The organism is Moritella dasanensis ArB 0140 (genome assembly GCF_000276805.1).
GTDB lineage: Bacteria > Pseudomonadota > Gammaproteobacteria > Enterobacterales > Moritellaceae > Moritella > Moritella dasanensis.
The window spans coordinates 1-57,671 of the sequence record NZ_AKXQ01000025.1; the positions used below are offsets into that span (position 1 = coordinate 1).

Here is a 57,671-nt window from a genome sequence, read left to right on the forward strand (position 1 = left end):
TTAATTTAATGTTCACAATTGCATTGATATAATATTTGGTCATTATATCTCTGCAAGTGCTCACACAGATTGCTTGAATAAATTGTTAAAGAGCATACTGAGCGGCTGTTGCCGTGTCAGTGGGAGCGATTATAGAGATCTGCGTTTTATTGGCAAGTGATTTTATAAATTTCATTCCATTTCCAGGATAAACCTCAAAAGCAGTACACATTTCAAACAAAATAAATCAAAAACAAGCGATAGCTCATCTAACCCAGTGCTTGTGTAGGTCATCGTTAACTTATTTATCCTGATTTAAGTCTTAATTATTTAATATTTATATTTTCATTTACTTATCGCATTAGAATTTACTTACCAAGGCAATTTAAACTATTATTTAATTTGTCATTATACGTGACCTAATCCTCTGGTTTAGGTAAAATGCGCCCTTTTTACGGTTTTGGAGTTTGAATATACATGCCCTTCCAACTTGGTCAGCGCTGGATCAGCGATACGGAATCAGAATTAGGATTAGGAACAATAGTTGCCATAGAAGGCAGAATGTTAACGCTATTATTTCCTGCAAGTGGTGAGAACCGTTTATATGCTCGTAACGAAGCGCCGATCACGCGTGTAATCTTTAATATCGGTGATCAGGTACTCTCTCATGAAGACTGGAGCTTAACAGTTACTGAAGTAACAGAGAGCTCAGGCATTATTACTTATATCGGTACGCATCTAGATACTGGTGAAGAAGTTACATTACGTGAAACATTCTTAAATAACTTTATCAAATTTAATAAACCACAAGATCGCTTATTTGCAGGCCAAATCGATCGTATGGATCGTTTTGTTTTACGCCATCAAACATTGCAACATCAATTTTCTCAACAGCAATCGGCATTAAACGGTATCCAAGGCCCACGCGTGAGTTTGATCCCACATCAATTACATATAGCAACTGAAGTGGGTAAACGTCATGCGCCGCGCGTATTGCTTGCCGATGAAGTTGGTTTAGGTAAAACCATTGAAGCCGGTTTAATCATTCACCAACAGCTGACCGCTGGCCTAGCTAAACGCGTATTAATTCTGGTACCAGAAACATTACAACACCAGTGGTTAGTCGAAATGATGCGTCGTTTCAATCTACACTTCAGTATCTTCGATGAAGAGCGTTGTATCGAATCACTCGCTGAAGCTGAGAATCCATTTGAAACCGAGCAGTTGATTTTATGTAGTCTGGATTTTTTACGCAGCAAACGTCGTCGTTTCGAGCAAGCTGTCGGCGCAGATTGGGATTTATTGGTTGTTGATGAAGCTCACCACCTTAAATGGAGTGAGACTGAACCAAGTCGTGAATATCAAGTTGTCGAGTCTCTGGCACAAAAATCACCAGGTGTATTGCTACTAACGGCAACACCAGACCAGCTTGGCCACGAAAGTCACTTTGCCCGCCTTCGTTTATTGGATCCGAACCGTTTTTATGACTACGCTGCATTTGTTGCCGAAGAAAATAGCTATTCAGTGATTGCACAAGCAGCACAAACGTTATTAGACTCTCCGATTGTATCAGCAGAGACTGCAACGTCATTAACACAATTATTAAGTGAAGCTGATATTTCAGACAAGCTCGCGTTAATGCAGACTTCACCAGATTCTGAAGAAGCACAACAAGCTAAACACTCAATCATCAGTCAGCTACTTGATCGTCATGGTACCGGTCGTTTATTATTCCGTAATACCCGTGCTGCGATTAAAGGCTTCCCTACTCGTCAATATCAACCGATTCCATTAACGCTACCAGACCAATATAAAACGTCATTGAAAGTAGCACAGATGATGAATGGTTCAGCAAGTTTTGCAGAAGCTGCTCGTCGAGGTCTATACCCTGAAGAGATCTTCTTACAGTTTGAAGGTAAAGACGCATCTTGGTGTAGTTTTGACCCACGTGTTGAATGGTTACAAGGCTTCTTACTGGCGAACAAAAACGAAAAAGTATTGGTGATTGCAGCCAATGCAGATACTGCAATGTCGATTGAAGAGTCACTGCGTGTCAACGAAGGAATTCGTGGTACTGTATTCCATGAAGGCATGTCTATTATCGAGCGAGATAAAGCAGGTGCTTACTTCGCCCAAGAAGATGCTGGTGCACAGGTCTTACTTTGTTCAGAAATTGGTTCAGAAGGTCGTAATTTCCAATTTGCGCAACACTTAGTATTATTTGATTTACCCTTAAACCCAGATCTACTTGAGCAGCGTATTGGTCGTTTAGATCGTATTGGTCAAAAAAACGATATCAGTATCCACGTGCCTTTCTTCACGAATACCGCACAAGATGTATTACAAAACTGGTATCACCATGGTCTTAATGCTTTTCAGCATACTTGCCCTATCGGTGGTGATATTTATGCTGAAATAAGTGACGAGTTATTAACACAACTTGCCGCAAAAGAAATCGATCTTACTGCAACAGATACGCTCATCACAGATACTCGCAGTAAATATGATGCATTGAAATTAAAAATGGAAAGTGGTCGAGATCGTTTACTGGAATTAAATTCTAATGGTTTAGGTAAATCAGACGATATTATCACTCAGTTAAAAATCAATGATGATAGTCCGACACTGCCAATTTTCGCGATACGTTTATTTGATGTCATTGGTATCAATCAAGAAGATCGCGGCGAAAACATGTTGATATTAAAACCGACCGATCAGATGTTAGTACCAAGTTTGCCACATTTATCTGAAGACGGTATTACAGTCACCTTTGATCGTGAAACCGCGTTATCTCGTGATGATGTACACTTCCTTACTTGGGAACATCCGTTAATTAGTGCATGTATTGAATTAATCATGACGTCTGATACAGGTTCCACCGCCGTATCACTATTAAAAAATCCGGCACTCCCTGCTGGCACTATTTTATTAGAGTTACTTTATGTTGTAGAAACATCGGCACCGTCTTATTGCCAGATTAATCGTTTCTTGCCTGCTACACCTATTCGTCTATTGTTAGATAAAAATTCGAATAATCTTGCGTTAAAGGTCGACTTTGATAGTTTCAATCGTCAGCTGAATGCGATTAATCGCCATGTAGCGACCAAGCTTGTGTCAGCATCTCAAACGATTATCCATGATCTTATTGGTAAATCGACCAGTGTTGCTGAATCACAAAAGCAAGCGATTACCAGTGCGGCACTTGACGTAATGCAACAGAACATGTCTGCAGAACTAGAGCGCTTACAAGCATTGCAAAAAATTAATCCAAACGTGCGTGATGAAGAACTGGCATTTGTTGAAAAACAAACCGCAGAATTAACCACACACATTAATAATGCGCAGCTTAAATTGGATGCAGTACGCTTTATTGTTGTTACACCGAGTTAACTAAAATCACGTAATAATAACCAGCAATAAAGGGGTTAATTTCGATTAACCCCTTTATTATTTTTTATTCTTTATTCTTTATTCTTTTTAATTCGCGATAATTTAGCGCTTATTTTTTACATTTTTCACTATATGAATACATCCTATGCCCGATTTTATTTATGCTCCACCACAACACCCGCGCTTAGATATCATCTATCAAGATGAGGCCATCATTGTCTTAAATAAACCCAGTGGATTACTGAGCGTTCCAGGGCGACTACCCGAACATAACGACAGTATTGCAAGCCGTGTACAAATGCTGTTTCCTGACGCAAGAATCGTGCACCGCTTGGATATGTGTACCTCAGGGGTGATCTTAATGGCATTGACTAAAGCTGCGCAAAGTCATATCAGCAGACAATTTCAGCAACGCTCAACCGCAAAATACTACTATGCGCGTTTAGAAGGTATTCCGACTGCAAAATCTGGCAGCATTGATTTACCGTTACGTTGTGACTGGCCTAATAGACCAAGGCAAATGATTGATTTTATCGACGGTAAACCTGCGTTGACGCATTGGCAAATAATTGCAGAACAATTAGCAAGCGACGATAACGCCCAACAAGCTAGTGCAACGGTGTTACTTAAACCTGTGACAGGCCGCTCGCATCAACTGCGTCTGCATATGTTAGCATTGGGTACGCCAATATTAGGTGATGAATTATATGCATCTAAGCAAGGCATGGCTGACGCGGCACATTTACAACTGCATGCAGCGATGTTAGAAATTGAGCATCCTTTATCGTCAGAAAAAATAACATTTAAAGCAACACCACCATTTTCAATCGATTAATGACAACTATTATATTAGGTATATTCAATGTTTAAAGCTTTGGTACTATTACTGTTATCAATATTATCACTGCCGTTAAGTGCAGCGATTGATAAAAACAAAGCTAAAGACAATAGACCAGAAGTCGCCTTTCCTATCTCTCAACAACGCATATTTGATCAAGACCTAACCAAGTATAACGATGTCAATGAAGTCGCCTGGCTAGGAGATAAAGATAACCGATTTCTGACTTTATGGCGTGAACAAACGACGGCAAAGGTTATCGGCACAAGTTGGATATTTGCTGATACTTATACCTCTGCGAATAACCCTAATATTATCCAAACGCTGCGCTATCAACTCACTGATAAAGGCTTCCACACCTACTCTATATCACCATTAAGCCAAACATTAAATTCAACTAGCGCAGAGCAACGTTTACAAGCACAATTAGGTGTTTTACAGGAAAAAATAGTCAGTCAGGATGGTAAGCGCCTACTTATCTTGCAAGGTGCTAATTGCGATGCAATGATAAACGTATTAAGTAACAATACTGAAATTTATGTGGATGCGATTGTATTGCTCAGTGCACGCAGTGCAACACCCGAATTAGCCTCACAATTAAGTAGTCAACTGCAGCCACTCAAAGTACCAATATTAGATTTGTATGCGCAAACAGATAACCTCGTGATTATTGAACAAGCAAAAATAAGGCACACGGCGGCAAAGCGCGCTAACAAGGTCAATTATCGACAAATAGAAGTGATAGGATTGCAGGGACAAGTAGAAACTCAAATAGCAACCAGCCAAGTAATTTATGGCTGGTTGGTCACACTCGATTGGTATTAACGCATTTTTCGTGATTCTTTTACTACGTCATAAGCACCTTGAATATCTTGGGCTTTCTCTGTAGCAATAATCATCATCTCTTCTGGTAAACCTTTTGAAACTAATTTATCAGGATGATGTTCATTCATTAATTTACGATAAGCGCGTTTAATGGTTTTATCGTCGGCGTCGGCACTCACACCTAACTGTTGATAAGCATTAACTAAAGCTTCTTCATGACTGACTTTACTACCATGGCGGTGAGAACGTATCTCAGCTTCCATCATCTGCAGTAAGTTATCCATGTCCTGAGCCGTAACACCTAAGATAGCGCCAATACGATGTAGAATATCGCGTTCAGCTGCCGACAATTCATGATCAGCAAACGCGGCTTGAATTTGTATTTCAAGAAACATTTTCACCAAATCACGACGTAACACACTCACACGGCGAAAATCACGTACAGTTTGCTCTAACGGAAAGTCAGGCGCTTTACCTTGGCTAAATGAGGCTTGCGCTGCACGACGAGTTTCACCCGTCAATTTCATTCGATCCATTAATTGCGTCGCCACATGAATATCCACGTCGGTCACATGACCGTCCGCTTTAGCCATATGCCCCATCACCGAAAATGACGTGTGCAAAAATATTTCCTGACGTTTATGTGCCGCAGGTCGAGTATCAATACCGAGTCGAGGACCAAATCGGCGCTTTAGTATCGAGCCAACCCAAACCATAGAGATCGCGCCAAAAAATCCACCAAACTTCATACCGATGGCAAACAATAAAATGTAAAACAACATATTCATAAAGGTAACTACCAAGCAAAAATGACATATATTTATATAAGAATTGTATTATGGCTGTTTAAAATGTAACAAATCAATCAATCTCATGATCTTTTTGCAGGTTTACGGGATAAAAGTAGTCATTAAATGGTCTATCACTGCAATATGGATTATTATATTCAACTATTTTTAATTTTAATGAAATTATCGATGACAAAATGGATTGTTAAAATGCGCCTTTTCACAATATTCTCCACACTTAGCGGTGTCGTATTCTCAGCTAGCGCAGCCACCATTGTTACCAGTGCAGATGGGTCTTCAACTATCGTAGATGACGCGACAGCCTTGCAAGAACAGAATCAATTATCATTATTTAAACAATGTTTCCCTTATGTACCGCCTATAAAGCCGCCTATTGAAGACTCAAAAGCAGCTAACGAAATACAGCTATTATCAAACGATGCCAAGGTTATTCAAGGTAATAAGGCTATTTTTAATGGTGATGTTAATTTTACCCAAGGTAATAGAATATTATCGGCAGATGAGGTGATTTTGTACCAACTCACTAATATTCTCACCGCAGAAGGTAACGTAATATTAGAAGACAGCGGATCGACAGTTAAAGGACGGACATTAAAAGCGAATTTAGATACCAAAGACGCAGAACTATCACAAGTAAACTACCTGCTGCATGGGCAAGCAGCTAATGGCGAAGCTAAAAAAGTCTATATTACCAATAACGGCGACAACATTTTAATGCAACGCTCAACGTACAGCGAGTGTCCATTAGGCGACAATAGTTGGGTATTGCGCGCATCATCGATCAATGTTGATAATGTAGAAGAATCCGCCGAGGCTTATAATGCAACGTTATACTTTAAAGACGTGCCTATTTTCTATATGCCATATTTTACATATCCAACAACAGATAAACGTAAAACAGGGTTATTATTCCCCTCATTTGAAAATTCATTAGAAAATGGGATGACGTTCTCTCAGCCTATCTATTGGAATATCGCACCAAACTATGACATGGAAATCATTCCAACTTACATGTCTAAACGTGGTGTACAGCTTACCACTAAATCCCGTTATTTAATTGATGGACAAAACGGTAAGCTCAATGTTGAATACCTAGCTAATGATAAAAAAACCAAGACTGACCGTAGCCTTTTCCATTGGAGTCACAACGGTAACTTTAATGACAATTTAAACTTCAACGCTAGCTATACCCAAGTCAGTGATAACGACTATTTTTCCGATCTGAATGCATCAGCAGGCTCTCGAGATAGCAATACACTACTACGTACAGCAGCATTGACTTATAATACTAATATGACGTCATCACAATTTGAAGTACGTGATTTTCAAATTCTAACTGATTCGACAACATCAACACCGCATAAAGTATTACCTAAAATATCTTTTACTGGCTATAAACAGTTTGAGAATAGCGTAATTGAGCTATCTTCTTACAATGAAATAACTAATTTTTCTCATTCTGATAGCAATATGTACAGCGGTATTAGAACCCATATAGAGCCTTCTATTAGCTTTCCTTACCAGCGCCCTGCCGGTTTTGCGGTTGCCGAATTTAAATTACCGATGACTTATTACAGTCAATCATTCAATGAATCTGATAATAGAAATTTTTCGAACGGTTATACAGGAGAACTAGAAGAACAAGTTGTTCGTATTATACCAACCGCAAGATTACACGCAGGTTTAAACTTTGAACGTCCAACATCGTGGTTTGGGCACTCAATAACACAAACGCTTGAACCACAAGTACAATATTTATATATCCCTTATAAAAACCAAGATAATATTGGTATTTACGATTCCTCGACTATTCAGCAAGATTTCTTAGGTTTATACCGTGACCGTATTTACAGTGGTTTAGACCGTATTGCTGATGCCAATCAATTCACCGTCGGTTTAACAAGCCGGGTATTTGATGAAATGGGCAGTGAACGTTTCCGTTTTGCATTGGGCCAAATCGTATATTTTGGTGACAGCAGAGTTGGTATTGCACCAGAAACCGATACCACGTTAGACAATTCCGAGGTGACGACATCAAGTATCGTCATGGAAACCGATGTTAAGATAAGTCATAATTTATTCATCAATAATAGTATTGAATATGCCATCCAAGATGATCTAATACGTCGTGCCGATGCCGCTATCGAATATCGCTTTGATGGTGGCCAAAAAGTACAATTGAACTATCGCTATGTTGAAAATACGGCATCTATACTAGAAGATGAAAATAGCAGCGTTAATTCTAGAATTAATCAAATAGGTTCAAAATTTGTATTGCCAATTAATAGCCAGTGGGACTTCGGCGCCAGTTATTATTACGATGTTGAAAATGAAATAACCCAAGATGCATTCGCTGGGATTAAATATGAAGATTGCTGCTGGGCAATTCGTCTTGATTATGGCTATCGTCTGAAAAACCATAATATTAATACAGGAGTAACAGAATTTGATCGTGGTCCTACCTTGATGTTTGAACTCAAAGGTCTGGGTGGTATTGGCACTGATATGAATAATATTGGTACTTCAAGTCTATTTACCTACGGTGAACCCTTCCAACTCCGAGAATAAACTTTCTTTATAATTAGATTTATAATTAAATTTATTCATAACTTGGAATATTATAGCGGCTGTACATTATTATTTAACACAGCCGCGAATAGCCAAACAAGGATTTAGCGGCTGTGATGATTGCATTGAAAGTCTGACAAGGTATACTTCCGCTTACTTTTTCACCTCGGTTTTCAGTAAACTAGACAATTCTCATCTTTCCCGTGGTAAAAAATTGATAATTTTCAGCCTACTGCTGTCTCAGTCATAGTCGAAATTGAATAGGAATTCATAAAGTGATTAAAAAAATGCTTAAGACTCTGTTATCTGGAGTAATAATTGTAACTAGTTTACAAGCGCAGGCCGAGCTAACCAAGCTTGACGAAGTGATTGCCATAGTAAATGAAGACGTCATTTTAGCCAGTGATGTAAACACGTTAACTATCTCAGTAAAAGCCCGAGCAACTAAGGCTGGTCAGACATTACCATCGCAAGCGGTACTCACTCAGCAAGCGTTAGATAAACTGATCATAGATAGTTTACAACTGCAAATGGCGAAAAAGATGGGCATGCGTATTAGTAATGCTCAGCTTGAAGATACCTTGAATAATATTGCTAAAGGTAATGACCAAACTGTAGAACAACTACGCCAAAGTGTCGTTGCAGATGGTGGGGATTTTAGCGCCTATAAAGAAGAGGTTCGCACCCAACTATTAACCAACGAAGTACAGCGTATGCAAATGCGTCGTCGTATTACCATTTCCGATCAAGACGTTGATAACCTACTCGCCATTATTAATGAGCAAGGCCAAAAAAACCTGCAATATCGTGTTAACCATATCATGCTGCGAGTCCCTAACGAGGCTGATAACGCCACGATGGAAACACTACAAGCTAAAATTGCTGATATAAAAGAAAAGCTTAATGCCGGTGAATCATTCTCCAGTCTTGCATTAGCCCTCTCAGCAGGTCCAAAAGCGCTCGATGGCGGTGATTGGGGTTGGATGAATATCAATGAAATGCCAACATTATTCTCAGAAGCCGTAACGAATGCTAAAAAAGGCGACATCATAGGTCCTATCCGCAGTGGCGCTGGTTTACATATTATTAAAGTTACCGATATGCGTGGTGTAGAAACAGTACTGACCAAAGAAGTGAATGCACGCCATATTTTGATTAAGCCATCCGTTATCTTAAGTGATGAAAAAGCGAAATCACTACTCAATGAATACTTAGCACGTATTAAGTCAGGCGACGCAGAGTTTGCCGATCTTGCTAAAGCCTATTCAGATGATACTGGTTCAGCCGTTAAAGGTGGAGAGCTTGGTTGGGCAGACCCAAGTATTTATGTCCCCGCATTTAAGCTCGCACTGCAAGATTTGAAGAAAGGCGAAATTAGCCCGACATTTCGTTCTAGCCATGGCTGGCACATAGTGCAACTAATTGATAGACGTACACAAGATACGACAGATAAAGCTAATCGCCAAAAAGCATGGCAATTGTTGTATAATCGTCGTGCAGCCGAAGAAAGCCAAGCTTGGTTAAATGAATTAAAACAAGAAGCTTATATTCGTATTTTAGATAATGAATCGTAAACAGGTGAAAATGTGACTCATCGTATAGCAATTACTCCAGGTGAGCCTGCAGGTATTGGCCCAGATCTTGTTCTGGAATTAATGAAGCAAGACTGGCCCGTAGAATTGGTGCTTTGTGCAGACCCTGAGCTAATTTTAGCTCGGGCAAAGTTACTTGGTAAAACAGTTGAGTTAATCGACTATGATCCAAGTAAACCAGCACAACCACAACGCGCTGGTACGTTAACTATCGCACCAATGCAAATGGCAGTGCCCGCAGAACCCGGTAAGCTTGATGAAGCAAATGGTCGTTATGTATTAGATACTCTGCAATTTGCCTGTGAAGGTAATATGTCTGCAGAATTTAGCGCTGTTGTCACTGGCCCTGTTAACAAAGGCATTATTAATAAAGCTGGCGTATCTTTCAGTGGTCATACCGAGTTTTTTGCACAGCAATCAGAAACCCCTGATGTGGTGATGTTACTGGCAACAACAGGTCTGCGTGTTGCATTAGTAACAACACATATTCCACTGGCGTATGTCGCAAAAGCAATCACAGAGGAGCGATTAAGTAATATTATTCGCATTCTGCACGCCGAAATGAAAAAGAAATTCGGTATTGAAAAACCAAAAATTTACGTGTGTGGACTCAATCCGCATGCAGGTGAAGATGGACATTTAGGTCGTGAAGAGATTGAGATCATCTCTCCTACGTTAATGAAACTTCGCGATGAGGGTATGGATTTAACAGGCCCCCTCCCTGCCGATACCTTGTTCCAACCTAAGTATCTTAACGATGCTGATGTTGTATTAGCAATGTATCATGACCAAGGATTACCGGTATTAAAATCGGTTGGTTTTGGTAGCTCGGTTAATATTACCCTGGGCTTACCTTTTATCCGTACATCAGTTGATCACGGTACTGCAATAGAACTTGCAGGTACTGGAACAGCCGACGCCGGCAGTATGTTTACAGCAGTAAACCAAGCAATTGAAATGGTAGAGAAAAACGCATGAACGACAAGGTCCATTTAGGTCACACCGCGAAAAAACGTTTTGGTCAAAACTTCTTACATGATGCTTATGTAATTGGTCAAATCGTGGCATCGATTAATCCACAAAAAGGTGAAAACCTCATTGAAATCGGCCCCGGTTTAGGTGCATTAACCGAGCCAGTAGCAGCTTGTGTAGATAAAATGACAGTGGTAGAGCTTGATAGAGATCTCGCCGAACGACTCGAAGCACACCCGGTATTATCTAAAAAGTTAGACATCAACCAAGCAGACGCAATGCGTTTTGATTTCCGTCAGTTAATCAAACCAGACATGAAAATGCGTATTTTTGGTAATCTACCTTACAATATTTCAACGCCGCTAATGTTTCACTTATTCGAGTTCCATGAAGATATCCAAGATATGCACTTCATGTTACAAAAAGAAGTTGTACAGCGCTTAGCAGCTAGCCATAACACTAAAAGTTACGGTCGTTTAACAGTAATGACGCAATACTACTGCAGAGTAACACCCGTACTTGAAGTTGGTCCTGAAGCATTTAGACCTGCACCAAAAGTTGACTCAGCCGTTGTTCGTTTAGAACCACATGCTGTATTACCTCACCCAGCGAAAAGCTTAAAAGTACTTGGCCACGTAGTGACAAGTGCCTTTAATCAACGCCGTAAAACCATTCGTAATAGCTTGAAAAAAGTAATTTCAGTTGCTGATATTGAAGCGCTAGGTATTAATGTTTCTCTACGTCCAGAGAACTTAACCTTAGAAAATTACGTGACGATAGCAAACTTCGTTGTCGATAATCCACTGCAAACTGCGGATTAAGGCGGTCTGTATCAATGGTAAGTTTAGCGGATTCATTCACCCTTATCATTGATACCGAATACGTCGAAGAAGTATCTGTGCCAACACAGTTCAGGTACTTCTTTACTTATACTATAACTATCACCAATCCATTAAACCAACCTGTTAGCTTATCGAGTATCCAATTATTACTCACCGATGGCGACGGCGCCGTAAGCGAATTAAACAATCCTTTTCAAGATAATGATTATGTTATCTCTTCACTACAAGATTTTTGCTATAGCAATGATATAATTACCCATTCACCATTGAGTATCGTTCAGGGAAAGATCGAACTACAACTCAATGCCAGTGAATTAGTGGTGATGACCATCGACCCATTTCGTCTTGTCACTCCTAATCTGTTGCACTAATCTATTAAACGAATCTATTACACTAATAAATTAACGCGTTAACGCACATTCTCCATTACGCCCAGCTAGAAAGGTAACTTATATATGGCAACTTATTTTGTTGGTGATATTCAAGGTTGTTTCGACGATCTACAACATCTGCTACAACAAGCTAGTTTTGATCCAGACCAAGATCAACTTTGGTTAACCGGTGATCTTGTTGCCCGCGGCCCAAAATCATTAGAGACGCTACGCTTTGTGAAGCAACTAGGCTCAGGCGCGGTGACAGTTCTGGGTAATCATGACTTACATTTACTCGCAATTGACGCAGGATTAGCTAAGCTAAACCCTAAGGATAAGACCCAAGCAATATTTGCGGCTGAAGATAAAGATGAATTGTTATTATGGTTACGTCAGCAGCCATTGCTCGCTTACCATGAAGCCTTTAACATTATCATGGTGCATGCCGGTATTAGTCCTCAGTGGAGTCAGCAACAAGCAAAACTCTATGCAGAAGAGGTTAATATGCAATTACGTGGGGATGACTACCAAACCTTATTGGCGCATATGTACGGGACACATCCAGACTATTGGCAAGACGAATTACAAGGCTTTGACCGCTTACGTTTTATTATTAATGCCTTTACCCGAATGCGTTTTTGCGCACCCGATGGACAACTGGAATTTCATAACAAGCATTCGCCAGCAGAAAATGACAATGCACAGCATATCCCCTGGTACGAAGTCGCCGGCCCACACCTCGACGGTGCCCATGTTATTTTTGGCCACTGGGCGGCACTAGAAGGTAATTGTGGCCACGAAAATGCGACAACACTTGATACTGGCTGTGTATGGGGTAGTAGCCTGACCATGCTACGCTGGGAAGATAAAGCAGTTTTTTCGGTCCCCTGTCCTGTGCATGCAATATAATTAACTAAAATAAGTTTAAATAATAAGCGGGTTATCACAGTGTTGCACTTCTGTTAAGCAATAACATAGTTGTTCGTATATACTGCCCCCTAAATTTTAACCAGCCCACATCAATATTACCGAAAAAAGTATGTTGACGTAGTTTGGTTGAACTAATATATAAAAAAAATAATAAAAATAACAACTTACAACTAAGGCTTATATACATGATTGAAAATAATTTCATTATTACAGCTACATTCCTTGTTTATCTTGCTGTTATGCTTGGTATCGGCGTGTATGCTTATCGACAAACCAAGAGTTCAACGGACTACTTTTTAGGTGGCCGTAATTTAGGTCCTTGGCCTGCAGCATTATCTGCAGGTGCTTCTGATATGAGTGGTTGGTTACTGCTTGGCTTACCTGGTTACGCCTATGCGGCCGGTATGGAAGCGATCTGGTTAGCGGGTGGTTTATTAATTGGTACTTGGCTTAACTGGTTAATTTGTGCAAAGCGTTTACGTACCTACAGTATCGTAACCAAATCAATTACTTTACCTGAATTTCTATCACGTCGTTTTAAAGACAACTCAAAAGCAATTCAAATCTGTTCAGCATTCTTTATCTTGATGTTTTTCTTGTTCTATACAAGTTCAGGCTTAGTAGCTGGCGGTAAATTATTTGAAACAGTATTTGGTCTTGATTATCAACTTGCTGTAGTGATTGGTACGGTTTGTGTGGTTTCTTATACGCTATTCGGTGGTTTCCTTGCTGTATCTTGGACTGATTTAGTACAAGGTCTATTAATGTCAGCGGCATTATTAATCGTGCCACTCAGCGCGATGGACGGTAGCTTTAGCGATCTAGCAGCGTCAATGAAAGACATTAACCCTGAACTACTGACAATTTGGCAGAACAGTAAAGGTGAAGATCTGAGTGCAATTGCTATTATCTCATTAGCAGCTTGGGGCTTAGGCTATTTCGGTCAACCACATATTCTTGCCCGTTTCAAAGCCACACGTAGTAATAAAGATCTGGTTACAGCTCGCTACATTGCGGTTACTTGGACTGTATTGTCTATGTTTGGTGCCATGCTAGTCGGCCTCGTCGGTCTGGTTTATACCAATACTAACAACATCACTATCGCCGATACTGAAACTATCTTCATGTTATTAGTGAACAGCATCTTCCATCCTGTTATTGCCGGTATTTTACTTGCTGCGATCTTAGCGGCAATCATGAGTACAGCGGATTCACAACTACTTGTATCATCATCTGCGCTAGCTGAAGATTTCTACAAGCAGCTAATTCGTCCACAAGCGACGAGCGAAGAACTTGTTACAGTCGGCCGTTTCGGCGTAGTCGGTTTATCTATCATTGCACTGCTGCTTGCACTTAATCCTGATAGCTCAGTACTTGGTTTAGTATCTTATGCATGGGCAGGTTTCGGGGCAGCATTTGGTCCAGCATTAATTATCTCACTATACTGGCGTGGTATGACACGTAATGGTGCCCTTGCAGGTATTATTATTGGTGCGGTAACAGTGGTCGTTTGGAAACAACTCAGTGGCCGGTATCTTTGATCTGTATGAGATCGTACCGGGGATCCTGTTCGCTTCTATCGCAATTGTGAGCATCTCACTGCTTGGTAAAAAAGACGACTACAGTATTCAGGAACAATATGACGAATACGAGTCTGCTTTAGATACAATGGCGTAATAGCCAGCAGCAATGACTAAGTTAATATAAAGATTAACTTAGTCATTCACTATAAAAAAAGCCGCGCTATCACTAGCGCGGCTTTTTATTTTCTAGAGTCATCCGGCTCATCGGCTAATATATCCAAGTTACTTCAAGATGCTTAGCTATAAATAACTACTTCACTCGCTCAAGTAAACTAAAACGGTAATCATGCGGGTTTTTATCATCTGCCGCATAGTGTTCATGCTCAATTTCTTGCCAATTATATTGCTCATAATCAGGGAACCAAGTATCCCCTGCAGTCGTCAACTCAATATGCGTGAGGTACAAGCGATCAGCCGCCGCTAAGCATTGCTTGTAAATCGTCGCACCACCAATGATCATTAATTCTTCAACATCACCTGCAGCGATAACCGCTTCTGCTAACGTAGCAACAACTGTCACGCCTGCAGGTTGATAATCGGTTTGGCGACTTAATACGATATTTAAACGACCCGGTAATGGACGACCAATGGATTCAAAGGTATTACGCCCCATAACGATAGGCTTACCTAACGTCGCGCGTTTAAACAATTGTAATTCAGCAGGTAAATGCCACGGCATCTTATTATCTAAACCAATCACGCGGTTATTTGCCAGCGCGGCAATCATGGAAACAATCACAACAGATCCTTAATCAAACAATAGGCTTATTACGGTACACCAGCACAGGCGCAATCGCCAGACCAAAGCTTAAGCCAATCAAAATAAAAATAGTCAGTAAACCATTTTCAACAACTTGTTGCTGTAATTCCACACTATAACCTTGGTGGTGTAACGTCATTAGCCCTGTCATTGTTTTATACGCATACACCCCAGGGATCATTGGTATAATAGCAGCGACTGTAACGACAGGCCTTGGGATCACAACTTTACGAGACCAAGGTACCGTTGCCAACCCCAGTAATGTGGCTGCAATAAATGATGCCCATTCAATCGGTACGTTTACATGTAATAATATTGTTCGTACCGCATGCGCGCTGGCGGCGAATAACACACAAGCCAGCAATGCTTGTCTGGGCACGTTGAATAACAAGGCAAAGCCAAATGCAGCAATACCAGCAAATACGGCATCATCCACCAAAATCAGTAATAGTTCCCTCATAACCAACCTCCCTGTTGCGCTAACTGCACCGCTAAAACAACGCCTAATGCTGAAGCAAGTGTTAATAAAGTAGCCGTCATCCATCTTGCCATGCCGATAGTCACGTGACCTTTGACCATATCGGATACGGCATTGATTAAGGGAAAACCAGGGACAAGTTGTAACACGCTAGTGACCATAATCAATTCAGGTTCATTACCCCAACCAAGTGCGCTGGCAAAGCTACCAATAAATGTCGCTGTAAATGCGGTAATAAAAAACACAGTGAGTAAATTATGATGTAACTGGGTTAACCACTGGCGAATCCGCATGGCAATAAAACTCGTAAACCAAGTGCAAATAAATATAATGCTGTCGCCACCAAACAAATGGCTAAAACAAGCACAAGATAACGCCACAAAACATGCCACGACAACTGCATTATGTTTAGGTACATCTAAGTTATCTAAACGCTGCTTTATCTGCTGGACATCATAAATCTTCTTTTCAGCCAGAATACAAATACGCTGTACTTCACAGACGATCCCCATATCAATGCCATGGGCTTTCATTGTCCGCGTTGTTGTGATGCAGTTGTCGCCAAATCGAGTAGTCAAAATGATCGCTTTAGAGGTAAGTGCAATCTCAACACTGTCTAAGCCAAACGCGATACCAAGACGTTCAGTCGTTTGTTCTATGAGCCGGCTTTCTGCGTTATAGGCTTGCAACAATTGCCCCGCACGTGCAATTACACGGGTTATAGCCGCTTGTTGCGCATGACTAATGCCAGATATTAGAGGCGTTTCATTTAAATCATCTGATTGGTTACTGCTTTGCTTAATCATCGTCTTATCCTATTCAACATATATTCATCACATCCTTGCTACATGACAATATCGGCAAACTATCACTTATTGAATACTAAAATACACCGTTATTCATCTCGGTGCACTCATAACCGTAAAGATCACTGTTCTGTCAGTCGTCAGCGGTGTTTCATAACCCTTGCAAACCCAAAGTCCAACCACACACACAAGCGCGTCATCATAATAAATCAATGGAATACGATCACGTAACCAAGGTGCAACTTGATATTCCTGATATAATTTTTTCATACTGCGAGAGCCATTACGCCCCACGGGATGGCATTTACCTTCACCACGAAAACGGATCGTTACCCTCTCTCCTGCTAATGGTGCTTTGACACGACAGGAACGGGTATGTTGTAACATGTTGTTTACCGTATTTGGGAGCGAGTCTTGTAAACTCTCTCGCAAATGTTCTGGTAAATGCTCTCGTAAATATAAAAAACCGATATTATCTGGTAATGCAATACGTTGAGTTTGTGTATCTGCGATCGCGATGACGACATTTTTTAACTCAGCATATTTCAGTTGATGATAAAGTACACCTTGATAACGACGAAATTGCCCTGCTTGCCAGCTTAGTTGAGGGTTAGCATCATCCGCCGCATTGACGACCTCTAGCCATAACTTATCTAGATGGTGGCGACTCGGCATCGGTAATTGTTGACTCGCAAGCCAAAAACGAATGACATTATTCCTGCGAATTTTAGATAATGTTTCTAACGCCGTAATTTTTAATCCGCTAAATGCGTGTTCACAAGTCACTAAATCTATTTGCGCAATCTCATCTGCTAATGCCTGTTGCTCGGCGCACAGCTCTGCGCTGCGATGTACCGCACTGGCAATACCCGGCCAACGCTGTTTTAAATTGGGGATCACGTGATGACGTAAGAAATTACGATCATAACTCGCGTCGTTATTACTCTCATCTTCAACCCAGCTTAATGCTTTTTGTGCTGCGTAATCGATTAGTACTTGTTGTGGCTGATTGAGTAAGGGCCGGACTATTTGGCAGTTAGCTTGTAATGCAAAAGGCATCTGTGCAGCCATAGCGGATAAACCTTTCACACCAGCGCCGCGTTTAAGCTGTAACAAGAAGGTTTCTAACTGATCATCGAGATGCTGACCAAGTAGCAGTAATGATTTACCATTTAAATGTTTTGCTATTGCCTGATAACGAGCGGTGCGGGCTTGGGCTTCTAAACTTTCTCGACTGCCAACATTAAGCACTACCTTTTCTGCCACAAAGTGGATATCTAAAGCTTGCGCGGTTAACTGACAATGGTCTAACCAAGCGTCGGCATTATCACTTAAGCCATGATGGACATGAACGGCAAGGTAGTCGTGCTGGGGATATAATTCTCTATAGCGACTGAGTAAATGCAATAACACGTGGGAATCAAGTCCCCCGCTATAGGCGAGTACTATTTGTATCTTAGCGGTTGTTAACGATTGTAACGCATGCTGAAATGTTGAGAAGAGATCGATGTTAGTAGCCACAGTTATCATCACAGTAAAAAGAGAATAGACGACAACAGTATATACCGAAAAATTGTAGATATAAAAAAACCGCTAATAAAGCTATCAGCGGTTTAATTAATATAATACTAGATTGCTATAACAATGCGATGTTATCGCAATCTAGTACAGCGTTACAGCAACTTACATGCCAAATGACATTAAGCGCTCATAGCGTTGTTCTAATAACGTTTCAGACTCAAGTGGCGCAAGCTCTGCAAGATCCGCTTTAATACGTTCTTTCAAGTTAGCAGCCATTAAAGGTACATCACGATGCGCACCACCTAGCGGTTCTGTAATAACCGTATTAATTAAATCTAGGCTCTTAAGTCGCTCGGCAGTAATACCCATCGCTTCGGCTGCCAAAGGCGCTTTATCTGCTGATTTCCATAAGATTGACGCACAACCTTCTGGTGAAATCACCGAGTAAGTGCTGTATTGCAGCATGTTAACACGATCACCAACACCAATCGCTAACGCACCACCAGAACCACCTTCACCAATCACAGTACAAATAACCGGGACTGTTAGCTCAGCCATTTCTTTCAAGTTACGGGCAATCGCTTCACTTTGGCCACGTTCTTCAGCGCCAACACCTGGGTATGCACCCGGCGTATCGATGAAGGTAATGATAGGCATGTTGAATTTCTCAGCCATTTTCATTAAACGTAATGCTTTACGGTAACCTTCTGGACGCGGCATACCAAAGTTACGTATTAATTTCTCTTTGGTATCACGGCCTTTTTGCTGACCAATAATCATCACTGGCATACCGTCTAAACGCGCAGTACCACCAACAATGGCTTTATCATCGGCATAAGCACGATCACCAGCAAGTTCATCAAAATCAGTGAATACATGTTCAATATAATCAAGTGTATAAGGACGCTGTGGATGACGGGCCATCTTAGCCACATCCCAAGGTTTCATATCACTGAATATTTTTTTAGTTAATTCTGCATTCTTTTTTTCTAAACGTGATATTTCATCTTGTAGATCAACATCATCAGAGTTTTCAGATACAAGTTTTAATTCGTCGATTTGAGCCTGTAATTCTGCAATAGGCTGTTCAAAATCTAAAAAATTTAAGGCCATGAGGCGCGGCTTCCTTATCTAATATTATTGCTAATAGCTAATGACGACAGTTTTTGACGTCAGTACTAATCAAATTCAAGATCAACATTTCCCGACCCTAACATCAGCTCTAATCCATAGAGGAGCTCGTCGGTGGGTGATACTCGCCATTCGACACCTAAGGTCAATTTAGCCTTGGCATCGGCGCGTTGATAAACTATGTTTATGGGACAAGTACCTGCACGATAAGGTTCAAGTGTTTCCATAAACTTACCCATAAACGCATCATTTATTTTGTCTGCATTTAACTGCAATGTGAGGCCTCGCGCATAACGTTCACGCGCAGCTTCGATATCCATCACTTCTCTAGCGGTCATCTTATACCCGCCGTTGAAATCGTCAAAGCTGACCTCTCCGGTAATCACTAAAATGCGATCTTTAGCGATATATTCCTCATAACGTTCAAACGCTTCTGAGAAGAACATCACACTTAAGCGGCCACTCTTATCATCAATTTCTAAGATCCCCATACGGGTACCTTTTTTGGTCACTTTCACTTGTGCAGAAATAACCAAACCAACCGCCGTCACAACTTTACCACGTTCGGTCGGTTTAACATCTTTCAAACGATTGCTCGAATAACGCTTAACTTCTTTAATATACTGATTAATTGGATGACCAGTAAGATAAAGACCCAGCGTTTCGCGTTCCCCTTCCAGCCAAATTTTATCAGGCCATTCCGGTACATCGGCAAACTTACTTTCTATTTCTTCAGGTTCGGTGGTTAAAATACCAAACAGATCGCTTTGACCATATGATTCAGCCATTGCATGCTGCGCTGCCGCTTTCATTGCTTCCGGTAAGGTAGCATGTAACGCAGCGCGATGAGGACCTAATTTATCTAATGCTCCAGCGTAAATTAGTTTTTCCATTATACGTTTATTGATCTTTTTCAAATCAACACGATTACAAAAATCAAATAAGTCAGTGAACTCGCCACCACTTTCACGCGCAGCAATAATGGCGTCAATCGGGCCTTCACCCACGCCTTTAATAGCCCCAATACCATAAATAATGGTTTGGTCTTCATCGACGTTAAACTTAAATAAACCTTTGTTCACGTCAGGCGGTAAAATCGTCAGCCCCATGCGTTCAACTTCATCGACCAGCGTCACGACTTTCTCGGTATTATCCATATCCGCAGACATTACAGCCGCGATGAAATAAGACGGGTAATGGGTCTTCATCCACAACGTTTGATACGATACTAGCGCATAAGCAGCCGAATGCGATTTATTGAAACCGTAACCAGCGAACTTTTCTACCAGATCGAAGATCTTCATCGACAGATCACCGTCGACACCGTTATTTATCGCACCTTCTTTGAAAGTACCACGCTGTTTTTCCATCTCTTCTAGTTTTTTCTTACCCATAGCACGACGCAACATGTCGGCGCCACCTAGGGTATAACCAGATAAGACTTGGGCAATCTGCATAACTTGTTCTTGATACAAGATAATGCCGTAAGTCGGATCGAGGATTTCTTTCAACGATTCATGTTGATACTGAGCATCAGGGTAAGATACTTCTTCACGACCATGCTTACGGTCAATAAAGTTATCTACCATGCCTGATTGCAGTGGACCAGGACGGAACAAGGCCACTAGGGCAATCATGTCTTCAAAACTATCCGGTTTTAAACGGCGGATCAGATCTTTCATACCACGAGATTCAAGCTGGAATACCGCGGTAGTTTCTGAACGCTGCAACAAGTCAAAACATCTTTGATCGGTAATATCAATTGACTCAATGCGAATTTCTTTTTTACCTTTCTTAACGAGATGTGGGTTCGCCATATCCAGCGCCCACTGAATAATGGTTAAGGTTCGTAGACCCAAGAAATCGAATTTAACCAGCCCGGCTTCTTCCACGTCATTTTTATCAAACTGGGTGACCGGGTTACTACCGACATCATCACAATATAGTGGTGAAAAATCGGTGATCAAGGTAGGTGAAATTACCACACCGCCGGCATGTTTACCGGCGTTACGTATAACACCTTCGAGAATACGTGCCATATCAACCAACGCACGTACTTCTTCATCGCCTTGGTACAACTCATCCAAGCGTGGTTCAATTTCCCATGCTTTGGTTAAGTTCATCCCCGGATCGGCCGGAATAAGCTTAGAAATTCGATCAACAAAACCAAACGGATGACCAAGCACACGTCCGACATCGCGAATTACCGCTTTTGCTGCCATGGTACCAAAAGTAATGATCTGACTTACCGCATCACGACCATACAATTCAGCAACATGATCGATTACTTCATCACGACGGTCCATGCAGAAATCGACATCGAAATCGGGCATAGAGACACGTTCTGGATTCAAGAAACGCTCGAACAATAATTCATATTCAATCGGATCAAGATCAGTAATTTTAAGCGCGTAAGCTACTAATGAACCAGCGCCGGACCCGCGACCAGGACCAACTGGAATATTGTTGTCCTTACTCCACTGGATGAACTCCATTACGATCAAGAAGTAACCAGGGAATCCCATGTTGTTAATTACTTTCAGTTCGATATCTAGACGTTCTTCATAAGCCGGACGCTGACGTTCACGCTCAGCTGGATCGGGAAAGAGAAAATCTAATCGCTCTACTAACCCATCTTCAGATACCTTAACTAAAAAATCTTCGGTAGAAAGATCACCCGTTGGGAAGTTAGGTAAGAAATATTCACCTAAACGAACGGTCGCATTACAACGCTTGGCAATTTCAACCGAGTTAGCTAACGCTTCCGGGATATCGGCAAATAGCGCACACATCTCTTCTTCGCTGCGTAAGTACTGTTGCTTGCTGTACAGCCTAGGACGACGTTTATCTTCTAACGTATAACCATCATGGATCGATACTCGGACCTCATGGGCATCAAATTCATCTTCATTCAAGAATACGACGTCATTAGTGGCAACGACAGGCAATTGATGCTGATTAGCAAACTCAACGGCCATGTGTAAGTAAGTTTCTTCGTCCTGACGTCCAGTACGGATAAGTTCAAGATAATAGCTATCAGGAAAATGGCTTTGGTAAAATTGTAAACACTGTTGTGCAACTTCATTATTACCTTTTAATAAGGCTTTACCAATGTCACCGTTACGACCACCTGATAATAAAATAACGCCTTGAGCATGCTCTGCTAACCAAGCTTTATCAATAATGGCACGGCCATCAACATGACCACGGCTATACGCTTTAGAGATCAATACCGTTATATTGTTATAACCTTTATTATCTTTGGCTAACGCGGTGAGCTTAAATTGCTCTTCAGGGTATTCTTCACTTTGCACCCAAAAATCAGCACCAATGATGGGTTTAACCCCAGCGCCTTGCATCGCACCATAAAACTTAACCAATGCACACATATTAGTCTGATCGGTTAATGCTACCGCCGGCATATTGAGTTCTTGTAAACGGGGCGCTAGACGTTTAATACGTACGAGGCTGTCCACCATCGAAAACTCAGAGTGTAAATGCAGGTGAATAAAACGAGGTTCTGCCATAAATAAAACTTTCTGCTAATTGAGAGTAGATAAAATAAAACGGGAAACAATAACGTTAAAGTGGCACGCGGCCACCTCAGCTTATTTTAATAGACCCAAGGCCCGTTGCACAGGTTTAAAACTTTTACGATATTCTTCTGTCGGCCCAAGTTCAGCTAACTTTTCCATATGCGCCTTGGTTGGATAACCTTTGTGTTGAGCAAAACCATACTCAGGAAAACGTTTATCGAGTTCTTCCATCTCAGCATCGCGCACTACTTTTGCTAAGATCGACGCAGCACTTATCTCGGCTACGCGTAAATCACCTTTAACAATCGCTTCGGCGGACATAGGTAATGCCGGGCAACGATTACCATCAATAAACACATGCTCAGGTTGTATTGGCAGTCCAGCAACAGCGCGCTGCATAGCCAGCATAGTCGCTTGTAAGATATTCAGCTCATCAATCTCTTCTGGGCTACAACGACCAATGCTCCAGGCTAATGCTTTCTCTTTAATTTCCGGGAACAACAGCTGGCGTTTTTTCTCACTCAATTTTTTTGAGTCCGTTAATCCAATAATGGGGTTGTTTGGATCTAATATCACTGCGGCGGTAACAACATCGCCCACTAATGGACCACGTCCTACTTCGTCAACACCAGCAACAAGTTTCCCTTCTGGGTAAATTATTTCATCATACATTTTTAGTTACCTGCTCTATTTTTGCGATATTGCTGGGATATTATTGTCATTAATTAATTCAAGTACTGCATCTGCAGCTTGTTTGTCGGCATTACAACGAATTTGCTTATGCAGCTCAGTAAAATGTTCGAGCAACTCCGCGTTGTCTGTCGTTAACAGCTTAGCCATTTCTTCAGCCAAAATATCTGGTTGGCAATCATCTTGTAACCGCTCTGCGACAATTTCTTTTTTCGCTAATAAGTTAGGTAATGATACAAATGGCGCTTTCATCAAGCGTAGCATGATCTTATAGGTTAACGGTTTAACGCGATAACCTACCACCATAGCACGTTTCATCAACATGGTTTCCAGTGCAGCGGTACCAGACGCTAACAATACAGCATCAGCAACCGCCATCGCTTCACGCGCATGGCCATCTAAGATGATCACATCAAGCTCAGGGGCAACGTCTTGCTTAATGGCGAGAAACTGTGCTTTACGTTCTTCATTGACCATAGGCACAACAAACTGTAAATCATTAAAACGTTGTTTTAATAAAATAGCTGTTTCTAAAAAACTGGCCGACAGTAGTCCAACTTCACCAGCCCGACTCCCTGGAAGAATAGCAACATAACGCTGCTTAAGGTCCAGTTTTAATTCGCGAATAGCAGCTTGCTTATCGGCGCCCGCTAAGGGGATCGAATCAGCCATGGTATGGCCAATAAAGCGACAAGGCACATCATATTCATCATAGAAGGCTTTTTCAAACGGTAGAAAGGCTAAGACCATATCTACAGCTTTTTTAATTTTGAAAACACGCTTTTGACGCCATGCCCAAACTGAAGGGCTAACATAGTGTACGGTTTTTATACCGCTCGCTTTGAGCTTTAATTCAATGGGAATATTAAAATCTGGCGCATCAACACCAATGAAGATATCAGGCGGGTTTTGTTTAAAATGGGCTAAGACTTCTCGTTTAACTTTAAACAGTCTTGGTAATCGACCCAGTACTTCCACTAGACCAAATACAGATAGCTCTTCCATTTCGAACAACGTATTAAAACCAAGCGCTTGCATGCGAGGTCCAGCAATACCTTCGAAAATGGCATCAGGGTGACGGGATTTAATTTCTTTGATCAGGGCGGCAGCTAAAATATCGCCGGAGACTTCCCCGGCGATAATACCAATACGTAATGGTTTCGTTGTCATTGTAAGCTATCTATAAAGAATACGATTAACGAATAATACCACGTTCATTGGTTTTTAAAAATTCTGTAAACAAAGCAACACTTGGTTGTTCATTTGCACTTTCTTCTAATGCAGCTAATGCTTCCGCTACGGTATTACCTTGGCGGAACACGATACGGTAAGCACGCTTAACGGCCTTAATAGCCTCAGCATCAAACCCACGGCGTCTAAGGCCTTCAGAGTTGATACCAAAGGGCTTAGCATGGTGACCCGATGCCATCACATAAGGCGGAATATCTTTAATAATAACCGAACCACCGGCAACGAAGGCATGAGAACCCACTTTACCAAATTGGTGGATTGCCGCATGACCACCAAAGATCACGTGATCACCAATATGTACATGGCCCGCTAAAGTGGCGTTATTAGCAAAAATACAGTTGTCACCGATGATAACATCGTGTGCAACGTGGGCATTTACCATGAATAAGCTATTGCTACCAATTTTGGTTAAACCTTGGTCTTGAACTGTACCACGGTGGATAGTCACGCCTTCACGGAAAACGTTATTATCACCAATCTCAAGACGCGTGTTTTCACCTGCGTATTTTAGATCTTGGCATTCTTCACCAATTGAGCCAAATTGGAAAAAGCGATTACCTTTACCAATTTTACACGGGCCATTGATAACAACATGAGAAGCAATGACACAGTCATCGCCAATCTCAACATTCTCACCAACGATAGTCCAAGGACCAATTTTTACATTATTACCAATTGTTGCGCTTTCATGCACAATAGCAGTTTCATGGATCACGATTAAGCCTCTCGTCTTGCGCACATGATTTCAGCATCACAAACTACTTTACCATCAACTTTTGCAATCGCAGTAAAAAAGCCAATACCACGGCGTTCTTTAATTAATTCAATGTGTAGATGCATTACATCGCCAGGCACTACAGGTTTACGAAAACGCGCCTTATCAATACCGGCAAAATAATACAGTTCATTATCACCAGGGCCGCCATCTGTCTTATACCCTAACAAACCAGATGCTTGCGCTAACGCTTCTAAAATCAATACACCAGGGAAAATAGGATTAGTTGGAAAATGACCCGTAAATTGCGGCTCATTAACCGATACATTTTTAATTGCATGGATCGATTTTCCCGGTACATAATCCAATACACGATCAACCAGTAAAAACGGGTAGCGGTGTGGTAAAAGACTCATGATTTCTTGTATTTCAATGGTATTTTTTTGTTCGCTCAAAATTTTAATTCCTGTCGCAACGAAAGCGTTATGGCGCTTAGGTTTAGCTTAATTTTTCTAGTTTAGATAAGCGTTTATGCATATCATCAATTTTCATTACACGGGCCGTTTGACGACGCCATTCACGATTAGTTTGTGCCGGAATACCAGATGAATACAAACCCGCTTTATCAATTGGGCGCATTACCATCGACATACCTGTGATATTAACGTTATCGGTTATTTCCATATGACCATTGATAACACTACCACCACCAATCATGCATTGTTTACCTAGTTTTAAGCTTCCTGCTAACAGAGTACCGCCAGAGATAGCGGTGTTTTCACCAATTTCTACATTATGGCCAACTTGACACTGATTATCTAAAATCACGCCGTCGCTAATAATTGTATTATCTAACGCACCACGATCAATCGTTGTGCATGCGCCGATCTCAACACGGTCGCCAATAATCACACGACCAAGTTGTGGGATCTTGATCCATTTTCCGCCATCATTTGCATAACCAAAGCCATCAGCGCCGATGACAGCACCACTTTGGATCAGGCAATCGCTACCAATGGCAATATTGTGGTAAATAGTAACATTTGCCCACAATTTAGTGCTCTGACCAATGTTGGTATCTTTGCCAACAAAACAACCTGCACCGATAATCACATTATCCGCTAACGTCACACCTGTTTCGATAACAGCATTTGCACCGATTGCCACATTGTCACCTAATACCACATCATCTGCAATCACAGCACTTGGTGCAATATCAGTCGCCGGTGCGGGTGTAGTATCAAGTAACTGTGCGACTAATGCAAAACCAACATATGGATTTTTCATCACTAATGCATTGGTTTTACACGCGGCAAGATCATCCGATTTAACAATGACAGCAGAGGCTGCAACAGTAGCGAGTTGATCGCTATATTTGCTATCACTTAAAAAAGTAATACTACCCGGCTGTGCATTTTGCATCGAATTAATCGCACTAATCTCGATCCTGCCATCGCCGTGTAGCTCAGCTTGAATTGCCGTTGCTATTTGTTGTAACGTCATTGCCATGTTAAACCTTTCTACCTATAAAAAATTTATACTATTTTACTACATATTTTATGCTGTAAAATAGTATTATTTGATGTTGTAAATATCGTTACTTGCTTAATTCTTGAATTATTTTGTCAGAAATATCTAATTTAGGATCAACAAATAGTGCGGCTTGCTTAGTCATCACAAGGTCATAACCATCACGCTTAGATACAGTCTCGATTGCATTTTGTAATAATACCAGTAGTTTGTTATTTTCTTCTTGGCCACGACGCTGTTGATCTTCTTTAAATGCTTTGCCTTTTAATTTTAGCTGCGCATCTAATTCTTCTAACTTACGGACCAGTTTAGTTTGCTCTTGTGGTGTCATTAACGCGGCATCACGCTGACGTTTTTCGTTTAATGCTACCAACTCTGTTTGTAATTTATTGAGTTCAATCGCGCGCGTTTGGAATTCTTCATTCAAGCGTTTACCTATCGCTTCACGCTGTGGTAATTGCTGTAATATTTTACCTGCGTCAACAACCGCATAACCCGCTGCACTTGCTGTAAACGATGCGCTAAGCGCCAATGCTAATACGGTTGTTTTAATAATTTTTTTCATGTTAATCCCTAATTAGATTTAAACTTACGACGTACGTTCTGATACTGAAACGTACGTATTTATTCAATATGCTTTGGCTTAGAAAGTGCTACCAATATTAAAGGTGAATACTTCTGTTTTGTCGCCTTCATATTCTTTCAATGGCGTTGCTAGCGAGAATACTAACGGGCCCATTGGTGATAACCACTGTAAACTAACACCTAAAGAGGCACGTATGCGCGCAGGATCAGAATAGTCACCAAAATATTCACAATTTTTTGAACAACTTCCACTTGGATAATCACTGGAATTAAACTCGGTATCCCATACCGAACCGGCATCAACAAAGACCGTAGTGCGCACGAGATTAGCGTATTCTTCGCTTAAAAATGGCGTAGGAAAAATCAGTTCAACACTACCCGTTGCTAGCGCATTACCACCAACGGATGAATCTGTTCCTACATACACCGTATTACCACCATCATTACCTGAGCCAGGAGTCGTCTGTATACCTTTAGGGCTAATGGTATTGCTATTAAAGCCACGAACTGAGTAGAAACCACCTGCATAATAGTTTTCATAAAACGGTAAAATGTGATCATCGCCACCATCAGTCTTACCATAACCATTACCGTAAGCAACACGACCACGCATCAATACTGACCAGCGGTGGTTGCTTGAGATCGGCACATAATACTTATTATCTAAACTCATTTTAAAATACTGCACATCTGAACCTGGTACAGTCATAGTAAAGTTGGCTTTTTGTTCCGAACCAGATGTGGCAAATACCCCGCGGTTTAAAGTACGGCGACGCCAAGATGCAGAGACATCAAAACCTTGGAACACCACGAAGCTACCATCAGCATCAAAGTCTTTATCATAAATTTCCCAAAATTTTTCTGTTTGGGCGTAAGTGGTGGTTTGTGAGATCTTATTCCACTCATAACCTAAGCTAAAGCTTAAGGTATTATTTTCATTAACAGGGAAACCTAACGTACCCGAGACACCATATGTACGGTTATTATAATCAACAATATCGGCTTCTGACGCTTCAAAATCAGTGAAGTAAACCTTACCACCAAAGCTCACGCCATCAACCGTAAAGTACGGGTCGGTATAATTTAAGCTGGCATTTTTCGAGTAGTCATTAGTACTAACACTGATACCGGCCTTGTTACCGGTACCGAAGAAGTTATCCTGTTGAATACCGGCATTTAAACTTAAGCCGGATTCTGAACCATAACCAATACCCGCATTAAATGAACCAGCAGGTTGTTCTTTCACTTGTACATTAACATCGACCACATCCATCTCACCAGGTACACGTACCGTATTGGTATTCACGGTTTCAAAGAAACCAAGTTGGTTAAGACGGGTTTTAGAACGGTCAATTAAGCGGTTCGATAACCAAGTACCTTCCATCTGACGCATTTCACGGCGTAAGACTTCATCTTTAGTCACATCATTACCAGCAAAGTTAATCCGGCGCACATAAATGCGCGGACCCGGTTCAACAGCTATAGTTAAGTTAACCGTATGGTCTTCATCATTAATTTCTGGGTAGGTCGATACTTTAGGGTAAGCGTAGCCGAAACGACTTAAATAACGGCTGAGACTTTCTTCTGTTGCAGTAACACTTGCACCACTGTATAGCTCACCCGAATTAAGCGCTAATAAACCGCGTAATTCTTGTTCTTTATCTAGCAGGTCACCAGTTAACACAACATGACCGAGTTTATATTGTTCACCTTCATCGACTTTAAGGGTGATATAAATGCCTTGTTTGTCCGGTGTCATTGAAACTTGCGTTGATTCGGTTTTAAAGCGAATATAACCCTTATCAACATAATGACTACGCAGTTTCTCTAAATCACCGGCAAGCATTTGTTTTTGATACTGCTGATCAGCCATGAAGTTCCACCACGGCGTATGATCACTCAGCTCAAATATATTCTTTAATTCTGCAGTTGAGTAAACACTGTTACCTAAGATGTTTAGCTGTTTAATTTCCGCGGATTTACCTTCAACAAAACTAAATTTAATATCAATGCGATTACGTGGTAACGGGGTAATAATAGTATTTATTTTTGCACTGTAACGACCGGCGCCATAATAAAATTCTTGTAATCCCTGCTCTACCGAACGAATGATAGTACGGTCAATAGGCTCGCCAACACGAATACCGGATGAACTTAAGCTTTCTTGTAGTTGCTCTTCTGGGATCGCTTCATTACCAACAAATTCAATGCTACTAATAGTGGGTAATTCAGTTACTTTAAAGACCAGTGTCGAACCATCACGGTACAACTCAATATCATCAAAGTTCCCTGATTCGTAAAGTTTTTTCACCGCTAACGCGGTATCATTGCTGCTGACGCTATCACCTTCTCGCAAAGGGATATTCAATAATGCCGCGCCTAGCGTGACACGTTGTAAGCCTTCGACTTGAATATCGTCAACAATGAAGTTCTTTGCCGCTGCTGTGGCACTGGTAATTAAGCAAGCACTTGAAAGTAGTACGCCAACTATATATTTATTAATTATCATTCTGAGTAAATAATCCCTAAAACGCAATCCAATGACTTATAAACGAGCAAAGTCATTAAATAAGGCAAGTCCCGTTAATAGCATAATAATGACAGAACCAATTTTAAAACCAAACTCTTGAATCTTCTCAGATACAGGTCGGCCAGTAATCAGTTCAAATGTGTAATACACTAGATGACCACCATCCAGTACTGGCAGTGGCATTAAATTCATTAAGCCTAAATTAACACTAATCAAGGCAAGAAAACCTAAGAAATAAACCAAACCATAATCAGCACTGGCGCCAGCACTTTTGGCAATTGAAATAGGTCCACTTAAGTTATTGAGCGATAAATCGCCCGTCACTAAACGGCCTATCATCTTAAAAGTAAGCGCGGTTAACTGCCAAGTACGCTCAACCGATTTTTGTACTGAATCTAGAATACCATATTGAATATCAACAAGATAATCTTCAGGATAACTAGCAACCACAGGCGCAACGCCTAAATAACCTTTAAATGAGCCATCAGGACCAGTTTTTCCTTTTGGTGTCATCATTAATTCTAATTGTTGGCCATTACGCAGAATGCTTACCGCTAATGTTTGATCTGGGCTATTTTGTACTTTTTCTACCAGCATCATCCAACTATCAATTGGCTGCTGTGCAATGGCAATGATTTTGTCTCCCACGAGCAAGCCCGCTTTTTCGCCCGCACCGCCTTTAATAACGTCAGCCAATTCTTGACTCACTGCTGGTCGGTAAGGGGTTAAACCCATGCTTGATATTGGTGATTCGCGCTCAGGACTAAACTTCCACTCACGTAAATCAACTTGTCGAGATACCGTGTAGTTAGTGTCCTCAAGATATAATTGCATCGCCATAGAGGATTCACCCATGTGCTCAATTAACTTAAGACTAACGTCATTCCAATCTTGAACTGCTTGTCCATCAATCGCGGTAATAATCGCTTTATTCGTCACACCCGCCTGCGCCATAACAGAATGTGGGGCAACCTCACCGATCACAGGTTTTACACTCGGTACGCCGATCATAAACATCAGCCAAAAAGCCACAATCGCTAACGCGAAATTAGCTAAAGGCCCTGCGGCGACAATGGCAATTCTGGCTAATACCGGTTTACAGTTAAAGGATTGTGATTTTAATTCTTCTGGTACGTCATCAACGCGCTCATCAAGCATCTTAACAAAGCCGCCTAATGGGATCATAGCCACGGCATATTCAGTGCCATCTTTACCCGTGTGCATCCATAACGTTTTACCAAAACCAATCGAAAAACGTAATACTTTCACGCCACAGCGACGCGCCACCCAAAAGTGACCAAATTCATGTATAGCAACTAAAATGCCTAGAGCAATAATAAATGCACCTAGATTCCATAACGACGATATCATTTTGCGACTCTGTTTATTGTTTGTTGGGCGTCGATTCGCGCCATTGCATCAATATCAATCAATGCAGCAATATTATCTGGTTCAGAAACTGTCATGCTATCTAAGACCGACGCATTAACAGACGCAATATCCGTGAACGCAATTTTCCCTGTTAAAAAAGCATCTACAGCAACTTCATTCGCCGCGTTTAATGTGGTGGTTGCTGCTTGGCCTTGATAGCAGGCATCAATGGCTAATTTCAAACAAGGATAACGGGCATAATCAGGTTTCAAGAAAGTCAGTTCACCCATTTCGAAAAAATCTAATGGTTTAACACCTGAAGAAATACGTTTTGGATAGGCCATCGCGTGCGCAATTGGCGTACACATATCTGGTTCACCCATCTGCGCTAATACTGAACCGTCGGTATATTGCACCATAGAATGGATAACAGATTGGGGATGGATAACAACTTGGATCTGCGCTTCGTCAGCATTAAATAACCACTTAGCTTCAATATACTCTAAGCCTTTATTCATCATAGTCGCGGAATCAACTGATATTTTCTGACCCATTGACCAATTAGGATGAGCACAAGCCTGTGCTGGCGTGACGGCAGCTAAATCGGCGATATCACTGTAACGGAATGGACCACCAGAACCGGTTAATAAGATCTTGCTGATACCTTCTGCAACTAGGTCACAAAAACCCAAGTCAGCTTGCACAGCTGTCGGCATGGCTTGAAAAATAGCATTGTGTTCGCTATCAATCGGTAATAATTGGGCGCCACTGGCTTTTACTTCTTGCATAAATAAAGCGCCAGACATAACTAGCGCTTCTTTATTTGCCAACAGAATACGTTTACCCGCACGCACAGCTGCTAACGTTGGCATAAGCCCTGCGGCACCAACAATTGCAGCCATGACCATGTCACTCTCATCGAGAGCAGCAACTTGGCATAAGGCGTCTATCCCAGACAGTACTTCTGTAGAACAATTATGTGATTTTAGTTGTTGCGCTAACTTAGCTGCGGCAACGTCATTAAGCATCACGGCATAACAAGGTTTAAACTCTAAACATTGTGCAACCATCTCAGTAACATTGCTATTAGCGGTTAAAGCCTGTACCCGAAAGCGCTCAGGATTTTGACGAATAACTGCAAGAGTGCTTTTACCAATCGAGCCGGTTGCACCCAGTATCGTTAATCCAATCACAATAACGCTCCCTTAAAAACAAACTAAATAAATAACAGCAAATACCGGTAATGCAGCCGTTAAGCTATCAATACGATCTAAAATGCCGCCGTGACCAGGTAATAACGTTCCACTGTCTTTTACACCCGCTTCACGTTTGAACATACTCTCGTTAAGATCACCTAATGTCGATGAAATTGACGTAACAAAGCACGTGAACAGGATTATGACAAGCTTACTGCTATCAAGTTCCCCTGAAGGTGAAACGGTCATCACAACTGCAGCAATTAACGCAATAAGCATAGAGACAACAACACCACCAAAGAAGCCTTCACGCGTTTTACCAGGGCTGACTTTTGGTGCTAATTTATTTTTACCGAATTTTTTACCGGTAAAGTAAGCGCCTGTATCTGCACTCCATACCAAGAACATCACTAGCATTACAAGCCATGCACCAGACTGTTGGTCATGGGCATAATCAAAAGAACGTAACGCTAACATAGCCCAGAAAAATGGCACTAAGGTCAGCAAACCGATAACCACTTTAACCAGGGTATTTTGAGTCCATGCTTTAGCACTGTTTGGATAGCTAGCCACTAATGCGGCACAAGTTAACCACCACACAGCACCAACAATTAAAATACCGCGAACCATTGGCACTAATACAATCTCACCATTACTTACTTGCCAAATATTACGAACATCTGGTGGAATAACGAGTAATGTCGCCCCTAAGATAAGTGAGTAGCCAACAATTAAGGCATTAGGTAATTTACTATTATTCTTATCAACCAATACCGCCCACTCTTTTGTTGCTAAGATAAAAACACCAGCGATTGCCAGTGCGTACCATTGCAGGGGTAACAAGAAGATAGCGGCAAGCGCTAATGGTGCTAAAATTAATGCGGTCGTAATACGTTGCTTAAGCAAAAGTTGTTCTCCTATTGAAACGCTCAGACAGGGTCTAAACGCTTATTTATATTTGTTTATTGCTGTTTGGTTAAAATAGCCCGGACTTGTTCACCAGTGCCACCAAAACGTCGCTCTCTATTTACAAAGCTAAATATGGCATCTTCAAATGCAGTCTGATCAAAATCAGGCCATAAGGTGTCAGTGAAGTACAATTCCGCATACGCTAATTGCCATAACAGAAAGTTACTAATGCGGTGGTCGCCACCTGTACGGATCATCAAATCGACAGCAGGCTGTTCCGCCATTGCAATATGTTGCCCCAGCATTTTGTCATCAATTTGATCTGCGCTGATGTCACCGTTTTTAACCGCAATAGCGATCTGCTTAGCGGCATTGGCTATATCCGATTGACCGCCATAATTCGCAGCAATATTAAGGGTTAACTTAGTATTATGTTTAGTTAACTCTTCAGCTTCAGAGATCTTGGTTTGAATAGCCAGACTAAATGCAGATACATCGCCAATGATTTTTAGGCGAATTTGATTTTTATGTAGTTTTTTTACTTCTCGTGTTAACACCGTCATAAATAACTTCATTAACATACTAACTTCAGCTTCTGGTCGACGCCAATTTTCACTACTAAACGCAAATAACGTTAACGACTCGATGCCGATAGTTAATGCACTACTCACCACTTGACGAACAGACTTAACACCTTCATGGTGGCCTTTAACACGTATTTTGCCACGCTGCTGCGCCCAGCGTCCATTGCCATCCATAATGATTGCAACGTGCTTAGGTTTTGAGTCATTAACTAACGCTTCAAGTTCAGTTGAGTTTACCATTACTATCTTTATCCATTAAAATCTAAAGCGCCGTATCGAAATACGGCGCTTTAAAAGATGTAATCGAAATTACACTTCCATTAAATCTTTTTCTTTGTCTGACAATATAGTATCAATTTGCTTGATACAGGTATCAGTCATTTTTTGGATCTCGTCTTGTGCACGGCGATCATCATCTTCACCGATTTCTTTTTCTTTTAGTAGTGCTTTGATATCACCGTTAGCATCACGACGGATGTTACGGATAGCAACACGCCCTTGTTCAGCATCAGCTCGCACAACTTTAATCAAGCTCTTACGACGTTCTTCAGTAAGTGCAGGTAATGGAATACGAATATTAGTACCAGCAGACTGAGGATTAAGACCCAAATCAGACGACATGATTGCTTTTTCTACGGCTTTAACCATTGTTGCATCAAATACAGTAATGCTTAATGTACGTGAATCTTCAGTACCAATGTTACCGATTTGGTTAAGCGGTGTATTAGCACCATAGTAAGATACTGAAATACCGTTAAGGATACTTGGGTGTGCACGGCCAGTACGCACTTTAGATAGTTGACCTTTTAGTGCTTCGATACTTTTGCCCATACGGTCTTGAGCATCATCTTTAATTTCGTTGATCACAACGTCTTCCTTAAATTTGTCGGGCAATGATCGTCATTGCCTTATCGATAAGAATTTACTTACTTAGTGTAAATCAATTCAATTTAGAGGTCTTGTTATAATCCCTCTAAACTTTAAACTATTGTATTTATTTACTGAATTTGAGACTCAGTTTTATTTCTTTGCTGCATTTGAAATCAATGTGCCTTCAGCTTCACCCATGATAACACGGCGTAAAGCACCTGGTTTATTCATGTTAAACACGCGCATAGGTAAGTTATGGTCACGCGCCATTGTAAATGCAGACAGGTCCATAATTTTAAGTTCTTTTTCTACTACTTCACGATACTCAAGGTTATCGTAAAATTCAGCATTTGGATTTTTCACTGGATCTTCAGAGTATACACCATCTACTTTTGTTGCTTTTAATACAATATCAGCTTCAATTTCGATACCACGTAAACACGCAGCAGAGTCAGTTGTACAGAATGGGTTACCTGTACCAGCAGAGAAGATCACTACTCGGCCAGTTTTTAACAAGCTAATTGCTTCAGCCCAGTTATAGCTGTCACATACGCCACGTAATTCAATTGCAGACATTAAACGAGCATTCACATAAGCACGGTGGAGTGCATCACGCATTGCTAAGCCATTCATCACAGTCGCTAACATGCCCATGTGATCGCCCACTACACGGTTCATTCCCGCTTCAGCAAGACCTGCACCACGGAATAAGTTACCGCCACCAATAACCAAACCAACTTGAACACCCAGCTCAACAATTTCTTTGATCTCTTGCGCCATGCGATCTAGTACTTTGGGATCGATACCAAAGTTTTCGTCACCCATTAGCGCTTCACCGCTAAGTTTTAATAGAATACGACGATATGCAGGTTTTGGGTTGGTAGTCATCATGATCTCTTTATCCTAATTGTGGAAAAACCGCAGCCTAAGCCGCGGTCTATATTAAATCTTCAGCAATAATTAAATTATGCTTTTTTTGCTGCTGCTACTGTAGCTGCAACTTCAGCTGCGAAATCGTCTTCAGCTTTTTCGATGCCTTCACCAACTTCGATACGGATGAAGTTTAAAACGTCAGCGCCTTCTTCTTTAAGAAGTTGACCAACAGTTTTTGAAGGTTCCATGATGAAAGCTTGACCTGTAAGGCTAACTTCACCAGTGAATTTCTTCATACGACCAATAACCATTTTCTCAGCGATTTCTTGTGGTTTGCCACTATTCACTGCGATTTCGATTTGGATCGCTTTTTCTTTTTCAACAACTGAAGCAGGTACATCTTCAGGTTTAACGAATTCTGGCTTAGCTGCTGCTACGTGCATAGCAAGTTTCTTAGCTAGTTCTTCGTCACCGCCTTTAAGTACAGTAACAACACCGATAGTGCCACCGTGTACGTATGCAGCTAGGTTATCACCTTTAACTACAACTGAACGACGAACATTGATGTTTTCGCCGATTTTAGCGATCAAGTTAGCACGTGCTTCTTCAACTGTAAGTTCAGCATCGAATTTAGCAGCTAGTAGCGCTTCAGCAGAATCGAATTCGCCAGCGTGAGCAACTTCAACAACTTGGTTAGCAAATGCTAGGAAGCTTGCATCTTTTGCTACGAAGTCAGTTTCTGAGTTGATTTCAACTAGAACAGCAACGCCGTTAGCAACTTTAGTTTTTACAACGCCTTCAGCAGCAATACGACCCGCTTTTTTAGCCGCTTTAACAGCGCCTGATTTGCGCATGTTCTCGATTGCAAGTTCCATATCGCCTTCAGCTTCAACTAAAGCTTTCTTACAATCCATCATGCCTGCAGCTGTACGTTCGCGCAGTTCTTTAACCATTGCAGCAGTAATTGCCATGGGTAATTTCCTCAATTTCTATACAAAAAAAAACAGGAGCCATATGGCTCCTGTTAACTAAATAGTGCACTTAGTTAATAAGAGCATCGATTAAATCGAAAAGCTTTATTATTTAGCTTCTTCGATGAAGTCGCTTTCCGCTTGTGCAGCGATGTCTTGATTACGGCCTTCATTTACAGTTGCTGCAACAGCACCCGCATAAAGTTTGATAGCACGGATCGCATCATCGTTACCAGGTACAACGAAATCAATGTTGTCTGGGTTTGAGTTAGTATCAACAATAGCTACTACTGGGATACCTAGGTTGTTAGCTTCTTTAATAGCGATGTGCTCGTGGTCAGCATCGATTACGAAGATAACGTCAGGTAAACCGCCCATAGTTTTGATACCACCAAGGCTTTTCTCTAGTTTTTCCATTTCACGTGTGTTCATTAGAGCTTCTTTCTTAGTAAGTTGCTCGAATGTACCGTCTTGTGATTGTGCTTCTAGAGTAGTTAGACGCTTGATTGATTGGCGAACTGTTTTCCAGTTAGTCAACATACCACCTAACCAGCGGTGATCAACGTAGAACTGGTCACATGAAAGTGCAGCTTCTTTGATTGTTTCGCCAGCAGCTTTTTTAGTACCAACAAAAAGAACTTTACCTTTTTTGTCTGCAACGTTCTTGATAAAACCAAGTGCGTCGTTGAACATTGGAACAGTTTGCTCTAAGTTGATGATATGTACTTTACTACGAGCGCCAAAGATGTATTGCTTCATCTTTGGGTTCCAGTAACGAGTTTGGTGACCGAAGTGAACACCTGCTTGTAGCATATCGCGCATTGATACTGTAGACATTTTAATTCCTTAAGTTTGTATGGGGTTAGGCCTCCACACATCCCATTTTTTCGACCTTTGAATCTAAGTTAGCGTAATAAAATCAAGCGCTAACCAAACAAAACAAAAGCACCCCGACAAATGTGACGATGTGTGTGTGATTTATATAAAATATGTGTGTATGAAGTTTAACAAATAACCAGTAGCTGGAATTTGTTAATTCATTGCGCGCTTTATATCATATACAGATAAATAGCACAAATTTTGTGGCATAATTTTTTGCTCATTACACCATCAAATAACATCGCACGCATCCCTTATTCTAGCGGGTTATCAACATAATTCTTGGCATCACATTTATTATTCACCGGCCTGCTAATACCTACAAAGAGCAGGACGTGGCAGAGAAGCATTGATCCGCAAAAAAAATTTATGCTTATCACTCGCATTAGCGTTACAATAAAAGCCATAAAACAAAACATTTATCTATATTGAAGAGTGAAAAATGAGCGTAATCATTAAAACTGAAGAGCAAATCGAAAAAATGCGCGTTGCTGGTCGTCTAGCAGCACAAGTACTAGAAATGATAGAACCGTTTGTAGTTGCCGGGGTGACCACTCAGGAGTTAAATGATCGTTGCCATGAATTCACTTTAGCAAACGATGCATTATCTGCGCCTTTGTTTTACCCAAGCTACGATGAAAATGATGATACTGCATTTCCAAAATCAATCTGCACATCTATCAACAGCGTTGTTTGTCATGGTGTGCCTGATGAACGTCCACTAGAAGATGGTGATATTCTTAATATGGATATCACCGTGATCAAAGATGGTTTACATGGTGATACATCAAAGATGTTTTTCATCGGTGAAGTTTCTCCACGTGATAAGCAATTATGTCGCATCTCACAAGAAGCACTCTATGAAGGTTTGCGTCAAGTAAAACCAGGTGCACGCTTAAGCCGCATTGGCGAGATTATCGAGAAAAAGATCAAGTCGCACAATAAAGCCAATCCAACACGTAAATACTCAATCGTAGAAGAATACTGCGGTCATGGTATTGGTGAGAAATTCCACGAAGAACCACAAGTATTGCATTACAAATCTCGCTTCAACGAGAGCAATCAGAATCTCGTGCTTAAAGAAGGCATGTGCTTCACGATTGAACCGATGATCAACGCAGGTAAAAAACACAATGAAGTTGCCGATGATCATTGGACAGTACTAACAAAAGATAATAAGAATTCAGCACAATGGGAACACACGCTTGTGGTCACCAAAGATGGCTGTGAAATTCTGACATTACGTGATGAAGAAACTATTCCGCGTATCTTAAAAAACTAGTTTGCGTATCTTACAAACGAGTAATAGATACCTTAAAACTAATAGTAGATAAACGCTAATTTTTATAATTAGTTAACATGGGAATCGCGCCCTGCGGTTCCCATTTTTCTATCGAACTCCAGGAAGGCGTCGTATGGATCAAACTCAATATGTTCCCGCATTACTCTCGGATGAAGAGTTAACACTTAGTCATTGTAAATCACACATGCAAGAGTTCCAGTCTTGGCTTGAACAACGCTTTTTTGATGGTGATGATATTATTGCGTTAGTCTCTTGCCGCGCAGAATACATGGATCAATTGCTGAATCGACTTTGGCAAAAATTTACTCTTTCTTCGCACCCCGCATTAGCACTCGTCGCTGTGGGTGGTTATGGCCGTGGTGAATTACATCCTAAATCAGACATCGATTTACTGATCACGACCACGTCAACCTTAACCCCAGAACAAGAGCAAGCAATCTCACTCTTTATTACCATGTTATGGGATTTGCGTTTAGAAGTGGGTCATAGTGTCCGCACCATTGAGGAATGTTTAGAGAAAGGTTTAGGTGATATTACCATTGCGACCAACCTATTAGAATCACGCTTAATTACCGGTTCTGAAGATACTTACGCGCAGTTACAAGATATTATTGATCCAGAAACTTTTTGGCCAAGCCAAGATTTTTTCCAAGCCAAACATGAAGAACAGCTTGCTCGCCATCATCACTTCAAAGGTTCATCATATAATTTAGAGCCTGATTTAAAAAGCAGCCCTGGTGGGTTACGCGATTTACAAACTATCTTGTGGATCACCCGCCGTCATTTCGGCTCAAACAGTTTCTTAGAATTAACCAATCATGGTTTTTTAACCAGAGGTGAATATCACGAATTGGAAGATTGTCAGAAATTCTTGTGGCGTGTGCGCTTTGCCCTGCACCTGGGCTTAAAACGTTGTGATAACCGTCTGCTCTTCGATCGACAAACATCGGTAGCGGAAGCGCTCGGTTATAGCGGCGAGGGTAATCACGCCGTTGAAACTATGATGAAGCAGTTTTACCAAACTATCCGTCGCGTCACTGAACTCAATGAAATGCTGTTACAATTATTTAATCAGGCGATCCTCGGACACGTTGGCATGGATGTGCGTAATATCACCGCCGATTTCCGTCTTCGTGGCAGCCTTATTGATACCACCAGCACAGATCTATTTACGCGTCGCCCTGGTGCGATTATTGAATTATTTTGCCACATAGCAGATAACGAGCATATCACCGGTATTTATGCCGGTACGATACGTGAACTGCGTGACGCCAGACGTAAACTGACCATGTGGTTAGAAGACATACCCGAGTGTCGTGAACAATTCATGCTGTTACTTAAGCATCCTAACGCCAGTGGTCTCGCGCTGACCTTAATGCATAAACATGGTGTCATTGCCGCTTACATTCCACAGTGGAGTCGTATCCTCGGGCAGATGCAATTTGATCTCTTCCATAATTACACCGTAGACGAACACACCCATCGTTTAGTGAAGATTATTGATTCTTATAAACGCGAAGAAACCAAAGAAACGCATCCACTCTGCTGTGAGATCTATCCGCGTTTAGAAAAACCCGAATTATTGCTCATCGCGGCGATTTTCCATGATATAGGTAAAGGCCAAAAAGGTAATCACTCCGAGATTGGCGCCATTGATGTACGCGCATTTTGTAAAAAGCACGGTATTAACAAAGCCGATCGTAAACTCGTGGCGCGATTAGTAAAATATCATTTATTAATGTCTGTGACCGCGCAGCGTCGTGATATTCATGATCCGGAGATCATTACTGAGTTTGCCCGCACCATAGGTGATCAAGAGCATTTAAACTACCTCTACTGCCTTACCGTCGCCGATATCTGCGCCACCAATGATACCTTATGGAATAATTGGAAAGGCTCACTGCTACGTGAATTATACTTCCTCACCCAGCAAGCACTGCGCCGTGGGTTGGAAAATCCATTGGATGCTAAATTCAGGATCAAGAATAATAAAGACACTGCGTTGGCCTTTTTAGAAAATAGCAGTTTTAGTCTCGAGCAGATCCAAACCTTATGGACGACATTTCGCTCTGAGTACTTTTTGCGTAATGATCCGAGCCAAATATGTTGGCACACAACCGGGATTTTGAATCATCAAGACCCAACAAAACCCTTAGTGCTGATAAGTCAAAATAGTGCCCGCGGTGGTAATGAAGTCTTTATCTACGCCAAAGAAAATAAACACCTGTTCGCCTCAGCGGTCTCTGCACTGGGTAATAAGTGTTTAAATATTCACGATGCCAAAATTACATCAAGCCGTAATGGTTATGTGCTCGATAGCTTTGTGATCTTAGATCAAACCGGTGATACCCTCGCCCCTGATCGCGTTTATGCATTACAAGAATCATTAGAAACAGTGTTAACAGCAGCCACAGCACCGATATTAAGAAAACAGCGTATTCCACGCCAAATAAAGCAGTTCTCGGTAAAAACTAAAGTCACGTTTTTAGCCACCAAGAAAAAACGTACCTTTGTTGAAATTATAACCTTGGATACACCTGGTCTGCTGGCTCGTATCAGCGCCATATTAAGCTCAGAAAATATCGTTCTGCATAATGCCAAGATCTCCACCATTGGTGAACGCGCAGAAGATTTCTTTATTATCTCGGGTAATAACAATCAACCGTTATCACCAGAGCAACAAGCGGAATTACGTCATAATCTGATCACTGAATTAGCAGATAACTAGCTAATCGAAAAATAACAATCATCATTTTCTTTGAAACAACAAAGCGAAATGTGATAGAACTAACAGTAATGTTTTATTATTTATAAAAATAAATACAAAAAAATACAAAAAAATACTCAGAGCCGGCGTGATGTATGAATATTACGCCCTTATTCTAAATGGAGATTTCTCAGCTATGGCAACTTTTTCACTCGCATTCGGTAGTGCTACTAAAAACACTGCAGGTAAAATTATCGAAGCTTTTTTCCCTAATCCTCTGTTAAACCCAAGTGATAAACTGGTTGCTGATATTAGTGAAGTCGTTAATTATCAAGGTCAAAATGAAGCTGTTGAAGTAACGCCTGCACAAGCAGCGCAACTTGCAGCGGTATTTACAACAAATGATGATGCAGCCAATGCTAAATTTGCAACTGCAGCAGCAAACAGCAAGCAACCATTAGTACTTGTGATGCTTGCGACAGATGAAAAACCAGCATCCGTTTCTGAAGGTTATTTAAAACTACAACTGATTTCACATCGTTTAGTTAAGCCGCATGGCACAGTATTAGACGGTATCTTTGGTCTATTACACAACATCGCTTGGACTAACCAAGGTCCTATCGATTTACCTGAACTTGCCGACCGTCAAATTGCAGCGCGTCTTGCTGGTGAAGTATTAACGGTAAGCTGTGTTGATAAATTCCCTAAAATGACAGACTACGTAGTACCGACAGGTGTACGTATTGCCCATACTGCTCGTGTACGTTTAGGCGCACACGTTGGTGAAGGCACGACTATCATGCATGAAGGTTTTGTTAACTTTAATGCGGGCACAGAAGGTGTGAGCATGGTTGAAGGGCGTATATCTGCCGGTGTGATGATTGGTAAAGGTTCTGATATCGGTGGCGGCGCGTCTATAATGGGAACATTAAGTGGCGGTGGTCAGTTAATTATCTCGATGGGCGAAAACTGCTTACTTGGCGCCAACGCTGGTTTAGGTATCCCACTGGGTAACCGTTGTACTATCGAATCGGGCTTATATATTACAGCAGGTTCTAAAGTTCAAATGCTAGATGCCAGCAACCAAGCGGTTGAAGTTGTTAAAGCACGTGACTTAGCAGGTAAAGATGACCTGTTATTCCGTCGTAACTCTATCTCAGGCACGATTGAATGTTTAACTAATAAATCAGCGGTTGAACTAAACGCAGAGCTACACTCAAATAACTAATCTGCTTATTATTAAGCATGATTAATATGAATACCAAGCCCAGTTAAACTGGGCTTTTTTAGCACTAAAGATCAGTGCGAACGGTAGTGTGAGTCGAATAACGCTCTAATCGGCTCACGAAATGAGTTGAATAAATCCCTATTCGGCTCATAATATGAGTCGAATAGCTTAATTAATTGACTCACGGCGAGGTAAGTATGTGGATATGGGAACAGCAAGAATGGCCAAACTTTACTTGGCATGAAGCCAGTATCGCGCCTATTTTAAGGCAAGCACACTTTAATCAGGGTTTATTACTGGGTAAAGTCAATGCGCAGAACAATAATGAACAACAAGTTGCACTTGATACTCTACTCGCCAATATAGTCTACTCAAGCGCGATTGAAGATGAAAAGCTCAACACCTTTTCTGTGCGTTCATCGCTAGCCAATAGATTAGGCATCAGCGAAGACAAACCCTATCCGACATCAGAGAAAACCGATGGCCTTGCCGAGATCATGCTCGATGCCATTACTAATTTAGATGACAAGCTAACCCTTGAACGGATACTGAATTGGCACACGCTGTTATTTCCAGTAGGTTATACCCTATTCAATCCAGTACAAGGTGGTGTATTGCGTGGAGATATACCCATGCAAGTCGTATCAGGACGATTAGATCGCCCGACAGTGCATTTTGAAGCGCCACCTCGGCATGTTCTAGATCATGAGTTAACCGCGTTTATCACTTGGTTTAATCAGTCAAAAACAGATAGTGCGTTAGATCCGTTAATACGCGCTGCAATCACCCATCTATGGTTTGTAACACTCCATCCACTGGATGACGGTAATGGTCGAATCACACGTTTATTGACAGATTTGGCACTAGCACAAGCAGAATGCCAATCAATCCGATTCTATGCTATGTCAGTCAGTATCCTAGCCAGACGCAAAGGTTATTATGAAATATTGGAGCAAACGCAGAATGGGGAAACAGATATCACCGCTTGGCTTGTTTGGTTTTTTGATACCTTAAACGAAACGCTGCTAACCACATTAAATGATATTGACCAAACCGTATTGAAAACCAATTACTGGCTGCGCATTGATCAAACGCAGTTAACACCAGAGCAAGCTAAAGTAATTAACCGTTTATTAGATGGCGATTTTGACCAAGGCATAAACTCAAGCCAATATCAAAAAGTAGCGAAGGTAAGTAAAGCCACTGCGACTCGACATTTGAACGCTTTAATTGAACAAGGTTGTTTGACTAAAACCGGTGCAGGCGGGCGTAGCACGCGTTATTTGATTAATTATAAATAATTAAACTATTCGGCTCATAATCTGAGTCGAATAGTTTGGTTAATCGCATAACACCAATCCTTATACCGTTTTTTACGCGACGACATTACTACGACGGATTGTCCTCATCTGCTTACACAATAAAAGTGGCTACTTTGCCGTTTAATTCACTCGCTTGATGATTGAGTTGTTGCGATTGCACTAGATTTTGGTTGGCACCTAAAGCCAGTGTATCGGTCACATCTTTAATTGAAATAACATTCTGCGAAATTTCACTCGTGACCTGAGTTTGCTCTTCAGCAGCAGTGGCAATCTGAGTCGCCATATCACTAATTAAGACCACAGAACGATTAATTTCCTCCAAGGCATGTGCCGCTTGCTCGGCATCCGACACAGAACAATGAGCCATTTTCGAGCTACTATCCATTAAATTGACGGCTTTACTGGTCGTCAGTTGCAAGGTTTCAATCGTTGCTTTAATTTCTTGTGTCGATGAGTGTGTCCGTTGTGACAGCACGCGAACTTCATCCGCAACCACAGCAAAACCACGCCCTTGTTCACCGGCGCGAGCCGCTTCAATGGCCGCATTCAATGCCAATAAGTTAGTTTGCTCTGCAATACCCTGGATGGTCGCGAGTATGGTTGATATGTCCTGCGCATGCTGGTTTAAGTCACCAATCACTTTAGACGCTTCAGAGACTTCAGAGGCCAAATTATTGATCGAATGTTTTGAGTTTAATACCAACTGGCGACCTTCGTGGGTACTGCCGGTAGAATCTTGTGCCGCTCTGGCAGTTTGTTCTGCATGGGAAGCAATTTCCTGAGTTGCAGAAGCCATTTCAGTCACAGCCGTCGCCACCATTTCAATTTCTTGCTGTTGATGATTGAGATCACTCGCAGCTTGATTTGCCTGTCGTTCACCCTCGATGGACTCAGTTGTTAACGTCTCGGATTGAGTACGAATATGCTGGATTAATTGTTGCTGACTACCTACAAACAGATTAAAACTATTAGCTAAATGACCGACTTCATCGTTGGCATATATCTCAATGCGTTGGGTAAGATCACCGCCACCTTGCGCAATCAAAGCCAGCGCATCAGATACACTTCGTAAGGGTTGAAATAACATACCGCACAACAAATTGAATAAAAACGTGCAAACGACGACAACGACAAGCGTGGCAATTACTTGGCTCCATATTGCGGCGTACAGAGGGGCGACCGCAGAATTATAATCAACCACCATAATAATAACTAAATCGTTATTCTTAATCGCTTCGGCATAAATCATGGTGTCTTTGCCGTTAACCATTACTTTTTCAACATGAGGATCACGTAATGTTTGCTGGATCGCAGCAAAATCTAGACCTAACGACGCAATTTTTTTATTCAATAGATTAATATCTTGGTGAGCAAAAATAGCACCTTGATTATTACTAATAAGCATATACCCGTCACCAGGCAGTATGACTTGTTCCATATTTTGCACAATATTTCTAATTTCAACATCCGCGCCAATAACGACAGATTGACCTTGCAGACGATGCTCACTGCCTAATGAGACAACATTCGCCCCTGTCGCCGCGGCAACAGTGGGATTATCCATAAACACTTTTGAAGGGTCAGCTTTGGCGTTAATGTACCAGCCCCATTTTCGAGGATCATCATTACCTGCTGGCAACGTGATCCCATTGGCATTCTTTTGACTACCGTCTGGAAATGCGGCGAAGACATTATCAAATTCGCCAGATCGCGCCATTTGTTGTAAATGTTTCTCAAGCGTTTCCGGTGCTATATCATCAGACAACGAACTTAAAATAGTACCTTTAGATGCAATCCAATCCGCTACATATTGATTATATGAAGCTGATGACCCTTTTAACCGCTCCTCAATCTCAACATCTAAACGTTGCAGTGATGACCAAAAAGATAGGGAAGCCACTAGTATCCCACCGAGAATAATGGCAAGACTCGCCGATAATGCCAGCTTGTTTTTGAGCGACATGTTCTTAAACATAAAATACCTCTGATTGATTAACATAACGCTCCCAAATTCAATCTTGGGCGAGTTAATTCCATGGTGAGCAAGGATGATTGATATAACATGCGGTTCTGGTTCGTGCGCCGTAGACTCGTTTCTCAGAATCAAAAAAGCCACTGCAAGTGCAGTGGCTTAAGTCAATCAGCGAACTGATTAAAGCGTATTGATATATTGTTCCATATCAGTACGTAGATTATCAGATTTCGTACCGAAGATAGCTTGAACACCTGAACCGACAACCACGACCGCTTTTGCGCCCAATGCTTTCAGTTTTTCGTTGTCTACCTTATCAATCGAGTTAACACTGATACGTAAACGCGTGATACATGCGTCAAGGTTAGTGATGTTATCTTTACCACCGAATGCAGCAACTAGTTCAGCGGCCATTGCATCTGTTGATACAGGCGCAGCAACTACGTCATCACTTTCATCTTCACGACCAGGAGTTTTAAGATCTAATACCTTAATCACTACGCGGAATACAATGTAGTAGACAGCTGCATAAGCCATACCAATACCAACAAGTAATGGCATTTTTGCAGCGTGCGGTGCTTGAACAACAAAGTCAATGAAACCGTTCGAGAACGTATGACCGTGAATAATACCCATTGAGTTAGTGATTACATAAGCTAGACCAGCAAGTAGTGCATGAATTACATAAAGTACAGGTGCTACGAATAGGAATGCAAATTCAATTGGTTCTGTAATACCCGTTAGGAATGACGTCAATGCAGCAGATGCCATGATACCTAATACTTTAGCGCGGTTTTCAGGTTTAGCTGAATGCGCAATTGCGATAGCAGCAGCAGGAAGACCGAACATTTTAAATAAGTAACCACCAGCAAGTTGACCAAAACCATTACCTGCAGCACGTGTTGCATCATCAGCGGTAAGGAAACAAGTCATGATACCATGAGCAATTCCACCAGCATTGTTAGTACAAGTACCAGCTTCATAGAAAAACGGTACATTCCAAATATGGTGAAGACCAAATGGGATAAGCGCACGTTCAACTACACCGTAGATACCAAATGCCACCGTTGGGTTTTGATGAGCAGCCCAATCAGAGAAAGTAGCAATAACGGCACCAATTGGCGGCCAAATAACAGAAAGTAACGCACCAAGCGCAATCGAGCAGAAGCCAGTAATAATAGGCACAGCACGTTTACCAGCAAAGAAACCTAGGTATTCAGGCAATTGAATACGATAGAATTTATTAAATGCCCAACCAGCTAGGCCACCAGCAAGAATACCACCAAGTACACCAGTATCAATTTTGTCGACACCCATCACGCCGGCCATAACACTGAGTGTTGCCGTCATAATACCGTAACCAACAATCGCAGAAAGGCCCGCAACACCGTCATTCTTAGTGAAACCTAAAGCAACACCGACAGCGAACAGTAGTGCCATTTGGCCAAATACTGAACCACCCGCTTGTTCCATTAATTGTGAGACGACTTCAGGTAAGAAACTGAAATTGGCAGCACCAATACCTAATAAAATACCCGCAACCGGTAATACCGATACTGGTAACATTAACGACTTACCTACTTTTTGTAGATTTGCAAACGCGTTACTCATCTCTCACTCCTAGTGAACAAACTAAATAGTGCCGTAACAGCAACCTGATACAGCGGAATTTGTTGAGGATGCATGATTAGCTTCCTTTGTTGAGTTAACTATAGCCTGCTAAAAACAATAGTCATAACAATTACCCGATCGGCTGTTTAGATTTGAATAGCCACTCACAATGGTACAAAACGGTACAATTGAACGCGTTTTTTAACGACTGAGACTACACACCACAAAGCATGATGATTAGCTGGACGACTTTTGTGGTAGTAAATGCGGGTTTAAGCGGATATTTAGCCAAGAACACAGGGAAAGTAAGTGGGTTGGCGTATTAATGCGAGTTTACTGGAATTAAACTTAACAGATAATGATACCAGCTTTACAGATAAACTTACGTAACAAAGTGTAACCTAAGTTTATCTGTACGTTAACAACCGAAAAAATCACTATTTTGCTAATGAATTCGGTAAATAATCACTTTCTTGTGCAGGCCAGTCAAATTGCTCAAACAACCCTAATATCTCTTCACCCACCTCAGCTTCGATATGCACTGGCTGCTCTGTTATCGGATGAATGAAAGACAATGATTTCGAAATAAGTAACAAGCGCTGCAAGTTAAAGTGCTCACGATAGAACACATTATGTCGACCATCACCATGGGTAGTATCACCGACTATGGGGTGAAATAGATGTCTCATGTGACGACGTAATTGATGTTTACGACCGGTCTGCGGTTCTAATTCCATTAAGCAATAGCGACTAGTGGGATGATTTTTGCTTACGGCATGCGGTATTTCAACCTGATGTAGCGGTTTGTAATGCGTTACCGCCTCTTGTGCATCTTTATCTTGTGTTGCTTGTTTATCAGCAATCTTATCAAGCTCTACTTTTAAGGCATAATCCAGCGTACCAGCTTCATTGATCCAGCCACGTACCACCGCAAGGTAACGTTTGGTTAATGCATGGGCTTGAAATATTTCGCTCATCTGTCTGGCGACATCACTGGATAAAGCAAATAACAACACACCAGATGTTGGCCTGTCTAAACGGTGTACGGTATAAACATGTTGACCAATCTGATCGCGTACCATTTGCATCGCAAATTGGGTTTCATGACTGTCTAACCAACTACGATGCACCAACAAACCAGCCGGTTTATCAATCGCGACCAAATACTCATCTTGATATAAAATATTTAACATTGTGCTTTATTACCTAACTAGCTGTATTTAACTATTGTTATTTAACAACTGATCAAACGATAAGATCAGGGCTAATAGCTCACGTGTATCCGCAGATACTGGTTTAAAGGCTTCTTCTGCCATCGGATGTATTGCCATCTTCTCAGGTAACGGCATCTGCATGACCACCAGCTGGTTCATCTTTACTAAAAAGATAAACTGCAACCAATCTGCAAAGGACATCGTATCAATACAAAAGGGCGTGGTACTCGCTAACGCTTCAGCACTTGGCATCACGTCATTCCACAATAAACGGTGTTTTAATTCTGCTTCTATCGCCGTTAACAGCTGCTGAGCCTGCAAATAGACTGTCATAATTGTGTCTCTATTTAAGGTTCACGAAGCAAAAGCTGTATCGCGACCAAACAAATTTAGCGGCATTATACGTCAGCCACGCCAAGATACAAAAGTCCATCGAGATCTCAATTCGCATCTTGATAAGGTTTGCGTATAATACGCCAATACTTAAGCGCCATTAGGCTCCACTTTTAACTTGGACACATTAGATCATGGCTAATATGCATACTCTTAACACGCTATCGGAATTCCTGTTACAGGCAAAGACTCAGTTTCGCGTGTATGACATGGGTCGTAAGATCAGCAAAATTTCAACCGACGACTTTATGCAGTTTGAATCCGCTCAGCGACCTTACCCTGCACCGTTGCAACGCCATGCTCAATTTGCCATTACCTTTTGGAACAAAAATGAGAATAACCAACACTACCTTTGGTTTCTAAAGTTCCCACTGGATGAGCAAGGCTTACTCATTCAAGGGACGCGTAATGTCTTCCTTAACATGGTAGTTGAATCGCTGGGTCTGATGTTAGAAAAAACCCCAAGTGAAGAACAACAAGAACACCTCGCAACCAATCCTTATGTGTTTAAACCAAGCACAGATAAAATCGCCATGTTAAATGCCGTAATCAACCGTGACTTCATTCGCCCAGAAAGTAAATATTACCCAACGGCGCACAACTACTTTGCTAACAAGCTTGGTTTCGAGCAGTGGCAAGAAGTAGGCGTTCAAGGTATTTGCGATATCGCTGCGCGCCTGAATCGTGATAATAATGCCCAGCACGTTGCAACGGCATTACCAACACTACCGACTGAGCCACTGTACTCACTTTGCCTCGCACTTGAGCACGAAGCACTACCAACAGTATTAAGCGAAGCGTTAGCAACACTAATCAGTCAAGAAGCTGCGCAAGAAAAACCAGACGATGTACGCTTATCGATGTTGTTGCGCGCATTATCCAGTGCTCCAGCGCAAGGGTTACGTGCCGATCTTTACCCTGCGTTGTTTAAACATACCGACATTAGCCAAACCATAGTGGCATTAGCCGGTCGTTGCTGGCATGATCTTGATGATGAAGCGCGATTATTAGCATTCTTTGAAGCCGCAGTGCAACAACAGCAAGGTGAAGAACTGTTTATTTACTTATTCTCTGATTTAGTCGCAATACCAGCGCTACGTAATAAAGTATTAGCGATGTTACGTAACCCAAACCGAACTAATACCCTTGGCAGCGCGATTGGTCTATTGTTTCGTCAACAACGTAGTTAATAATATAAGCGTCGTCAAAAAACGTAGTCAAATTTTTTGCATCGTCAAGCCACTATCACGGAGTGATTTATATATGGGCAGTTTGTTCGTCATCGTTGTTGGATTTATCGGGGGGGTGATCTTTATACACCTGCGTAAGCAAGCTGAATTAGCCAACGCGCTAATCAAGCAATATTGCCAACAGCAACAACTACAATGGCTATCAACAGCCCAAGCGGGTATCGCTTGGTATCCCCACAAAGGCAGTTTATTTCGTTATAAGTTTAACTTTGAGTTTAGCAGCAACGGGGAAAATGCTTATCAAGCTTGCCTCGTGATGGCGGGACCGAGGGTGTTAGAGTTTGTAGTGCCTCCTTATGCGATAGATTAATCACGATAAACTAACCTTGTTGCTCATCACTGGCTATACTGTAAAAAAATAGCGGAGCCAGATGATGTTTTTAGCCACCCAAACCTTGGACATGTTATTCGCCCAACTCGGATTAGAAAATGATGAATTGAGCGTAAAACGCTTTATCCAGCAGCATAAGATCCAAACTGGTGTATTATTATTCGAAGCACCGTTTTGGAACGCTTCACAATCGATGTTTCTGAAAGAAGCCATTTATGAAGATGCTGACTGGGCAGAAGTCATTGACCAGCTTGATACTATGTTACGTTAACAAGCCGTGACGGACAATTGCGATAGAAAAATGACATCATACAACCCAAGTAACACCACCAGAGATACTAAGGAAGGAAGATCATGAGCCTACAACATATTGTCGATGCCGCCAATCAACTGGCTCGCGAAGGGAAGAAACCCTCTGTTGCCCTGATCAAATCACGGATCACCCAACCCACTAATTTACGCGAGATTATTGAAACGCTAAGAAAATGGACTTTCGATCCGAATGCCAGTGTCCCTACGACTGATAAACCAGTCATTGCGACAGCCGCAGAAATAACCGATCCTATGACAGCGCTGATTGCCAAAGAGATCGCTGCGGTACGAGCAGAAATCGCGCCATTACGCCAAGAAGTAAGCGAGCTAAAAGCTGAAATAGTCGCGTTAAAAAAAGCATTATCAACACAATAACTGTCACAGAGAGAATACCTTGTTTACTGCAGAACTGACCTTTGAGTGTTATCAAGACACCACCATTGACGCTGTGGATGGCGCTATTACCCAACTGATTGATGCTTTACGTTATAACGGTCAAATATTAGGTCGTGAATTTCCAACCAGCATGGATGACGGGGTATTTATTACCCGTGTTGTTTGTCCTGAAGAAGAAAGCCTGCACCCAAGGCATCATTCCAGTATCGTTGAGACTCGTTTAAAAGCCTTAAATGAAGCGGGTTTACTCGCCCCTAAAATTCGTCTGACAGGTATAGATTTGCACTCCGATAATACCGACCCCTGTCAGCAACCTGAGTGGCAAGTCTTGTATACCCATTACCTCAGTACCTGCTCACCACTGCGTTGTGGCGAACATCTTGCCCCTATTCCGTTGTATAAATTACCGACGCCAGCGATAGGCGATCACCAAGATTTATTACGTTGGCAAGTAGACTGGAGTTCAACCGATGAATTACAGATGCACGGCACCACATTAAAACAAGCCTGCAGCGAGGTATTGACCGATATCACTAGTCCGTTAAACCACACCGGTTGGCGATTAGCGAAAGATATTGAGCAGGAAAGTAAGATACCAACTTATTATTATCTTTATCACTTAGCGGATACGGTAAAACAAGACGAGAAAGCACGTCCATGTCCAAGTTGTGGCGGTGAATGGCAATTAGAAACAGCGTTACACGGTATCTTTGATTTTAAATGTGAACCTTGCCGCTTAGTATCTAATTTACCTTGGTAGATAGGTTAACCCTAAAAATGACACAAAAAAACAGCGCAAGTACAACCTGGCGCTGTTTTATTATTATAGTTAAATATTGTTGAATAACGCTTAAAGCGTTGGTAGTACCGGCGTTAACTGCTCAATAAAGTACGCAAGATCTGGGGCTAATACCTCAGAGATCCCTTTACCTAGTACTTCACGCACCACTTCACCACTGATATTGTCAAGGGCGATGATCTGCATATCATCAGCGCAGCTGGCAATGAATAACGTCGGCGGTTGTTTAAGCGTTTTTTTCATCATCAAATGGGCAATCATATTTTCTTGCAAACGCTTAAAATCATCTTCGCTCCACACCTGTACTAACTCAATGATCTCATCATTAAAACTAGCAGGCATATGATCACTAAAGTAAGTACCAAAGAAAACGGCTATTTGTGGATCAAGCTCAATACTCAATGCCGCTTCAATATTACTAAATGAGCTTACCTCATTACGTCTTACTGGCAACCATGCTTGATGGCCTGCAAGCAGTTGGGGATGATTTGAATCCGCGATAAAACACGGCGAGTCCCATTCAGGATCAAATTCTTGCTGTGGTAAGTAGTCTTGTGTATGCCAAACTTGTTCACAGCGCGCATAAAAAGCAATCAACGCATCGGTTACAGCTGCAGTCATTATATTCCCCATAAAAATGATTAAATCGGCTATAGCATATCACTACACTGTAAAATTTATTACAATCTCGCCACTGATAAGTAAATTATCTACCTTACGCGCTAACCGATGAGAATAAATCATGACCACAACAAACCGTTACCAAAATTCAACTGCACTGGATAAATTAAACCTCGGACAGAAAACGGAATATATCTCGCAATATCAACCTAGCTTGTTACAACCCGTACCAAGACAATTGAACCGTGATGATCTGGCAATCTCTACGCAGCTACCATTCACTGGTTGTGATTTATGGAATTTATATGAACTGTCTTGGTTAAACAGCAAAGGTAAGCCGATTGTGGCAGTAGCAGAAGTCAAAGTTTGCGCGACGTCTGTAAATTTAATAGAATCAAAATCATTCAAACTGTACTTAAACAGCTTTAATCAAACTCACTTTGACTCAACAGCAGAAGTTACTACAACACTGCAACGTGACTTAGCTGCTTGTGCACTCGGCCCCGTTGAAGTACTGATGTTTGATGACTTAGATAAAGCACCAAGCCAAATTACCAAAATCACCGGCACTTGCATTGATCATCTGGATATAGATATCGCGGATTATGAATTTAATGCTGAGTTATTGAAATCTGCCGCAGATAATACCGACACTGTTGATGAAGTTGTTTACAGCCACTTACTAAAATCAAATTGTCTGGTAACCAATCAACCAGATTGGGGCAGTGTTTATATTGCCTACCAAGGTAATAAGATCGACCAAGAAGCATTATTACGCTATTTAATTTCATTCCGTCAGCACAATGAGTTTCACGAACAATGTGTTGAACGTATTTTCACAGATATTATGCACTTCTGTAAACCAGAGCAATTGACTGTATACGCACGCTATACCCGTAGAGGTGGTTTGGATATCAATCCATTCAGAACCAATTGTGATGCTAAAATAGATAATATTCGCTTAATCCGCCAATAACATGACATGACTGGGTATTTTTTTAAAGATCCAGTCATTAACAAAAGCAGTAAAATAGTTTAGTATTTACAAGTTGCAATCAATTAGAAGTATAAACTACTCTGTTGATAACATAGTAACAGCGACCTCATTCAAAAAGAGGCCTGAATTAGCAAAGGAAAGCTAATCTTAAATAAGGACATGTAATCATAAGAATGTGATGGCTGCCTTTCTAGTCGATATTAAACACATGATCTTACGTTTTTTTTACGCGCTTGCATTTCTTCTTTTTAGCACCACCGCAGCGGCAAGTCTATTTGACCAGCTGGCATTACCGAATGAGCTAAAGCGCAGCCAAACAGTACAATACAGCCAACCATATCAATGTATTCAGATTATTGATGAATATTTACAAGACCACAAAAAAAATCTGATCAGCTCAGTTGCACGCGTCAGTCACATCCGAGAAAAATCAATCACACCGTCCGATATCGCATTGATTAAACAACAAAAAGCTTTATGTTATTTCTACGCCAATAATACCGATCAAGCAGTCGTTACGCTAGACAAGATGCTCGCCACCAAAAAACATAATGTCCCCTTACATCTTAGACAACAAAGTTTATTAATAAAAAGTCATATTCTGGCGCAGTCAACGACTTTAGCTAACTTTCAGCTTGCGCAAGAAACCATTGAACAAGTACTCAGTAGTATTGATGACAACACTTATAATCCCACCGCTAATGGTTATTTTGCTCTCAAAATTATTGCAGGGGAAATAGCACTCAACCTCAATAATTACGAAGAATCAATGACACTGTTTCGCGAAGCGAAGACATTCGCCGCAAAAACCCCGTTAACCAATAATGCAGCGTGGGCGGCTTATGCTATCGGCTATAATTACCAACAACAGAACAAATTAACCTTAGCAATTAACTTTTACAATAAAGCCCAACAAAAACTGCTGGATAATAAAGATACGCTCAATGGCCTACTCACCAAAAAAATGAGTCAGGCATATATAGCCCAAGACAATTTCAAATTGGCTATCAGCTTTGCGAATCAATCGGCCCAATACTATCAAAACTTAGGCAACAAACTGCAACTGTCTGATTCTTTATTAGCCCTTGCTAGCATGCACCGTAAAATTAAAGAATATAATTTATCGTTAGTTTATTATTTTAATGCCTTAGATTTATTAAAAGTATTTGATGCGCAGAACAGATTAAATGCGGTTTATTTTGAAGTGGGAAAAACCTATTTACAGATGGGCAACTATAGCTTAGCTGAACAGTACCTCACCAATGCTGAGCAACTATTTTATAACAATGGCCAAAGTGAGTTACTACTGGAAGCGCTTGTACACTTAGCCAACCTGTCGATTCAACAACAAGGTTACGATACTGCGCTCATTCAGTTGCATAAAGCCCTGACGATTGCAGGTCAACTTAATAACAGTAAACACTTTGAAACTGTCTATCTCTACTTGGCCACCGCTTACGAAGAAACAGATCAATACTCAAAAGCACTTGATAGCTATAAACAGTTCGTACGTTACAACAAACTGTCTAATTTTGATGCCAAAAAGACATTACCGGTTTCTAACCAGCATAAAGAAAACAATGAAATAAAATCGCAAAAAATAGACCAGTTACAAGCGCAAGTAACCAAGCTTAAACAAACAAAAGATAACTTGATCATTAACGTCGTCTTACTTGCTTCAATCATGCTCGTTATTCTTTATCTGTATTACGTCAACAATCAAAAAATGAAATTACAACGACAAGATGTCGAACAGCTAGAAGATGACTATAACGTCCACCCAAATACAGGCTTGAATAACATCAACAGTCTGAAGCAATATATCCCGACCCCACTCCAAGAAGCACGATTTTACTCTGATTGGGAATATACCGACAAACAAAATAGCGTCCACAGTTGTGCCATTATCAGCCTTGATTTCTTGCAACCTTTACGTCAGAAATACAGTCTTTCACTAGTCAATAAAATCGAAGCGGAATTAGGCTTGTATTTATTGCAACAACTACATGATTCAGAACGTTTATTTCAACTAAACGACTCCCAACTGTTATTGGTTAGAAAAGTGAACAAAAATTACGATCCAGCCATCATTGCTAACTATATTCTAGACTGGTTCGAGCAGTTTGATTGCCAACTTAATTTTAACAAAGCGATTTCAATAGGCATGGTTTCCCACCCTTTCTTATTTAAATACCCTACCGCGATAGACAGTATTAAATTGTTAAATATCGCCACCTTAGCTTTATCTGGTGCAACCCAATTAAGTCGAAAACATAAGCAGAACAGTTGGGTTAAATTAAGTGCGTTGACCTATACACAACCGGCATTTTTCCATGGTGATATTTGGAATCGGTCAAAACAGGCCATTGAAAAAGGTTTGGTGAAAGTAACCTCATCAACAGACAAAAATGACATTAATTGGTTGTAAGCTTACATTTTAAGCCCAAACTATTTTATAGATGTATATATAGTGGTAAGCTAATCTTCATCTTTGATTTAACCAATGTGACAAGTATTCATGCAGACATCACAAGATACGCCTTCAGCTACACCCCAAGGTGAACCCGACGGGTACAGTAAAATAAACACAGCAATGTTGTTAGCATTTATCAATCGTTTACTGGGTGCCACACGCGGTATCGATAATGAACTAAATACTGCTGTGAGTAAGCTGAAAGCAACTCTTGAACGCAGTGTTTCTGATGATGAACTGCTCAACCAAATAAAACAGGTTGAGCGTCAGATAATGCTACAACCGAACGTCTTAACTGACACGTTAAAAATTGGTGATAGTGCGACAACTCAAGCCGCTAAATCATTAGCTAATTTATTACAAAACGATCCAAAACTCTCCAGCGAACTGCAACTGGTACTAGCAGAACCCAAAGCGACGGCCATCACCGCATTGCAAATGAAAGTACAATCATTATTCTGTATCTATCACAGTGCAATCAAAAACCTACAATCATCTAATGGCAGCAATGATAATTTTTCTGCTGTCACCCACAAGAAGATATGTGATGATTTACAACGGTTAATCAATGAACTTGATTTTGCCGGCGGTTTTGGTTCTAATCTGAAGAAGATCCGCCAACGTTTATTACAAGGTGTTGAAGACCACGAGCTCGTTGATATCTGCCTACAGATCATCAACAATGTCATTGAGGGAGCACGTGAAGAGCGTTTAGCCTCAAAAACGTTTCTGCATGCGATCGTAGAAGAACTCAACAACATCGCGTACAAGTTTGATAGCTCATTAGTTGATAATAATAACATCAACAAAAAACAAATTAGCTTATTAGCCAACCTGAAAGAACGTATTGATATTTT

General features: G+C 41.2%; 48 protein-coding genes and 1 pseudogene (1 of these 49 running past the window's edge). 22 read left to right on the plus strand and 27 right to left on the minus strand.

Features of this window, described 5'->3' with window-relative positions:
* Positions 1–456: 456 nt before the first annotated feature.
* The 3 genes from rapA to A923_RS0117610 all read left to right on the plus strand — a co-directional run bounded on the left by rapA (position 457) and on the right by A923_RS0117610 (position 5,032).
* On the plus strand, positions 457–3,369 hold the full coding sequence (rapA, locus tag A923_RS0117600) for an RNA polymerase-associated protein RapA (protein WP_017223009.1): 2,913 nt from the start codon (positions 457–459) through the stop codon (positions 3,367–3,369).
* Positions 3,370–3,514: 145 nt separating this feature from the next.
* Positions 3,515–4,204: a pseudouridine synthase gene (locus A923_RS0117605; protein WP_017223010.1), complete on the plus strand. Its 690-nt coding sequence runs from the start codon at positions 3,515–3,517 to the stop codon at positions 4,202–4,204.
* 27 nt (positions 4,205–4,231) lie between these two features.
* On the plus strand, positions 4,232–5,032 hold the full coding sequence (locus tag A923_RS0117610) for a DUF3530 family protein (protein ID WP_017223011.1): 801 nt from the start codon (positions 4,232–4,234) through the stop codon (positions 5,030–5,032).
* Here the strand turns inward: A923_RS0117610 and djlA are convergent.
* Entirely contained in the window at positions 5,029–5,820 is a 792-nt protein-coding gene (gene djlA, locus A923_RS0117615; protein ID WP_017223012.1) for a co-chaperone DjlA, read from the minus strand. The two genes, A923_RS0117610 and djlA, sit on opposite strands and share 4 nt — an antisense overlap.
* 210 nt (positions 5,821–6,030) lie before the next feature.
* Here djlA and lptD point away from each other — a divergent pair, with 210 nt between their 5' ends.
* The 7 genes and pseudogenes from lptD (at position 6,031) to putP (ending at position 14,793) form a co-directional block, all read left to right on the plus strand.
* A complete protein-coding gene (lptD, locus tag A923_RS0117620) occupies positions 6,031–8,409 on the plus strand; it encodes an LPS assembly protein LptD (RefSeq protein ID WP_237716240.1) in 2,379 nt (792 codons plus the stop codon).
* A 287-nt stretch (positions 8,410–8,696) separates the two neighbouring features.
* Entirely contained in the window at positions 8,697–9,983 is a 1,287-nt protein-coding gene (surA, locus tag A923_RS0117625) for a peptidylprolyl isomerase SurA (protein WP_192810705.1), read from the plus strand.
* 12 nt (positions 9,984–9,995) lie between these two features.
* Entirely contained in the window at positions 9,996–10,979 is a 984-nt protein-coding gene (gene pdxA / locus A923_RS0117630; protein ID WP_017223015.1) for a 4-hydroxythreonine-4-phosphate dehydrogenase PdxA, read from the plus strand.
* The gene (gene rsmA, locus A923_RS0117635; RefSeq protein ID WP_017223016.1) at positions 10,976–11,794 is read left to right on the plus strand and encodes a 16S rRNA (adenine(1518)-N(6)/adenine(1519)-N(6))-dimethyltransferase RsmA; all 819 of its coding nucleotides are present in this window, start codon (positions 10,976–10,978) and stop codon (positions 11,792–11,794) included. The genes pdxA and rsmA overlap by 4 nt, the downstream gene beginning before the upstream one ends.
* 14 nt (positions 11,795–11,808) lie before the next feature.
* On the plus strand, positions 11,809–12,186 hold the full coding sequence (locus tag A923_RS0117640) for an ApaG domain-containing protein (RefSeq protein WP_017223017.1): 378 nt from the start codon (positions 11,809–11,811) through the stop codon (positions 12,184–12,186).
* Positions 12,187–12,270: 84 nt separating this feature from the next.
* A complete protein-coding gene (locus tag A923_RS0117645; RefSeq protein ID WP_017223018.1) occupies positions 12,271–13,095 on the plus strand; it encodes a symmetrical bis(5'-nucleosyl)-tetraphosphatase in 825 nt (274 codons plus the stop codon).
* Positions 13,096–13,301: 206 nt separating this feature from the next.
* Positions 13,302–14,793 (plus strand): annotated as a pseudogene (putP, locus tag A923_RS22560) (sodium/proline symporter PutP).
* 156 nt (positions 14,794–14,949) lie between these two features.
* On the opposite strand, the gene folA reads toward putP, so the two are convergent.
* The 21 genes from folA to rpsB all read right to left on the minus strand — a co-directional run bounded on the left by folA (position 14,950) and on the right by rpsB (position 37,843).
* The gene (gene folA / locus A923_RS0117660; RefSeq protein WP_017223022.1) at positions 14,950–15,438 is read right to left on the minus strand and encodes a type 3 dihydrofolate reductase; all 489 of its coding nucleotides are present in this window, start codon (positions 15,436–15,438) and stop codon (positions 14,950–14,952) included.
* Between the two features lie 13 nt (positions 15,439–15,451).
* Positions 15,452–15,919: a threonine/serine exporter family protein gene (locus tag A923_RS0117665; protein WP_017223023.1), complete on the minus strand. Its 468-nt coding sequence runs from the start codon at positions 15,917–15,919 to the stop codon at positions 15,452–15,454.
* The gene (locus A923_RS0117670; RefSeq protein WP_017223024.1) at positions 15,916–16,743 is read right to left on the minus strand and encodes a threonine/serine exporter family protein; all 828 of its coding nucleotides are present in this window, start codon (positions 16,741–16,743) and stop codon (positions 15,916–15,918) included. Before A923_RS0117670 ends, A923_RS0117665 begins: the two co-directional genes overlap by 4 nt.
* A gap of 93 nt (positions 16,744–16,836) precedes the next feature.
* Entirely contained in the window at positions 16,837–18,273 is a 1,437-nt protein-coding gene (gene tilS / locus A923_RS0117675; RefSeq protein WP_033197660.1) for a tRNA lysidine(34) synthetase TilS, read from the minus strand.
* Positions 18,274–18,426: 153 nt separating this feature from the next.
* A complete protein-coding gene (gene accA, locus A923_RS0117680; RefSeq protein ID WP_017223026.1) occupies positions 18,427–19,377 on the minus strand; it encodes an acetyl-CoA carboxylase carboxyl transferase subunit alpha in 951 nt (316 codons plus the stop codon).
* A gap of 65 nt (positions 19,378–19,442) precedes the next feature.
* Positions 19,443–22,922 carry a DNA polymerase III subunit alpha gene (dnaE, locus tag A923_RS0117685; RefSeq protein WP_017223027.1) on the minus strand — a complete coding sequence of 1,160 codons (3,480 nt, stop codon included), beginning with the start codon at positions 22,920–22,922 and terminating at the stop codon, positions 19,443–19,445.
* Between the two features lie 81 nt (positions 22,923–23,003).
* Positions 23,004–23,603, minus strand: a complete 600-nt coding sequence (gene rnhB, locus A923_RS0117690) for a ribonuclease HII (protein ID WP_017223028.1) — start codon at positions 23,601–23,603, stop codon at positions 23,004–23,006.
* A gap of 15 nt (positions 23,604–23,618) precedes the next feature.
* Complete coding sequence (gene lpxB, locus A923_RS0117695; protein WP_017223029.1) at positions 23,619–24,791, minus strand: lipid-A-disaccharide synthase; 1,173 nt, start codon at positions 24,789–24,791, stop codon at positions 23,619–23,621.
* A gap of 25 nt (positions 24,792–24,816) precedes the next feature.
* On the minus strand, positions 24,817–25,587 hold the full coding sequence (gene lpxA, locus A923_RS0117700) for an acyl-ACP--UDP-N-acetylglucosamine O-acyltransferase (protein ID WP_017223030.1): 771 nt from the start codon (positions 25,585–25,587) through the stop codon (positions 24,817–24,819).
* A 2-nt stretch (positions 25,588–25,589) separates the two neighbouring features.
* The gene (gene fabZ / locus A923_RS0117705; RefSeq protein ID WP_017223031.1) at positions 25,590–26,042 is read right to left on the minus strand and encodes a 3-hydroxyacyl-ACP dehydratase FabZ; all 453 of its coding nucleotides are present in this window, start codon (positions 26,040–26,042) and stop codon (positions 25,590–25,592) included.
* Positions 26,043–26,085: 43 nt separating this feature from the next.
* The gene (gene lpxD / locus A923_RS0117710; RefSeq protein WP_017223032.1) at positions 26,086–27,096 is read right to left on the minus strand and encodes a UDP-3-O-(3-hydroxymyristoyl)glucosamine N-acyltransferase; all 1,011 of its coding nucleotides are present in this window, start codon (positions 27,094–27,096) and stop codon (positions 26,086–26,088) included.
* Between the two features lie 88 nt (positions 27,097–27,184).
* Positions 27,185–27,682, minus strand: coding sequence for an OmpH/Skp family outer membrane protein (locus tag A923_RS0117715; protein WP_017223033.1), 498 nt, complete (start codon positions 27,680–27,682; stop codon positions 27,185–27,187).
* 78 nt (positions 27,683–27,760) lie between these two features.
* Complete coding sequence (gene bamA, locus A923_RS0117720) at positions 27,761–30,211, minus strand: outer membrane protein assembly factor BamA (RefSeq protein ID WP_017223034.1); 2,451 nt, start codon at positions 30,209–30,211, stop codon at positions 27,761–27,763.
* A gap of 36 nt (positions 30,212–30,247) precedes the next feature.
* Positions 30,248–31,603: a sigma E protease regulator RseP gene (rseP, locus tag A923_RS0117725; protein WP_017223035.1), complete on the minus strand. Its 1,356-nt coding sequence runs from the start codon at positions 31,601–31,603 to the stop codon at positions 30,248–30,250.
* On the minus strand, positions 31,600–32,796 hold the full coding sequence (gene ispC, locus A923_RS0117730; protein ID WP_017223036.1) for a 1-deoxy-D-xylulose-5-phosphate reductoisomerase: 1,197 nt from the start codon (positions 32,794–32,796) through the stop codon (positions 31,600–31,602). Before ispC ends, rseP begins: the two co-directional genes overlap by 4 nt.
* A gap of 12 nt (positions 32,797–32,808) precedes the next feature.
* Positions 32,809–33,705, minus strand: coding sequence for a CDP-archaeol synthase (locus tag A923_RS0117735; RefSeq protein WP_017223037.1), 897 nt, complete (start codon positions 33,703–33,705; stop codon positions 32,809–32,811).
* A gap of 56 nt (positions 33,706–33,761) precedes the next feature.
* Positions 33,762–34,532 (minus strand): polyprenyl diphosphate synthase, encoded by a 771-nt coding sequence (gene uppS / locus A923_RS0117740; protein WP_017223038.1) that lies wholly within the window; start codon positions 34,530–34,532, stop codon positions 33,762–33,764.
* A gap of 69 nt (positions 34,533–34,601) precedes the next feature.
* The gene (gene frr, locus A923_RS0117745; RefSeq protein ID WP_017223039.1) at positions 34,602–35,159 is read right to left on the minus strand and encodes a ribosome recycling factor; all 558 of its coding nucleotides are present in this window, start codon (positions 35,157–35,159) and stop codon (positions 34,602–34,604) included.
* A gap of 153 nt (positions 35,160–35,312) precedes the next feature.
* Positions 35,313–36,050 carry a UMP kinase gene (gene pyrH, locus A923_RS0117750; RefSeq protein WP_026006326.1) on the minus strand — a complete coding sequence of 246 codons (738 nt, stop codon included), beginning with the start codon at positions 36,048–36,050 and terminating at the stop codon, positions 35,313–35,315.
* A 77-nt stretch (positions 36,051–36,127) separates the two neighbouring features.
* Complete coding sequence (tsf, locus tag A923_RS0117755; protein ID WP_017223041.1) at positions 36,128–37,006, minus strand: translation elongation factor Ts; 879 nt, start codon at positions 37,004–37,006, stop codon at positions 36,128–36,130.
* Between the two features lie 108 nt (positions 37,007–37,114).
* Positions 37,115–37,843, minus strand: a complete 729-nt coding sequence (gene rpsB / locus A923_RS0117760) for a 30S ribosomal protein S2 (RefSeq protein ID WP_017223042.1) — start codon at positions 37,841–37,843, stop codon at positions 37,115–37,117.
* Between the two features lie 484 nt (positions 37,844–38,327).
* On the opposite strand from rpsB, the gene map reads away from it, so the two are divergent.
* The 4 genes from map (at position 38,328) to A923_RS0117780 (ending at position 44,424) form a co-directional block, all read left to right on the plus strand.
* Complete coding sequence (gene map / locus A923_RS0117765) at positions 38,328–39,167, plus strand: type I methionyl aminopeptidase (RefSeq protein WP_017223043.1); 840 nt, start codon at positions 38,328–38,330, stop codon at positions 39,165–39,167.
* Between the two features lie 133 nt (positions 39,168–39,300).
* Complete coding sequence (glnD, locus tag A923_RS0117770; protein WP_017223044.1) at positions 39,301–41,916, plus strand: bifunctional uridylyltransferase/uridylyl-removing protein GlnD; 2,616 nt, start codon at positions 39,301–39,303, stop codon at positions 41,914–41,916.
* 175 nt (positions 41,917–42,091) lie between these two features.
* On the plus strand, positions 42,092–43,123 hold the full coding sequence (gene dapD / locus A923_RS0117775) for a 2,3,4,5-tetrahydropyridine-2,6-dicarboxylate N-succinyltransferase (RefSeq protein ID WP_017223045.1): 1,032 nt from the start codon (positions 42,092–42,094) through the stop codon (positions 43,121–43,123).
* Positions 43,124–43,320: 197 nt separating this feature from the next.
* A complete protein-coding gene (locus A923_RS0117780; RefSeq protein WP_017223046.1) occupies positions 43,321–44,424 on the plus strand; it encodes a Fic family protein in 1,104 nt (367 codons plus the stop codon).
* 112 nt (positions 44,425–44,536) lie between these two features.
* On the opposite strand, the gene A923_RS0117785 is transcribed toward A923_RS0117780, so the two are convergent.
* The 4 genes from A923_RS0117785 to A923_RS0117805 form a co-directional block, all read right to left on the minus strand.
* Positions 44,537–46,420 (minus strand): methyl-accepting chemotaxis protein, encoded by a 1,884-nt coding sequence (locus A923_RS0117785; protein ID WP_017223047.1) that lies wholly within the window; start codon positions 46,418–46,420, stop codon positions 44,537–44,539.
* A gap of 177 nt (positions 46,421–46,597) precedes the next feature.
* Positions 46,598–48,028: a PTS glucose transporter subunit IIBC gene (gene ptsG / locus A923_RS0117790; protein WP_017223048.1), complete on the minus strand. Its 1,431-nt coding sequence runs from the start codon at positions 48,026–48,028 to the stop codon at positions 46,598–46,600.
* Between the two features lie 437 nt (positions 48,029–48,465).
* Positions 48,466–49,221, minus strand: coding sequence for a tRNA pseudouridine(65) synthase TruC (truC, locus tag A923_RS0117800; protein WP_017223049.1), 756 nt, complete (start codon positions 49,219–49,221; stop codon positions 48,466–48,468).
* Between the two features lie 27 nt (positions 49,222–49,248).
* Entirely contained in the window at positions 49,249–49,575 is a 327-nt protein-coding gene (locus A923_RS0117805) for a YqcC family protein (RefSeq protein ID WP_017223050.1), read from the minus strand.
* 194 nt (positions 49,576–49,769) lie between these two features.
* On the opposite strand from A923_RS0117805, the gene A923_RS0117810 reads away from it, so the two are divergent.
* From A923_RS0117810 to A923_RS0117830, 5 genes are all read left to right on the plus strand, one after another.
* Positions 49,770–50,825 carry a DUF3549 family protein gene (locus tag A923_RS0117810; RefSeq protein ID WP_017223051.1) on the plus strand — a complete coding sequence of 352 codons (1,056 nt, stop codon included), beginning with the start codon at positions 49,770–49,772 and terminating at the stop codon, positions 50,823–50,825.
* 73 nt (positions 50,826–50,898) lie between these two features.
* The gene (locus A923_RS0117815; RefSeq protein WP_017223052.1) at positions 50,899–51,195 is read left to right on the plus strand and encodes a DUF3301 domain-containing protein; all 297 of its coding nucleotides are present in this window, start codon (positions 50,899–50,901) and stop codon (positions 51,193–51,195) included.
* Between the two features lie 61 nt (positions 51,196–51,256).
* Positions 51,257–51,487 carry a DUF2789 domain-containing protein gene (locus tag A923_RS0117820; protein WP_026006327.1) on the plus strand — a complete coding sequence of 77 codons (231 nt, stop codon included), beginning with the start codon at positions 51,257–51,259 and terminating at the stop codon, positions 51,485–51,487.
* Between the two features lie 83 nt (positions 51,488–51,570).
* Entirely contained in the window at positions 51,571–51,903 is a 333-nt protein-coding gene (locus tag A923_RS0117825; protein ID WP_017223054.1) for a hypothetical protein, read from the plus strand.
* 19 nt (positions 51,904–51,922) lie between these two features.
* Positions 51,923–52,684, plus strand: coding sequence for a Zn-ribbon-containing protein (locus tag A923_RS0117830; protein WP_017223055.1), 762 nt, complete (start codon positions 51,923–51,925; stop codon positions 52,682–52,684).
* Between the two features lie 90 nt (positions 52,685–52,774).
* Here A923_RS0117830 and syd read toward each other — a convergent pair whose 3' ends face one another.
* The gene (gene syd, locus A923_RS0117835; RefSeq protein WP_017223056.1) at positions 52,775–53,344 is read right to left on the minus strand and encodes a SecY-interacting protein; all 570 of its coding nucleotides are present in this window, start codon (positions 53,342–53,344) and stop codon (positions 52,775–52,777) included.
* A 121-nt stretch (positions 53,345–53,465) separates the two neighbouring features.
* Here syd and queF point away from each other — a divergent pair, with 121 nt between their 5' ends.
* From queF to A923_RS0117850, 3 genes are all read left to right on the plus strand, one after another.
* Positions 53,466–54,320 (plus strand): NADPH-dependent 7-cyano-7-deazaguanine reductase QueF, encoded by an 855-nt coding sequence (gene queF / locus A923_RS0117840; protein ID WP_017223057.1) that lies wholly within the window; start codon positions 53,466–53,468, stop codon positions 54,318–54,320.
* A 199-nt stretch (positions 54,321–54,519) separates the two neighbouring features.
* A complete protein-coding gene (locus A923_RS0117845; protein WP_017223058.1) occupies positions 54,520–56,769 on the plus strand; it encodes a tetratricopeptide repeat protein in 2,250 nt (749 codons plus the stop codon).
* A gap of 90 nt (positions 56,770–56,859) precedes the next feature.
* Positions 56,860–57,671, plus strand: partial view of a GGDEF domain-containing protein gene (locus A923_RS0117850; RefSeq protein ID WP_017223059.1) — the 5' portion only. The gene runs 709 nt beyond the window's last position; only the first 812 of its 1,521 coding nucleotides appear in the window; its start codon is at positions 56,860–56,862; its stop codon lies beyond the right edge, outside the window.

Excerpts from the sequence above, each read along its gene's own strand:
- A923_RS0117825 (WP_017223054.1), top strand. The coding sequence starts at position 51,571 with ATGAGCCTACAACATATTGTCGATGCCGCCAATCAACTGGCTCGCGAA.
- A923_RS0117640 (WP_017223017.1), top strand. The coding sequence starts at position 11,809 with ATGGTAAGTTTAGCGGATTCATTCACCCTTATCATTGATACCGAATAC.
- rpsB (WP_017223042.1), bottom strand. The coding sequence starts at position 37,843 with ATGTCTACAGTATCAATGCGCGATATGCTACAAGCAGGTGTTCACTTC.
- tilS (WP_033197660.1), bottom strand. The coding sequence starts at position 18,273 with ATGATAACTGTGGCTACTAACATCGATCTCTTCTCAACATTTCAGCAT.
- A923_RS0117810 (WP_017223051.1), top strand. The coding sequence starts at position 49,770 with ATGGCTAATATGCATACTCTTAACACGCTATCGGAATTCCTGTTACAG.
- A923_RS0117665 (WP_017223023.1), bottom strand. The coding sequence starts at position 15,919 with ATGAGGGAACTATTACTGATTTTGGTGGATGATGCCGTATTTGCTGGT.
- map (WP_017223043.1), top strand. The coding sequence starts at position 38,328 with ATGAGCGTAATCATTAAAACTGAAGAGCAAATCGAAAAAATGCGCGTT.
- surA (WP_192810705.1), top strand. The coding sequence starts at position 8,697 with ATGCTTAAGACTCTGTTATCTGGAGTAATAATTGTAACTAGTTTACAA.
- dapD (WP_017223045.1), top strand. The coding sequence starts at position 42,092 with ATGGCAACTTTTTCACTCGCATTCGGTAGTGCTACTAAAAACACTGCA.
- truC (WP_017223049.1), bottom strand. The coding sequence starts at position 49,221 with ATGTTAAATATTTTATATCAAGATGAGTATTTGGTCGCGATTGATAAA.
- rsmA (WP_017223016.1), top strand. The coding sequence starts at position 10,976 with ATGAACGACAAGGTCCATTTAGGTCACACCGCGAAAAAACGTTTTGGT.
- dnaE (WP_017223027.1), bottom strand. The coding sequence starts at position 22,922 with ATGGCAGAACCTCGTTTTATTCACCTGCATTTACACTCTGAGTTTTCG.
- bamA (WP_017223034.1), bottom strand. The coding sequence starts at position 30,211 with ATGATAATTAATAAATATATAGTTGGCGTACTACTTTCAAGTGCTTGC.
- lpxB (WP_017223029.1), bottom strand. The coding sequence starts at position 24,791 with ATGACAACGAAACCATTACGTATTGGTATTATCGCCGGGGAAGTCTCC.
- lptD (WP_237716240.1), top strand. The coding sequence starts at position 6,031 with ATGCGCCTTTTCACAATATTCTCCACACTTAGCGGTGTCGTATTCTCA.
- uppS (WP_017223038.1), bottom strand. The coding sequence starts at position 34,532 with ATGGTAAACTCAACTGAACTTGAAGCGTTAGTTAATGACTCAAAACCT.
- tsf (WP_017223041.1), bottom strand. The coding sequence starts at position 37,006 with ATGGCAATTACTGCTGCAATGGTTAAAGAACTGCGCGAACGTACAGCT.
- A923_RS0117805 (WP_017223050.1), bottom strand. The coding sequence starts at position 49,575 with ATGACAGTCTATTTGCAGGCTCAGCAGCTGTTAACGGCGATAGAAGCA.
- A923_RS0117780 (WP_017223046.1), top strand. The coding sequence starts at position 43,321 with ATGTGGATATGGGAACAGCAAGAATGGCCAAACTTTACTTGGCATGAA.
- djlA (WP_017223012.1), bottom strand. The coding sequence starts at position 5,820 with ATGAATATGTTGTTTTACATTTTATTGTTTGCCATCGGTATGAAGTTT.
- A923_RS0117670 (WP_017223024.1), bottom strand. The coding sequence starts at position 16,743 with ATGATTAAGCAAAGCAGTAACCAATCAGATGATTTAAATGAAACGCCT.
- accA (WP_017223026.1), bottom strand. The coding sequence starts at position 19,377 with ATGGCCTTAAATTTTTTAGATTTTGAACAGCCTATTGCAGAATTACAG.
- A923_RS0117610 (WP_017223011.1), top strand. The coding sequence starts at position 4,232 with ATGTTTAAAGCTTTGGTACTATTACTGTTATCAATATTATCACTGCCG.
- A923_RS0117645 (WP_017223018.1), top strand. The coding sequence starts at position 12,271 with ATGGCAACTTATTTTGTTGGTGATATTCAAGGTTGTTTCGACGATCTA.
- A923_RS0117815 (WP_017223052.1), top strand. The coding sequence starts at position 50,899 with ATGGGCAGTTTGTTCGTCATCGTTGTTGGATTTATCGGGGGGGTGATC.
- A923_RS0117785 (WP_017223047.1), bottom strand. The coding sequence starts at position 46,420 with ATGTTTAAGAACATGTCGCTCAAAAACAAGCTGGCATTATCGGCGAGT.
- rseP (WP_017223035.1), bottom strand. The coding sequence starts at position 31,603 with ATGATATCGTCGTTATGGAATCTAGGTGCATTTATTATTGCTCTAGGC.
- lpxD (WP_017223032.1), bottom strand. The coding sequence starts at position 27,096 with ATGGCAATGACGTTACAACAAATAGCAACGGCAATTCAAGCTGAGCTA.
- syd (WP_017223056.1), bottom strand. The coding sequence starts at position 53,344 with ATGACTGCAGCTGTAACCGATGCGTTGATTGCTTTTTATGCGCGCTGT.
- ptsG (WP_017223048.1), bottom strand. The coding sequence starts at position 48,028 with ATGAGTAACGCGTTTGCAAATCTACAAAAAGTAGGTAAGTCGTTAATG.
- A923_RS0117820 (WP_026006327.1), top strand. The coding sequence starts at position 51,257 with ATGATGTTTTTAGCCACCCAAACCTTGGACATGTTATTCGCCCAACTC.
- A923_RS0117845 (WP_017223058.1), top strand. The coding sequence starts at position 54,520 with ATGGCTGCCTTTCTAGTCGATATTAAACACATGATCTTACGTTTTTTT.
- glnD (WP_017223044.1), top strand. The coding sequence starts at position 39,301 with ATGGATCAAACTCAATATGTTCCCGCATTACTCTCGGATGAAGAGTTA.
- A923_RS0117715 (WP_017223033.1), bottom strand. The coding sequence starts at position 27,682 with ATGAAAAAAATTATTAAAACAACCGTATTAGCATTGGCGCTTAGCGCA.
- queF (WP_017223057.1), top strand. The coding sequence starts at position 53,466 with ATGACCACAACAAACCGTTACCAAAATTCAACTGCACTGGATAAATTA.
- A923_RS0117605 (WP_017223010.1), top strand. The coding sequence starts at position 3,515 with ATGCCCGATTTTATTTATGCTCCACCACAACACCCGCGCTTAGATATC.
- rapA (WP_017223009.1), top strand. The coding sequence starts at position 457 with ATGCCCTTCCAACTTGGTCAGCGCTGGATCAGCGATACGGAATCAGAA.
- pyrH (WP_026006326.1), bottom strand. The coding sequence starts at position 36,050 with ATGACTACCAACCCAAAACCTGCATATCGTCGTATTCTATTAAAACTT.
- rnhB (WP_017223028.1), bottom strand. The coding sequence starts at position 23,603 with ATGTATGATGAAATAATTTACCCAGAAGGGAAACTTGTTGCTGGTGTT.